Origin of the sequence: Marinobacter sp. EhC06 (assembly GCF_001650915.1) — a bacterium.
Classification (GTDB): domain Bacteria; phylum Pseudomonadota; class Gammaproteobacteria; order Pseudomonadales; family Oleiphilaceae; genus Marinobacter.
The window spans coordinates 1-56,811 of the sequence record NZ_LXYO01000002.1 but is presented as its reverse complement, the minus strand read 5'-3'; the positions used below and the strand labels follow the sequence as shown (position 1 = coordinate 56,811).

Annotated in this window: 58 protein-coding genes (1 of these 58 only partly in view); 35 read left to right on the top strand and 23 right to left on the bottom strand. The window is 57.6% G+C overall.

From position 1 onward, the window contains the following. On the bottom strand, positions 1-468 hold the beginning of the coding sequence (leuA, locus tag A8B84_RS02670) for a 2-isopropylmalate synthase (protein WP_064230156.1). It extends 1,227 nt beyond the left edge of the window; the window shows 468 of its 1,695 coding nt (coding positions 1-468); the start codon lies at positions 466-468; the stop codon falls past the left edge of the window. A 145-nt stretch (positions 469-613) separates the two neighbouring features. On the opposite strand from leuA, the gene A8B84_RS02665 reads away from it, so the two are divergent. Continuing rightward, positions 614-1,111, top strand: a complete 498-nt coding sequence (locus tag A8B84_RS02665; RefSeq protein WP_064230157.1) for an Lrp/AsnC family transcriptional regulator — start codon at positions 614-616, stop codon at positions 1,109-1,111. A gap of 1 nt (position 1,112) precedes the next feature. Here A8B84_RS02665 and A8B84_RS02660 read toward each other — a convergent pair whose 3' ends face one another. Then, positions 1,113-1,727, bottom strand: coding sequence for a TetR/AcrR family transcriptional regulator (locus tag A8B84_RS02660; RefSeq protein WP_064230158.1), 615 nt, complete (start codon positions 1,725-1,727; stop codon positions 1,113-1,115). A 127-nt stretch (positions 1,728-1,854) separates the two neighbouring features. Between A8B84_RS02660 and A8B84_RS02655 the strand changes: the two genes are divergently transcribed. Further along, entirely contained in the window at positions 1,855-3,588 is a 1,734-nt protein-coding gene (locus tag A8B84_RS02655; RefSeq protein ID WP_064230159.1) for a proline--tRNA ligase, read from the top strand. Positions 3,589-3,635: 47 nt separating this feature from the next. Here A8B84_RS02655 and murB read toward each other — a convergent pair whose 3' ends face one another. The 9 genes from murB to A8B84_RS02610 form a co-directional block, all read right to left on the bottom strand. Next, positions 3,636-4,670, bottom strand: coding sequence for a UDP-N-acetylmuramate dehydrogenase (gene murB / locus A8B84_RS02650; RefSeq protein WP_064230160.1), 1,035 nt, complete (start codon positions 4,668-4,670; stop codon positions 3,636-3,638). Further along, positions 4,667-5,146, bottom strand: coding sequence for a low molecular weight protein-tyrosine-phosphatase (locus A8B84_RS02645; protein ID WP_064230161.1), 480 nt, complete (start codon positions 5,144-5,146; stop codon positions 4,667-4,669). The genes murB and A8B84_RS02645 overlap by 4 nt, the downstream gene beginning before the upstream one ends. Next, positions 5,139-5,933, bottom strand: a complete 795-nt coding sequence (kdsB, locus tag A8B84_RS02640; protein WP_064230162.1) for a 3-deoxy-manno-octulosonate cytidylyltransferase — start codon at positions 5,931-5,933, stop codon at positions 5,139-5,141. The genes A8B84_RS02645 and kdsB overlap by 8 nt, the downstream gene beginning before the upstream one ends. Before the next feature lie 27 nt (positions 5,934-5,960). Continuing rightward, positions 5,961-6,149, bottom strand: a complete 189-nt coding sequence (locus A8B84_RS02635; RefSeq protein ID WP_064230163.1) for a Trm112 family protein — start codon at positions 6,147-6,149, stop codon at positions 5,961-5,963. Positions 6,150-6,168: 19 nt separating this feature from the next. After that, a complete protein-coding gene (gene lpxK, locus A8B84_RS02630; RefSeq protein ID WP_064230164.1) occupies positions 6,169-7,215 on the bottom strand; it encodes a tetraacyldisaccharide 4'-kinase in 1,047 nt (348 codons plus the stop codon). Then, positions 7,212-8,990, bottom strand: coding sequence for a lipid A export permease/ATP-binding protein MsbA (gene msbA, locus A8B84_RS02625; RefSeq protein WP_064230165.1), 1,779 nt, complete (start codon positions 8,988-8,990; stop codon positions 7,212-7,214). Before msbA ends, lpxK begins: the two co-directional genes overlap by 4 nt. Continuing rightward, entirely contained in the window at positions 8,987-9,412 is a 426-nt protein-coding gene (locus A8B84_RS02620) for an ExbD/TolR family protein (RefSeq protein ID WP_064230166.1), read from the bottom strand. The genes msbA and A8B84_RS02620 overlap by 4 nt, the downstream gene beginning before the upstream one ends. A gap of 5 nt (positions 9,413-9,417) precedes the next feature. Then, positions 9,418-10,044: a MotA/TolQ/ExbB proton channel family protein gene (locus tag A8B84_RS02615; protein WP_064230167.1), complete on the bottom strand. Its 627-nt coding sequence runs from the start codon at positions 10,042-10,044 to the stop codon at positions 9,418-9,420. A gap of 72 nt (positions 10,045-10,116) precedes the next feature. Beyond that, positions 10,117-12,549 (bottom strand): DNA internalization-related competence protein ComEC/Rec2, encoded by a 2,433-nt coding sequence (locus A8B84_RS02610; protein WP_227512873.1) that lies wholly within the window; start codon positions 12,547-12,549, stop codon positions 10,117-10,119. 81 nt (positions 12,550-12,630) lie between these two features. Here A8B84_RS02610 and A8B84_RS02605 point away from each other — a divergent pair, with 81 nt between their 5' ends. Beyond that, positions 12,631-13,176 (top strand): DUF2062 domain-containing protein, encoded by a 546-nt coding sequence (locus A8B84_RS02605; protein ID WP_064230168.1) that lies wholly within the window; start codon positions 12,631-12,633, stop codon positions 13,174-13,176. Here A8B84_RS02605 and lolD read toward each other — a convergent pair. Both lolD and A8B84_RS02595 read right to left on the bottom strand, forming a co-directional pair. Further along, a complete protein-coding gene (gene lolD, locus A8B84_RS02600; RefSeq protein ID WP_064230169.1) occupies positions 13,164-13,853 on the bottom strand; it encodes a lipoprotein-releasing ABC transporter ATP-binding protein LolD in 690 nt (229 codons plus the stop codon). The two genes, A8B84_RS02605 and lolD, sit on opposite strands and share 13 nt — an antisense overlap. A 13-nt stretch (positions 13,854-13,866) precedes the next feature. Continuing rightward, complete coding sequence (locus A8B84_RS02595; RefSeq protein ID WP_064230170.1) at positions 13,867-15,108, bottom strand: lipoprotein-releasing ABC transporter permease subunit; 1,242 nt, start codon at positions 15,106-15,108, stop codon at positions 13,867-13,869. A gap of 129 nt (positions 15,109-15,237) precedes the next feature. On the opposite strand from A8B84_RS02595, the gene A8B84_RS02590 reads away from it, so the two are divergent. The 9 genes from A8B84_RS02590 (at position 15,238) to infA (ending at position 22,241) form a co-directional block, all read left to right on the top strand. Further along, entirely contained in the window at positions 15,238-15,825 is a 588-nt protein-coding gene (locus tag A8B84_RS02590) for a PilZ domain-containing protein (RefSeq protein WP_064230171.1), read from the top strand. Between the two features lie 95 nt (positions 15,826-15,920). Beyond that, positions 15,921-16,223 (top strand): hypothetical protein, encoded by a 303-nt coding sequence (locus tag A8B84_RS02585; RefSeq protein ID WP_064230172.1) that lies wholly within the window; start codon positions 15,921-15,923, stop codon positions 16,221-16,223. A 101-nt stretch (positions 16,224-16,324) separates the two neighbouring features. Further along, positions 16,325-17,374, top strand: coding sequence for an agmatine/peptidylarginine deiminase (locus A8B84_RS02580; protein ID WP_227512874.1), 1,050 nt, complete (start codon positions 16,325-16,327; stop codon positions 17,372-17,374). Further along, the gene (locus A8B84_RS02575; protein WP_064230174.1) at positions 17,374-18,297 is read left to right on the top strand and encodes a carbon-nitrogen hydrolase; all 924 of its coding nucleotides are present in this window, start codon (positions 17,374-17,376) and stop codon (positions 18,295-18,297) included. Before A8B84_RS02580 ends, A8B84_RS02575 begins: the two co-directional genes overlap by 1 nt. 7 nt (positions 18,298-18,304) lie before the next feature. Beyond that, entirely contained in the window at positions 18,305-19,216 is a 912-nt protein-coding gene (locus A8B84_RS02570) for an AAA family ATPase (RefSeq protein ID WP_064230175.1), read from the top strand. A gap of 141 nt (positions 19,217-19,357) precedes the next feature. Further along, complete coding sequence (trxB, locus tag A8B84_RS02565; protein ID WP_008169196.1) at positions 19,358-20,311, top strand: thioredoxin-disulfide reductase; 954 nt, start codon at positions 19,358-19,360, stop codon at positions 20,309-20,311. A 203-nt stretch (positions 20,312-20,514) separates the two neighbouring features. After that, positions 20,515-21,228, top strand: coding sequence for a leucyl/phenylalanyl-tRNA--protein transferase (gene aat / locus A8B84_RS02560; protein ID WP_064230176.1), 714 nt, complete (start codon positions 20,515-20,517; stop codon positions 21,226-21,228). Further along, positions 21,229-21,942: an arginyltransferase gene (locus A8B84_RS02555; protein ID WP_064230177.1), complete on the top strand. Its 714-nt coding sequence runs from the start codon at positions 21,229-21,231 to the stop codon at positions 21,940-21,942. It abuts the gene before it with no gap. Positions 21,943-22,022: 80 nt separating this feature from the next. Then, entirely contained in the window at positions 22,023-22,241 is a 219-nt protein-coding gene (gene infA, locus A8B84_RS02550) for a translation initiation factor IF-1 (RefSeq protein WP_008169200.1), read from the top strand. 106 nt (positions 22,242-22,347) lie between these two features. Here infA and clpA read toward each other — a convergent pair whose 3' ends face one another. Continuing rightward, positions 22,348-24,618, bottom strand: coding sequence for an ATP-dependent Clp protease ATP-binding subunit ClpA (clpA, locus tag A8B84_RS02545; protein WP_064230178.1), 2,271 nt, complete (start codon positions 24,616-24,618; stop codon positions 22,348-22,350). 18 nt (positions 24,619-24,636) lie between these two features. Continuing rightward, a complete protein-coding gene (gene clpS / locus A8B84_RS02540; RefSeq protein WP_008169202.1) occupies positions 24,637-24,996 on the bottom strand; it encodes an ATP-dependent Clp protease adapter ClpS in 360 nt (119 codons plus the stop codon). Positions 24,997-25,302: 306 nt separating this feature from the next. Here clpS and A8B84_RS22030 point away from each other — a divergent pair, with 306 nt between their 5' ends. The 8 genes from A8B84_RS22030 to A8B84_RS21955 all read left to right on the top strand — a co-directional run bounded on the left by A8B84_RS22030 (position 25,303) and on the right by A8B84_RS21955 (position 32,341). Beyond that, a complete protein-coding gene (locus tag A8B84_RS22030) occupies positions 25,303-25,614 on the top strand; it encodes a cold shock domain-containing protein (protein ID WP_064230179.1) in 312 nt (103 codons plus the stop codon). 173 nt (positions 25,615-25,787) lie between these two features. Beyond that, the gene (locus tag A8B84_RS02530) at positions 25,788-26,420 is read left to right on the top strand and encodes a pseudouridine synthase (protein WP_064230180.1); all 633 of its coding nucleotides are present in this window, start codon (positions 25,788-25,790) and stop codon (positions 26,418-26,420) included. Then, positions 26,417-26,881 carry an NUDIX hydrolase gene (locus tag A8B84_RS02525; protein ID WP_064230181.1) on the top strand — a complete coding sequence of 155 codons (465 nt, stop codon included), beginning with the start codon at positions 26,417-26,419 and terminating at the stop codon, positions 26,879-26,881. Before A8B84_RS02530 ends, A8B84_RS02525 begins: the two co-directional genes overlap by 4 nt. A gap of 36 nt (positions 26,882-26,917) precedes the next feature. Continuing rightward, positions 26,918-28,105, top strand: coding sequence for a tRNA 2-thiouridine(34) synthase MnmA (mnmA, locus tag A8B84_RS02520; RefSeq protein WP_064230182.1), 1,188 nt, complete (start codon positions 26,918-26,920; stop codon positions 28,103-28,105). Beyond that, on the top strand, positions 28,102-28,746 hold the full coding sequence (hflD, locus tag A8B84_RS02515) for a high frequency lysogenization protein HflD (protein WP_064230183.1): 645 nt from the start codon (positions 28,102-28,104) through the stop codon (positions 28,744-28,746). Before mnmA ends, hflD begins: the two co-directional genes overlap by 4 nt. A gap of 88 nt (positions 28,747-28,834) precedes the next feature. After that, the gene (gene purB / locus A8B84_RS02510; protein ID WP_064230184.1) at positions 28,835-30,202 is read left to right on the top strand and encodes an adenylosuccinate lyase; all 1,368 of its coding nucleotides are present in this window, start codon (positions 28,835-28,837) and stop codon (positions 30,200-30,202) included. 16 nt (positions 30,203-30,218) lie between these two features. Next, complete coding sequence (locus A8B84_RS02505; RefSeq protein WP_064230185.1) at positions 30,219-31,370, top strand: cupin domain-containing protein; 1,152 nt, start codon at positions 30,219-30,221, stop codon at positions 31,368-31,370. Between the two features lie 5 nt (positions 31,371-31,375). Further along, entirely contained in the window at positions 31,376-32,341 is a 966-nt protein-coding gene (locus tag A8B84_RS21955; protein ID WP_064230186.1) for a GNAT family N-acetyltransferase, read from the top strand. Here A8B84_RS21955 and A8B84_RS02495 read toward each other — a convergent pair. Beyond that, on the bottom strand, positions 32,330-33,340 hold the full coding sequence (locus A8B84_RS02495) for a LysR family transcriptional regulator (protein ID WP_039882066.1): 1,011 nt from the start codon (positions 33,338-33,340) through the stop codon (positions 32,330-32,332). The two genes, A8B84_RS21955 and A8B84_RS02495, sit on opposite strands and share 12 nt — an antisense overlap. A gap of 235 nt (positions 33,341-33,575) precedes the next feature. Between A8B84_RS02495 and A8B84_RS02490 the strand changes: the two genes are divergently transcribed. Together A8B84_RS02490 and A8B84_RS02485 are read left to right on the top strand one after the other, a co-directional pair. Beyond that, positions 33,576-34,343 (top strand): hypothetical protein, encoded by a 768-nt coding sequence (locus A8B84_RS02490; RefSeq protein ID WP_064230187.1) that lies wholly within the window; start codon positions 33,576-33,578, stop codon positions 34,341-34,343. Positions 34,344-34,396: 53 nt separating this feature from the next. Beyond that, positions 34,397-36,745, top strand: a complete 2,349-nt coding sequence (locus A8B84_RS02485) for an ATP-binding protein (RefSeq protein ID WP_064230188.1) — start codon at positions 34,397-34,399, stop codon at positions 36,743-36,745. Here A8B84_RS02485 and A8B84_RS02480 read toward each other — a convergent pair. Next, positions 36,734-37,225: a glutathione peroxidase gene (locus A8B84_RS02480; RefSeq protein WP_064230189.1), complete on the bottom strand. Its 492-nt coding sequence runs from the start codon at positions 37,223-37,225 to the stop codon at positions 36,734-36,736. The genes A8B84_RS02485 and A8B84_RS02480 overlap by 12 nt on opposite strands. Before the next feature lie 252 nt (positions 37,226-37,477). Between A8B84_RS02480 and A8B84_RS02475 the strand changes: the two genes are divergently transcribed. From A8B84_RS02475 to htpX, 3 genes are all read left to right on the top strand, one after another. Then, entirely contained in the window at positions 37,478-38,692 is a 1,215-nt protein-coding gene (locus A8B84_RS02475; protein ID WP_064230190.1) for a pyridoxal phosphate-dependent aminotransferase, read from the top strand. An 11-nt stretch (positions 38,693-38,703) separates the two neighbouring features. Continuing rightward, complete coding sequence (locus A8B84_RS02470) at positions 38,704-39,174, top strand: hypothetical protein (protein ID WP_064230191.1); 471 nt, start codon at positions 38,704-38,706, stop codon at positions 39,172-39,174. A 95-nt stretch (positions 39,175-39,269) separates the two neighbouring features. Further along, positions 39,270-40,151: a protease HtpX gene (gene htpX, locus A8B84_RS02465; RefSeq protein ID WP_064230192.1), complete on the top strand. Its 882-nt coding sequence runs from the start codon at positions 39,270-39,272 to the stop codon at positions 40,149-40,151. A gap of 53 nt (positions 40,152-40,204) precedes the next feature. Here the strand turns inward: htpX and pdxB are convergent, their stop codons facing one another. Genes pdxB through A8B84_RS02450 form a run of 3 tightly spaced genes read right to left on the bottom strand, consistent with a single transcriptional unit; the run spans position 40,205 to position 43,244 of the window. Continuing rightward, complete coding sequence (gene pdxB, locus A8B84_RS02460; protein ID WP_064230193.1) at positions 40,205-41,356, bottom strand: 4-phosphoerythronate dehydrogenase PdxB; 1,152 nt, start codon at positions 41,354-41,356, stop codon at positions 40,205-40,207. Between the two features lie 17 nt (positions 41,357-41,373). Then, entirely contained in the window at positions 41,374-42,657 is a 1,284-nt protein-coding gene (locus A8B84_RS02455; RefSeq protein ID WP_064230194.1) for a DEAD/DEAH box helicase, read from the bottom strand. Further along, a complete protein-coding gene (locus tag A8B84_RS02450; RefSeq protein WP_064230195.1) occupies positions 42,654-43,244 on the bottom strand; it encodes an elongation factor P hydroxylase in 591 nt (196 codons plus the stop codon). Before A8B84_RS02450 ends, A8B84_RS02455 begins: the two co-directional genes overlap by 4 nt. Positions 43,245-43,404: 160 nt before the next feature. On the opposite strand from A8B84_RS02450, the gene dsbD reads away from it, so the two are divergent. Further along, on the top strand, positions 43,405-45,300 hold the full coding sequence (gene dsbD, locus A8B84_RS02445; RefSeq protein ID WP_064230196.1) for a protein-disulfide reductase DsbD: 1,896 nt from the start codon (positions 43,405-43,407) through the stop codon (positions 45,298-45,300). 12 nt (positions 45,301-45,312) lie between these two features. Here dsbD and tusA read toward each other — a convergent pair whose 3' ends face one another. Then, on the bottom strand, positions 45,313-45,552 hold the full coding sequence (gene tusA, locus A8B84_RS02440) for a sulfurtransferase TusA (RefSeq protein ID WP_064230197.1): 240 nt from the start codon (positions 45,550-45,552) through the stop codon (positions 45,313-45,315). An 86-nt stretch (positions 45,553-45,638) separates the two neighbouring features. Here tusA and A8B84_RS02435 point away from each other — a divergent pair, with 86 nt between their 5' ends. Next, on the top strand, positions 45,639-45,929 hold the full coding sequence (locus A8B84_RS02435) for an antibiotic biosynthesis monooxygenase family protein (protein WP_008174741.1): 291 nt from the start codon (positions 45,639-45,641) through the stop codon (positions 45,927-45,929). Here the strand turns inward: A8B84_RS02435 and rlmM are convergent. Continuing rightward, entirely contained in the window at positions 45,926-47,002 is a 1,077-nt protein-coding gene (gene rlmM / locus A8B84_RS02430) for a 23S rRNA (cytidine(2498)-2'-O)-methyltransferase RlmM (protein ID WP_064230198.1), read from the bottom strand. The two genes, A8B84_RS02435 and rlmM, sit on opposite strands and share 4 nt — an antisense overlap. Positions 47,003-47,114: 112 nt before the next feature. Here rlmM and A8B84_RS02425 point away from each other — a divergent pair, with 112 nt between their 5' ends. Next, positions 47,115-48,956 (top strand): diguanylate cyclase, encoded by a 1,842-nt coding sequence (locus A8B84_RS02425; protein ID WP_064230199.1) that lies wholly within the window; start codon positions 47,115-47,117, stop codon positions 48,954-48,956. A 3-nt stretch (positions 48,957-48,959) separates the two neighbouring features. Here A8B84_RS02425 and A8B84_RS02420 read toward each other — a convergent pair whose 3' ends face one another. Then, positions 48,960-49,607: an alpha/beta family hydrolase gene (locus tag A8B84_RS02420; protein ID WP_064230209.1), complete on the bottom strand. Its 648-nt coding sequence runs from the start codon at positions 49,605-49,607 to the stop codon at positions 48,960-48,962. A 220-nt stretch (positions 49,608-49,827) separates the two neighbouring features. Here A8B84_RS02420 and ccoN point away from each other — a divergent pair, with 220 nt between their 5' ends. The 7 genes from ccoN to A8B84_RS02385 all read left to right on the top strand — a co-directional run. Continuing rightward, entirely contained in the window at positions 49,828-51,258 is a 1,431-nt protein-coding gene (gene ccoN / locus A8B84_RS02415; protein WP_064230200.1) for a cytochrome-c oxidase, cbb3-type subunit I, read from the top strand. Positions 51,259-51,273: 15 nt separating this feature from the next. Continuing rightward, positions 51,274-51,882 (top strand): cytochrome-c oxidase, cbb3-type subunit II, encoded by a 609-nt coding sequence (ccoO, locus tag A8B84_RS02410; RefSeq protein ID WP_064230201.1) that lies wholly within the window; start codon positions 51,274-51,276, stop codon positions 51,880-51,882. Between the two features lie 4 nt (positions 51,883-51,886). Further along, the gene (locus A8B84_RS02405; RefSeq protein WP_064230202.1) at positions 51,887-52,072 is read left to right on the top strand and encodes a CcoQ/FixQ family Cbb3-type cytochrome c oxidase assembly chaperone; all 186 of its coding nucleotides are present in this window, start codon (positions 51,887-51,889) and stop codon (positions 52,070-52,072) included. Beyond that, a complete protein-coding gene (gene ccoP, locus A8B84_RS02400) occupies positions 52,069-52,959 on the top strand; it encodes a cytochrome-c oxidase, cbb3-type subunit III (protein WP_064230203.1) in 891 nt (296 codons plus the stop codon). Before A8B84_RS02405 ends, ccoP begins: the two co-directional genes overlap by 4 nt. A 128-nt stretch (positions 52,960-53,087) precedes the next feature. After that, entirely contained in the window at positions 53,088-54,518 is a 1,431-nt protein-coding gene (ccoG, locus tag A8B84_RS02395; RefSeq protein ID WP_064230204.1) for a cytochrome c oxidase accessory protein CcoG, read from the top strand. A gap of 44 nt (positions 54,519-54,562) precedes the next feature. Continuing rightward, complete coding sequence (locus A8B84_RS02390) at positions 54,563-55,078, top strand: FixH family protein (RefSeq protein WP_064230205.1); 516 nt, start codon at positions 54,563-54,565, stop codon at positions 55,076-55,078. Then, positions 55,075-56,811 (top strand): heavy metal translocating P-type ATPase (locus A8B84_RS02385; RefSeq protein ID WP_064232329.1); only part of this gene is annotated, 1,737 nt, incomplete at its 3' end. The genes A8B84_RS02390 and A8B84_RS02385, both read left to right, overlap by 4 nt.

The window sequence follows — 56,811 nt, the reverse complement described above, 5'->3', positions numbered from 1 at the left end:
CAGCTTTGCACCATTGACGGCAATATCCCTGATGCCATCGCGATCCAGTCCAAACACCTGCTCCCGCTGAACCGTGGACGTGGAATTGTAGACATGCACGATTGCTTTCCGGGCGCCGGCCAGTGCTTCGTAAGTACGCTCGATCAGTTCAGGACGGGCCTGGGTCAGCACCTGGATCTTCACACCCTCGGGAATGCGGTTTTCTTCAATCAGCTTGCGACAGAAATCGAAATCCGGCTGGCTGGCAGCAGGAAAGCCAATCTCGATTTCCTTGAAGCCCAGCTTGACCAGCAACTCGAACATCCGCGTTTTCTGGGCAACAGACATGGGCTTCACCAGCGCCTGGTTGCCATCCCGAAGGTCAACGGCACACCAGGTGGGCGCCTTCTCGATGACCTTGTCCGGCCACCGACGGTCGGTTTTGGCAACAGGTTTGAACGCAACGTATTTGCGATGATCGAAAGCCATGCGTGTTATTCCTTGCGGTTTCGGGAATGAAATTATCAATGGGTACAGGTTAACGCGATAAAGCTGGAATTTGATTGCGAACTTCCAATGGAAAGCGTACTTTTTAACTTATAAATTGCTAACCAGGCAGCTTTTATGGAATTTTATGGCTGAAAATCAGAAAACCCTCGTCAAAGTTGACAAGATGGACCGTCGAATCCTCGAACACATCCAGCAGGATGGTTCCCTGACCAACCAGGAACTGGCAGAAAAAGTCGGGCTGTCACCCTCACCCTGCCTGCGCCGTGTCAGGGCCCTTGAGGATGCAGGCGTTATTGTCAGAACCGTCACTATCCTCGACCACAAGAAGCTAGGCCTGTCACTGACGGCAATCATACTGATCGGTATGGACCGGCATACGCCAGAGCGATTCGCGGCCTTTGAAGAGCAGGTGGCCGAGTACCCGGAGGTTCAGGAGTGCTACCTGATCACCGGCCAGGACGCCGATTACATGCTCAAGGTAGTGGTGCCGGACATGGACCACTACCACCATTTCCTGTTGAACCGTATCACCCGCATTCAGGGGGTCAGCGGTGTACATTCCAGCTTTGTACTCCGCAGAGTAATCGACAGTACCGCCCTGCCCCTGGGTTATCTTTCCTGATTCAGGCGACAAGCTCGCGAACGTAAGCCCGGGCCATGCACTTGAGTTCCTCCACCAGTTGCCGGCCCTGTGCCTCCGGGAGGGTCACTGCCAGCCGCAGCACAGTGCCCGCAGACCGTGGCAGCAACAAGCTTGCTGTCCAGCGCCGGGCGTCAGCGATCTGGGGGCATTCCTTTCTGAGCTTCTCGTCCAGGTCCCGGGCGTTGGTGTACAGCTCTCTCAGATCCAGCTCCCGGAGTTCCGGCATGGCCTCCACGCCGCTCCAGATAGCCGAATAGGCAGGCTCATCGCGGTAAAATTCGTAGAACTGATCAATGAGAACGTCTACCGCATCAACCACGCTCAGTTCCTGTAAACGCTTCCTCAGAGCACGTTCCATCTTCTCCACATGCTGTTCAGCAATGGCATGAACGATGGCCGCCTTGTTGGGAAAATACCGATACAGGGAGGCCAGGGACATTCCCGACTGCCGGGCAATGGCTGACATGCTGACAGCCTCGACGCCGGTCTCGTGAAAAATGGCGGCGGCGTGGCGAAGGATGGTGTTGACGCGTTCCCGGCTGCGCGCCTGGACCGGCCGGCGCCGCGGGGCCACATCAATAGATTCGTCGGTCATCATCTGTACCTTGTGCAACAGGCTCCGTACAATAATGGCCACTTTACGACAAATAAAGGCTTCGGCGGGCCAACCGCCGCCTGTCCATTAGTCTAACACTTCAGATTTATTACAAACGGAAGACACGATGCGAGCAAGCCGTTACCTGATTGCCACCCAGAAAGAGACCCCCGCTGACGCCGAGATCATCAGCCACCAGCTGATGTTGCGTGCCGGCATGATTCGTAAACTGGCCGCCGGGCTTTACACCTGGTTGCCAATGGGCCTGCGCACCCTGCGTAAGGTTGAGCGGATTGTTCGCGAAGAAATGGACAAGAGTGGTGCCCAGGAAGTATTGATGCCGGCGGTCCAGCCGGCCGAGCTCTGGGAGGAATCCGGGCGCTGGACCCAGTACGGCGGCGAATTGCTGCGAATGAAAGACCGCCACGGCCGGGATTTCTGTTTCGGGCCAACCCACGAAGAGGTGATTACCGACCTGATCCGGAACGAGCTGAGCAGCTACAAGGAGCTGCCCGCCAATTTCTACCAGGTCCAGACCAAATTCCGGGACGAGCGTCGCCCCCGGTTCGGCGTCATGCGGGCCCGGGAATTTCTCATGAAGGATGCCTACTCCTTCCATCTGAACGCAGAATCCCTGAACGAAACCTATGAGCTGATGCACCGCACCTACTGCGCCATCTTCGACCGGTTCGGCCTCGATTACCGTGCAGTACAGGCGGATTCCGGCGCCATAGGCGGCAACGCTTCCCACGAGTTCCATGTACTCGCATCCTCCGGCGAAGACGACATCGTTTTCAGCACAGAGAGCGATTACGCGGCCAATATCGAGAAAGCTGAGGCGGTAGCGCCGGGCGGAGATCGCCCTGCCCCGGCCGAGGAGATGAAGGAAGTCGCCACGCCAGACCAGAAAACCATCGAGGCGGTGTCCGCGTTGCTGGGCATTGACCCCACCCGCACGGTCAAGACTCTGCTGGTGAAGGCCGAGGCGGACGAAGACGGCAATTCCGGCCTGATCGCTCTGGTTCTGCGCGGCGATCACACCCTGAACGAGATCAAGGCCGAAAACCTGGCCGGCGTTGCCGAGCCTCTGACCATGGCCACCGATGAGGAAATCGAGCAGGCTGTCGGGTGCAAGGCCGGGTCTATCGGACCGGTAAAACTCAATGTACCGGTGATTGTTGACCGTAGTGCTGCCCACCTGGCGGACTTTGTCTGCGGCGCCAACCGAGAAGGCTTCCACCTGACCGGTGTGAACTGGGACAGGGACGCAACGCTTGACCGTGTGGAAGACCTGCGCAACGTGGTTGAGGGCGACGCCAGCCCGGACGGCAAGGGCACTCTGGAAATCCGTCGCGGGATTGAGGTCGGCCATATTTTCAAACTCGGCAACAAATACAGTACCGCCATGAACGCCACGGTTCTGGATGAGAACGGCAAGACCGTAATCATGGAGATGGGATGCTACGGCCTCGGCGTTTCCCGGGTTGTCGCTGCCGCCATTGAGCAGAACCATGACGACAACGGCATCATCTGGCCGGACGCCATTGCGCCTTTCCAGGTGGCCATCGTTACTCTTAACGCCCACAAGTCTCCTACGGTTGCCGAAGCTGGCGAAAAGCTTTACGAGCAGCTTCGCCAGGCGGGCTACGACGTGCTTCTGGATGACCGCAAAGAGCGCCCGGGCGTGAAGTTCGCCGATATGGAACTGATCGGTATCCCGCACCGGTTTGTAGTGTCCGAGCGCGGTCTGGCGGCAGGAACCCTAGAATACAAGGGCCGGAGAGATGCGGAAAAACAGGATGTGCCGGTGGCTGAAGCGCTGCCATTCCTGGTAAATGCCTCGCCCCGCAAAGGACTGTAAAAGATCTTTGAAAAGATCTTTGAATCCGTGCCCGCCTCCGGGCGGGCTTACCTCTGGCTACCCACAATCCCCGGCTCCATTTCCAGCGTTACCCCGAAACGGTCTGCCACCGATTGACGGATCGTCTCCGCAAGCTCAAGTATGTCGGCGCCAGTACCGCCCGAGTGGTTAATCAGGACCAGTGCCTGCCGGTTATGAACGCCCACCCGGGCATTACGGAACCCTTTCCAGCCACTTTGATCAATCAGCCAGGCTGCGGCCAGTTTAACGCCGTGCGCCTGAGGATAGGCCACAATATCGGGGTTCCGTTCCCTGAGAGCCTCATAGGTTGCGCTCTCCACCACCGGGTTCTTGAAGAAACTTCCGGCGTTCGGAATGATGTCCGGGTCCGGCAACTTGCGTCGCCGGATGGCCATCACGGCCTCCGCCACATGCAACGGATCAAGGGCGTTTTCCGGCGTATCACCGAGGTATTCCTGTAGATCTCGATACCCCAGCACCAGGGGCCGTGAGCGGGACAGGCCCAGACGAATTTCGGTGATCACGTATCGGCCCGGTGTCTGTTTGAACAGGCTGTCTCGGTAAGCAAACCGGCACTCCGCATTTTCGAGTACAACCAGCTCACCCGTATCACGGTCCAGTGCTGTGACAGATTCCAGAGAATCGCAGAGTTCAACTCCATAGGCACCGATATTCTGCACGGGCGCGGCACCTGCGGTTCCGGGAATCAGCGCCAGATTTTCGATACCGCGATAACCGGCCCGGGCCGCATACAGAACCGCCTCATGCCAGTTCTCACCGGCGCCGAGCACCAGGGTGGCCCGGTGATCTTCGATATGCTCCCAGCGGCGTCCACGAATGGCCAGACGGACCACCAGCCCCATAAAGTCACCCGCCAGCACCAGGTTACTGCCACCACCGAGAATCAGCACTTCCTGGTCTTCGGACGCAGCCCAGTCCAGGGACCGAGCCAGCTCATCCGCGCTGTGAACCTCCACGTAGAAGCGGGCCCTGGCCGGCACATGCAGGGTGTTCAGCGCCTCCAGTTCGACGTTTCCCCGGATCTCCGGCTGCTCACTCAAGCCAGGCGCCCCCGGATGTCCGCCAGCAACCCCTCGCCAGCCTCGTTTATCAGATCAAGCACGGTTTCAAACCCTTCGTCACCGCCGTAGTACGGATCTGGCACTTCCTTATGCGCCGAGCGGCCATACTCCAGGAACAGTGCTGGCCGGGTGCCGCCGTTCTGATACCAGACATCCTTGATGTCGGCCAGGTTCTGGCGATCCATGACCAGCACGTAGTCGAAGGTGTCCAGATCCTCTGGACCGAACTGGCGCGCCCGCAAACCGCTGATATCAATGCCACGGCGCAAGGCGGCCTCCTGGGCCCGGGTATCAGGACTCTTGCCAATATGCCAGTGACCAGTGCCACAGGAATCGATGTGAACTTTTTCCGCGAGGCCAGCCTGCTCCACCAGGGAACGAAACACCCCTTCGGCACTGGGCGAGCGACAGATGTTGCCCAGACAAACGAAAAGTACCTTTACCGGTTCAGCCATTGTCGATCTCTCTCCTTTCCAGCCAGTTGCGGACCCGTTGCAGATCGGCTTCCGTGTCAATCCCGCCCGGCGGGTTCACGGCAGCCACATCCACGTGGATCCGGGCGCCGTTGTAGAGCGCCCGCAACTGTTCCAGGGATTCGGTAACCTCTGTGGGGGCAGGCGCCCAACTGACAAACTGTGCAAGCACCGAAGCACGGTAACCATAAATTCCGATATGCCGGAAATACCCCATATTGTGTGGCAAGGAGATGTCGACGCCCTTCAGCGGCGTACCCCCCTGCCACTGGTCCCGGGCCCACGGAATCGGTGCCCGGCTGAAGTAATGTGCCATCCCCTGGTGATCAAACACCACCTTGACCACGTTGGGATTAAAGACCTGCTCCGGGTCATGAATTCGCTCGCACAGGGTGGCAATGGCGGCTTCCGGATACAGCTCCAGGTTGTCGGCCACCTGATTGATCAGTTCCGGCGGAATCAGGGGTTCGTCACCCTGCACGTTGACCACCCGGTGGTCGGCCTCGAACCCGAGCGCCCGGGCAACTTCCTCGAGTCGGTCGGTGCCGCTGGCATGATTCGGGGATGTCATGACCACCTCGGCACCAAAGCCTTCGCAAGCGGTGCGGATTCGGTCGTCGTCGGTGGCCACAACCACACGATCTGCCCGGCTTTCCGCAGCACGCTCACAGACGTGCTGGATCATGGGCTTTCCGGCAATTTCCGCCAGCGGCTTGCCTGGCAGGCGACTGGAGGCATAGCGGGCCGGGATCACAACGGTAAAAGACATGAGGTAACTACCCTGATGGACTTGGGTTCAGCGCTTGTGCAGACGCTCATCGGTGGACAGGGTCCGCGCCTCTGTGGCCAACATCACCGGAATGCCCTCGCGGATCGGGAACGCCATGGCGTCCTGATAACAGACCAGCTCGGTTCTGTCCTCGTTGAGCTTCAGATCGCCCTTGCAGACCGGACAGGCCAGCATTGCCAAAAGTTTTTTATCCATGTTGCTTACTCACTTGAAATCACGAAGTAATAGGCTCGGAACACTGGCGAACCCGGGCCAGAAACGCATCCCGGAACTGTTCCGGCAACCTGGCCTCAACCACCAGGCTCCACGCATTCTCGGGCGCGAACTCCCGGCATTTCACCGCATCCTTTGCCGTCATGACAATCCACTCATCGGTCTCGGTTTTCAGATCCTCCGGGCGAAATTGGTGATGATCCGGAAAAGCCGTCTCGGTGACCGATGCACCCAGGGCCCTGAGCGTATCGAAAAACCGGGCCGGATTGCCGATGCCCGCTACCGCCTTGACCGTTTTCCCCTTCAGTTCTCCGACAGCCCTGGACGCCCCCGATTTCAGGTGGATCAGGGTCGTGGGCTCCAGAACCATGGAATAAATGGCCGGATGGTCAACGCCGACAAAACTCTCCAGAGCCTGCTCCGAGAGTCGCTTGTCGTTTACGATAACAAAATCCACGGAAGCGAGCCGTGAAACCGGCTCTCGCAGGGGACCGACCGGAATCAGGGCGCCATTGCCGATGCCCCGCTGCCCATCAAATACCGAGAGTTCGAGATCCCTGGGCAATTTGTAATGCTGTAGACCGTCGTCACAGATCAGCAAATCACCAAGGTTGTTCTCGATAGCAAAATCTGCGGCGCGTCGACGCTCGGGATCAACAACCACCGGACAACCGGTGCTGAGTGCCAGCATCACCGGCTCGTCACCGGCTTCGGCGGGGCTGGTATCTGCTGCGACAACCAGCGGGTATTGGCCGGCGTCACCGCCATAACCCCTACTGAGGATGACCGGTCGCCAACCGGCAGATGCCAGTTCAGAGACAAGCCATGCGGTAAGCGGTGACTTCCCGGTTCCACCGGCGGTGATATTGCCAACCACAATAACCGGAACCGGAAGCGAGGCATCCCTTGCGTCCCAGGCCGAACGGCGACGGGCCTCTGCGATGCTTCGGTACAACCAGGACAACGGAGCCAGAAAGCCCAGGGGCCGTTTGCTGCCATACCAGAGACGTTCAACCAGCGAACTCATGGCGGATTGCACCGCACTCATGGCTGCTCGCTGAACTGCATCTGGTGAAGCTGAGCGTAAGCGCCGCCAGCAGCAAGGAGTTCGTCATGGCGCCCGGACTCTGCGATTCGTCCGTTATCCATCACCAGAATCCTGTCGGCTTTCTCGATGGTGGAAAGCCGATGCGCGATGACCAGTGTGGTACGTCCCTGCATGACCGTTTCCAGCGCTTCCTGGATATGGCGCTCGGATTCGGTATCCAGTGCCGATGTCGCCTCATCAAGGATCAAAATCGGGGCATTCTTCAGCAGTGCCCGGGCAATCGCGAGCCGCTGTCGCTGCCCACCCGAGAGCATTACGCCATTGTCGCCGATCATGGTGTCCAGGCCTTCGGGCATGCGGTCGATAAACTCAAGGGCGTGCGCCTTCGCGGCGGCCTCGCGAATTTCTTCGCGAGTACAGTGCCGGAGCGCCCCGTAAGCGATGTTGGCGGCGATACTGTCGTTGAAAAGCACCACATTCTGGTTCACCAGTGCAATCTGGGAACGCAGCCCTTTCAGGGAGAACTCCTTCAGCGAGTGACCATCGATGCGGATATCGCCGCCGGTGTATTCATAGAATCGTGGAATGAGACTCACCAGGGTGGACTTTCCGCTCCCTGAACGACCGACGAGTGCCACACTCTGACCGGCAGGAATGCTGAAGGAGATTCCTTCCAGAACATTGTCGAGCTGGTCCCGGTACCGGAAGGACACCTCATCAAACTCGATGTCGCCCTCAACCCGATCCGGAGAGTAGGTACCCGGATCCTGCTCCGGGGCTTCATCAATGGTTTCGAAGACATCGTAGGCCGCTGCAACACCCTTCTGGATCTTGGCATGAACCGAGGTGACCTGACGGATCGGCTTTGCCATGGTGGTTGCAGCGGTGATAAAGGCTACGAGCTGCCCCGTGGTCATTTCGCCACGGATTTCCGGCGCCAGCATCATCCAGACCAATCCGGCAATGGCAATGGCCACCAGTACCTGAATGACCGGAACGCTGATGGCCTGGGTGGATGCCATCTTCAGACTTTGCTTGAGGTTTTTATTGTTGACCTCTTGAAAACGATCGCGTTCATAATCCTCGCCACCAAAGGTGCGAACAACGCGATAGCCGGTAATCGACTCTGAGGCCACATGGGTTATATCGCCCATGGAGCCCTGGATCCGCTGACTGATCTTGCGGAAGCGTTTGCTGGCATAGCTGACCACCGCGGCAATTAGCGGCCCCACCGCCAGGAAAATCAGCGTGAGTTTCCAGTTGGTGTAGAACATGTAGCCCAGCAGACCGACGATGGTCAGGCCTTCACGGAGGGTAATGGTCACGGCATTGGTCGTCGCCTCCGCAACCTGCTCAACGTTGAAGGTGAGCTTGGAGACCAGGCGGCCGGCTGCGTTGTCATCGAAATACCGGGAAGGCAGTGTCATCAGGCGATCGAATACGTCATTGCGCAAGGCATTAATGACCTGGCGACCAACGTAGCTGATGAAATACTGGCTCAGGAACGTGCCGAGCCCCCGGAAAGCGAACACGCCTACAATAACCAGGGTGAGAATCAGGCGGTTCTGCTCGGTCGGGTTCTCGATAGCCGCTATGACGTATTCCATAGCCGCCGCCATGCCGGTTGATGCTGCGGCATAGATGATGTTGCCAAGTACCGCCAGGGAGAAAGCCAGCAGAAAGGGCTTCACATAAGCGAGCAGGCGTTTGTAGGTTTCCCAACTGCCCGCTGGTAACCCGGCCGAGGGGTCAGGCAAGGGCTCGGTTACCTTCACTGGTTCTCAGCCTCCCGCTCGGTAGTAATGCTGAGCTTGGCAAATCCCAGACGTCCGGCAACGTCCATGGCACGAACCACAAACTCGTGGGGAGTACGGGCGTCAGCGGTAATGATGAACGGAAGCGAATTGTTGCCTTCAGCAAGCTCGCGCACACCCCGTTCAAGCGTTTCTCGCCGGTTATTGACCAATGTTCGGTCATTCAGGATGTACTGCCCCTCGGCATTGATCACCACATCAATCTGCTGCACTTCCGATGCCGGCGCGGGCTCGCCACTGGCTTCGGGAAGCTCGACCTGCAGATGGCTTTCCCGGGTAAAGGTTGTGGAAACCATAAAGAAAATCAGCAGCAGGAACACCACGTCGATCAGTGGTGTCAGGTCTACCCCGACTTCCTGGCTTCTCTGGCGCTTGAACTTCACGGCGTTCAGGCTCCTTCCACGTCGATTTCGCGGTCTCCGTGTACTACCTCAACCAGCTTGATGGCTTCCTGCTCCATACTGACAACCAGCTCATCCACCCGGCGGATGAAATAGCGGTGGCAGATCAGCGCCGGAATAGCCACGCTCAGGCCGGCAGCCGTGGTAATCAGCGCTTCAGAGATACCGCCAGCCAGGTTGCCCGCGTTACCGACCCCGGCCAGCTGGATCTCGGCAAACACCTTGATCATGCCGATAACGGTGCCCAGCAGACCCAGCAGAGGGGTGATCGTCGCTACGGTACCCAGGGGGTTCAGGAATCTCTCCAGATCGTGGATAACCTGGCTCGCCTCGTGCTCGATGCTCTCTTTCATGATTTCGCGGCCATGCTTCGCGTTAAGCAGGCCACCGGCCAGAATCCGGCCCAGGGGCGAGGAACCCTGCAGGGCTTTCAGCTTCCGGCCATTGAGTTCTTTTTTCTTGATCCAGCGCCATAACTCGTTAATGGTCTGGGGAGGCGCTACCCTGGAGGCACGAAGGGTCCAGATACGCTCCAGAATGATGGCCAGCGCCAGAATGGAACAGGCAACAATTGGCACCATGAGAATGCCACCGGCTTTCAACAGCTCGAACACGCTTGGTCTCCCTCATTGTTTGCAAGCCGCGCTACTTTAGCATAGCTACCGGTGGAGGCCACACCTGCAATGTCACGGTATTTTACATTGATCACGGGCAAGCCCCGGGCCGCCAATCCAGAACGGCGACCGATGGCGCATTTCCTTTAACTCCAACCGGTTATCCTCAATCGTCATCACGATGCTGCCGGAACAGGCTGTATTCAGCGAAACGGCCCCGATCCCGGCATAGCGGGCGGTAACCATCGGGTGAGGATGGCCATACCGGTGTCGATAGCCGGCGGTATAGATCACCTGATCGGGCTTCAAGGCCTTGACCCAGGCTTCGGAGGATGACGTTTTGCTGCCATGGTGGGGCGCGACAATCACTCGGGTAACTGGCGCCGGAAGATCCTCTCGATCAGCGAAATAAGCCAGATACCGGGCTTCCATGTGGTCGGTGATATCCCCCGGCAGTAGCCATTCGGTGCCTGATTCGGGATGGTATATCCGCAGCACACAGGACGCATCGTTACCTTCTGTCGCCCCCTCCCCCTGCCAGAATTCCAGCATCAGGCTGCCGAGTCTTTGGGATGATCGTTTGCAGCCCCGAACCGGCAGATCGGCAACCTGCTCTCTGATCGCTACCGGCTCGCCAGCGATGAATTTTCCGACCTCAATCTGCCGGGTCAGTTCGGATACACCCCCGGCATGATCACTGTCTGCGTGACTGATCACCAGGGTATCAATCCGCCTGATGCCCTCGGCCTCAAGATTTGGCAGGAGGGTCGATTCAACAGCCGAGAATACACCCGGAACGGCAGGGCCTGTGTCGTAGACCAATACCTCATGCCCATGACGGACAAGAACCGACAGGCCCTGGCCAACATCCCAGACCCGTATTTCCGGCGCGCTCAAATAGGGATTCTTCACCGAGGTCGGGCCCGGATACATTAGCCATGACACGGCCAACAGAGCGGCAACAAGGCGAAATCTGGCAAACGGCATAAAAACCAGGGTCACAGTCAGCAACGCCCAACCCACAATCTCCGGAACACTGGCTTCAATGCCCGGCGCCTGCCACTCCGCGAACCATGTCAGCACGTACCAGAGCACGCCCAGAGTCCAATCGAACAGTGGCACAAATAGCTGGGCGGCGCCGGGAACAACGGCCGTGATCAACCCGCCCGCGACCAGTACTGGCATGACTACCAAGGATACCCATGGGATCGCTGCGAGATTGGCCAACAAACCAACCAGCGGCTGTCCTTGCCCAAATATCTCCAGGATTGGCCACAAACCGCCGAATACGGCGAGCTGCGCAACGACGAGCCCGGTCAACGACCCGGCTCCCTCAAGCCGCGCCGAAAACACAGCAATCAGCACGGCGACAGCCGTAAACGACAGCCAGAACCCCTGATCCAGTGGCGCAAAAGGATCCAGCAGAAGAACAGCCACCAATGCAGCCAGAAAGGCCTGCCAAACCGGCGCCTGACGACTCATAAGAATCAGCCAACCGCCTGCAACCACCATGACAAGGGCGCGACGTGTCGGCACGGTAAAACCGGCCGACAGGGCATAAATCAGGCAACAACTCAGAACCGATGTGAAGACAATCCAGCGTCTGGCCTCGTCACTGACCCTTCGGGCCGGCAACGCCAGCAACAGTCGCCTGCACAAAAAGCCGGCACCCAGCGCAACCAGCCCCAGATGCAGACCCGATATCGCTACCAGGTGAATGGTGCCGGTCGCCTTGAGTACATCCCAGTGCTTCTCTTCCATATAGCCGCGATGGCCAATTAAGAGCGAAGAAACCAGCGGAAAATGCCTGGCATCGCCAAACTGCTCCGTGGTCCAGTGTTTAAGGGAAAGATGGAGACTCCGGTACTGGCAATGCAGCAAACACCTGACCGTTGGGTCGACCTGAACACTACGGACGCTTCCTGTGGCCCGGTACCCCTTCCGAAAAAGCCAGTCCTCGTAGCGGAAGCCTGCAGGGTTGAGGCTGCCATGAGGGCGTTTGAGAGCGACTTCCAGCCGCAGGCGGGCCCCGGGAAGTTGTTCATTCCCGTGACCATACCAGGACAATCTGAGCAGGCGCGGCATCCTTGCTTCCTGCCCGGTTTCGATGGGAAGGTTGTGCCACTGGGTGACACAGAAACTGAAACGTAAACTGTTGAAGCTTCCTTTCGAAGGAATGTCGCACAGGTATCCCGAGACCGCGAGGCGCTCCCGTTCAAGACTGCTCGGAAGGGTGGTCGAGAGCCGTTCACCAGCATGCCAGGAGGCCCAGAGCAGTCCGGCAAGCAGGCCAAAGGCGAACACTGCTAACCGGGTGGCGACGGTCGATAAAGAACAGGAAAAGGCAAGAGCGAGCAGCAGTATCGCGGCGATCAACCATTCGGGAGGTGGCAGTATCGACAACCAATACAGTAAGATAACGCCAAAAGAGAAGGCGATCACGCCCACTACTGCTGAACCGGACGTGCCAAGAGAGCATGCCGGGCGGTTGATACTTCCGGACAATCCTTGTCCTCCTGTATGTCACAAACACCGGCGACATCCGATGAGCCGGTATATTAACTCCGTTTAAAGGCAGAACTTCCAATGCCAAAGAAGTTCATGAAACGCTATCTGCCCTCACCAGAGAAGGTGCAAGCGATGCAGTCGCTGAGCTTTCTGGGCGATATTCTTCATGAACCGAACCTATGGCACATTAACCGTCACAGTGTCGCCAGGGCGTTTCTGGTCGGTATCTGGTTCTGCTTTATTCCAATGCCCTTCCAGATGCTTGCGGCAGCCTTCTTCGCCATCTGGTTCAATGCCAACCTACCGCTTTCAGTGGTTCTGGTCTGGATCAGCAACCCGGTGACCATGCCGCCGATGTTCTATTTCAACTACAAAATCGGGGCCTGGGCCCTGGACCGTCCCGTACTCAGCTTTGAGTTCGAACTCTCCTGGTCCTGGATCAGCGAGCGGCTGCTGGATATCGGCATTCCCCTCTATCTCGGGTCCCTGGTGGTCGCAACGGTTTCCGCTTGCGTGGCCTACCTGATTATCCAGTATCTGTGGCGCCGGAAAATTCGCTCTGACTGGCAGGTGCGGCGCACCGCTCGACTCAGGCGCCGCCGGGCGGCTGATCAGACTTCCTGAATCAACCGGCCCTGTTCAAGCCGCATGACCCGCCCGAGGCTTCGGGCCATTTTCATATCATGGGTTACCATGACAAACGCAATGCCCAACTGATCCCTGAGAGACTCGATCAGTGCCTGGACTCCCTCGCCGGTATGTTCATCCAGGTTACCGGTCGGTTCATCCATCAGCACGCAGTCCGGCTCATTTACCAACGCACGCGCTATAGCCACCCGCTGACGCTCGCCCCCGGAGAGCTCGCCAGGCTTGTGATCAAGCCGTTCGGCAAGGCCAACCCGCTCCAGTAAGCTGCTTGCCTTGTCGCGCGATTTCGACACCGCCATGCCACCCAATGCACAGGGCATCATGACGTTCTCAAGCGCCGTAAATTCCGGCAGCAAGTGATGAAACTGATAGACAAAGCCCAGATGGGCGTTGCGAAACTTTGCACGCCGCGACTCGGAGAGCCGGTGAATGTCCTCACCACAGATAGAGATCTGGCCGGACGACGGCTTGTCGAGCCCGCCCAGAAGATTCAGCAAGGTTGTTTTTCCGGCACCGCTGCTGCCAACGATGGCAACGGTCTCACCCTGGGCAACTTCCAGTGAGATATCTGAAAAAATGGTGAGCTTTCCGGGGCCCTCGTTGTAGGTCCGGGTCACCTGGCGACAGTCGATCACCGGGGCAGAATGCGCCATAGCGGAAGGTTCCTTATTCATAGCGAAGTGCCTCCGCCGGATCCACCCTTGAGGCCCGCCAGGCCGGGTAAATGGTTGCCAACAAGCTCATGGCAAGGCCGGCGCCGCTGATTATGAAAACGTCCTGCCATTGCAATTGGGACGGCAGGTAGCTGATAAAGTAGACATCTGCGCTTAGGAACTGGTGCCCAAGCGCACCCTCCAGCCAGGAGATAAAGGCGCTGATGTTGAGTGCCCCGAACACACCCAGCGCCGTGCCAACGATGGTTCCGAAGATACCGATGACCGCTCCCTGAACGATAAAGATGCGCATGATCCGACCCGGCGTCGCTCCCATGGTTCTCAGGATCGCGATGTCACCGGTTTTATCAGTAACCACCATCACCAGCGTGGACACGATATTGAAGGCCGCCACAGCGACGATAAACATCAGAAGCAGGCCGATCATGGTTTTCTCCATGCGGATGGCCTGGAACAGATTGCCGTGGGTGCGGGTCCAGTCGGATACGTAGTATCGGCCGCCCAGGGCCTCAGCGGCCTGCTGCGACACCTTGGGCGCTGCGAACAGGTCATCCACCAGCAGGCGGACGCCTTCGGCCTTACCCCCGGTGCGCATTAGCTTGGCGGCATCATCCATGTGGATCAGGGTGTAGTTACCATCCAGCTCAGCCCCGACACTGAAAATGCCCTTGACCGTAAAACGCTTGAGCCTTGGCAGTACCCCTGCTGGCGTCACCGAGGCTTCCGGCAGCACCACGGTCACCTTGTCACCCACCTGAAGACGCAGGCTGGCCGCCATCAAGCGGCCGATGATGATGCCAAACTCGCCGGAGGCCAGATCATCCAGCCCACCTTCGATCATATGATTCTCAATGATGGACACCGTGCGCTCTTCTTCCGGCAGGATGCCATTAAGCATGACGCCACGAACATTCCCGCCCCCGGTGACCATGCCCTGCCCCTGAATGAATGGAGCCGCAGCCAGCACCCGGGGATGCTCCTGTACCCGTGCATCAACGGACTGCCAATCATCCAGTGGGCCGGCGCCCTGTATGGTGGCGTGGGGAACCATCCCGAGAATTCTCTGCTTGAGTTCCCGGTCGAAGCCATTCATGACTGACAGCACGATGATCAGCACCGCCACCCCCAGCATCAGCCCGATCATCGAGGTCAGGGAAATAAAGGATATGAAGTGATTGCGGCGCTTTGCGGCCGTGTATCGCAAGCCAATGTAAAATGATAAGGGTCTGAACATGAAGAGGTGCCTGTTGCTACCTTCAGGTCTGTCGTGGTCTGGTTTTCCCGAGTACTTTCTACATTCCAGCACGGAGGGAAACTGCTAAACTGTTCTGTACCAATAAAAATTCAGCTTTCCGGAGCCGCGATGCAGTCGTCCGACACCCCAAACGAACCGGTGGACTATTCACCCGAACGCCGGGACTTTTACCGCATTGAAGACCGGATCGGCCTGGAGATCCGCAAGCTGGCCCCCGACACTCCACTGGACGGGAATGCCTTCGATGGTGACCACCTCGAAAGCCTGAAAGCTGAATTCAGGCGGTTGGACCAGGACGTAAAATCCCAGCTTGCCAGCCTTGGCGAAAAAGACCGGCTGCTTACCGGGCTGATCAAATCCCTGAATGGCAAGCTGGATACGCTTGCGCGCATTATGGCCTTTGAGCAAAATCCGTTGCAACCTGAGGACTGGCAGGAGGTGACCCTGAGCGAAGGCGGCCTGTCGTTCTCCAGTAGCACCCCTGCCTGGCAACCCGGAGACCGGCTTGCTGTCCGAATGACCCTGCCACCCGAACTTTTTCAGCCCCAGGCAATCGCCCGTGTTCTCGAGGTACACCCCGATTCTTCAGGCGGAGCAAGGGTCCACACCGAATTTGCCCGGATTGATGACGGCGATCGCCAACAAATCGCACGGCATGTGATGCGGTGGCAGATTCGACAGCGTCAAAAAGAGTAGACTGGGGAAAAACGGGTGACTTTTGCTAATCTTTTTCGGATATTACGCTTTATCCATGTCCTTCTGAGGACGCCAGTTTTCATGGAGACCCATCAATGAGAAAACAATCTACCCTGTTCGGCGCACTGGCAGTGACTGCCACACTGGCCTTTTTCCCGATGACGTCCGCGGTAGCTGAAGAAGTTCGCGTGCCGATTGGTGCCCAGGCCGATCGCGATCAGGCCAGCTTTCCGGGCTCCGGCATGAGCCAATCATCAGTCCGCGCGTCCTGGGGCGCGCCTATGGAGATTCAGGGCCCGATTGGCCAGCCACCGATTATCCAATGGCATTACCAGAACTTTGTCGTGTATTTCGAAGGCGACCGGGTTATCCATACTGTTCTCAAGCATAATCGCTGAAGGCCCGAGGGGCCTTTCCAGGTCGGAAATCCCCTTCTCATGTCCTGACGTTCAACCAATCGTTGGTTAGAATGGCGTCTTTTATGATTCAAGGTGACGTAGTGACAACCAAACGAGTGTTGCCCGCGGAATGGGCGCCCCAAAGCGCCGTAATGCTGACCTGGCCCCATCCGGGAACCGACTGGGCAGACCTGATCGATGAGGTGGAGCCAGTTTTCGAGAACATTGCCAAAGCCGTTCTCCGACACGAACATGTGGTTATCAGTTGCGAACACGTAACCCGTCTGCAGGAGCTAGAGCGGGACCTCAACCTCTACGCCGAGCAAAACAGTTTGCCGGGCCGTGCGAAGGCGGTTCCCGCGCCTGCTAACGATACCTGGGCAAGGGACCATGGGCCGATCACTATCCTGACTGACGACAGGCCCACACTCCTGGATTTCCGGTTCAACGCCTGGGGCGGAAAGTTTCCCTCGGAAAAAGACGACGCATTGAACAATCATCTGTTTAATGCGGGTGTATTCGGCACAACAGCGACACAGCAGGTGGACTTCGTACTGGAGGGCGGCTCCTTTGAATCGGACGGTCAGGGCACTTTTCTGACCACCTCGGAATGTCTGCTGACGCCGACCCGAAACCCGGCCATGGATCGCACAGCCATTGAGCAACTGCTATCAGAGGTATTGGGCGTGTGGCGGATTCTCTGGCTCAACCATGGCTACCTTGCCGGAGACGACACCGACAGCCACATTGATACCCTGGCCCGATTCTGCGCACCGGATCATATCTGTTATGTGTCCTGTCCCGACGTGGCCGATGAACACTACAGCGCTCTTGCGGCCATGGAAGAAGAGCTTCAGGAATTCCGTCAGGCCGACGGCTCCCCCTACAAACTGACGCCTCTGCCCTGGCCCGACGCCATATATGACGAGGACGGTGAGCGCCTGCCGGCTACCTATGCAAACTTTTTGATAATCAACGATGCGGTGTTGCTGCCGGTGTACGACGTGCCGCAGGATGAAGACGCCATCACTGTCATGAAAGAGATTTTCCCGAGCAGGGAGATTGTGCCGATTGATTGCCGACCCTTGATTCGCCAGCATGGCAGCCTTCACTGTGTGACCATGCAAATCCCCGCCGGAGTAGTCAGTTGATGAGCAGTGAATCGCGCAAGAGCCAGATCAATGTTGCCGCCATCCAGCAGGCCTGCAGCAGTGATAAGGCGGCCAGCCTCGCCGTTACCGAGAAACTGGTCCGCGAAGCCGCGGCCAGTGGTGCAGACCTGGTTATTCTCCAGGAACTCCACGCCACCCTGTACTTCTGCCAGACCGAAGACACAGCGGTTTTCGAACTGGCCGAGCCGATTCCCGGCCCCACCAGCCAGCGTTTGTCAGAACTGGCCCGTGAGCTGGGCATCGTTCTGGTTGGATCCATTTTCGAACGTCGCATGAACGGTGTTTACCACAACACCGCGGTCGTGTTTGACAGAGACGGCTCCATGGCAGGCCTGTACCGGAAAATGCACATTCCGGACGACCCGGGTTTCTATGAGAAATTCTACTTTACGCCCGGCGACGCCCAGTTCAATGATGGCCGCAGCGGCTTCACGCCCATTAATACATCCGTTGGCAGGCTTGGGGTGCTGGTGTGCTGGGACCAGTGGTATCCCGAAGCTGCCCGGCTGATGGCCCTGGCCGGCGCGGAGATCCTCATATACCCCACCGCCATCGGCTGGGATGTAACGGATGACCCGGATGAACGGGCACGCCAGCTGGACGCCTGGGTCACCGTGCAGCGGGGCCATGCGGTTGCCAACAACCTGCCGGTGGTGGCTCCGAACCGGGTAGGCACCGAACCCGACCCCTCAGGACACAGCGACGGCATTCGCTTCTGGGGCAACAGTTTTATCTGTGGCCCGCAGGGTGAGTTTCTGGCCCGGGGCGATGACAGCTCTGAGTGCATTCTGGCTGTAACCCTTGATCGCACCCGCAGTGAATCGGTTCGCCGTATCTGGCCGTATTTGAGAGACCGCCGTATAGACGCCTACGGTGACATCCTCAAACGCGTAAGGGACTGAGCCCGGAATGAAAAAACTGGTCGATACCGTAGTCAGTGAACTGAACCAGATACTCCTGGGCAAAGACCAACAGGTACGCCTTGCCCTTTGCGGGCTACTGGCCCGGGGGCACCTGCTGATCGAAGACATTCCCGGCATGGGCAAGACAACGCTATCCCATGCCCTCGCCAAGGTCATGGGGCTGAGTTACCAGCGGATTCAGTTCACCAACGACCTGCTTCCGGCGGATGTGCTTGGCTACTCCATGTACGATAAACAGGCCGGCAGCCTGGTATTCCACCCCGGCCCAATTTTCGCCCAAGTGGTGCTTGCTGATGAAATCAACCGGGCATCACCTCGCACACAGAGCGCTCTGCTCGAAGCCATGGAAGAACGGCAGGTGTCCATCGAGGGCGAGACCCGGCCACTGCCGCACCCTTTCTTTGTGATTGCCACCCAGAATCCCATCGAGCAGGGCGGCACCTACCCCCTGCCCGAGTCCCAACTGGACAGATTCCTCATGCGCCTTCGCCTGGGTTACCCGGACCCGCGGGCCGAGCGCGAGCTGCTGGAGGGTGAAGACCGTCGTGCCATGACCGAAAAACTCCCCACACTGCTCTCCCAGGCCGACCTGAAAACCCTGCAGGAAGGCGTCACGCGGATAACCGCCAGCCCGGCTCTTCTGGATTATGTTCAACGATTGCTGGAACAAAGTCGGAGAATGCCCGGGCTGCTGTACGGGCTTTCGCCCCGGGCGGGACTGGGGCTGGTACGGGCCGCCAAGGCCTGGGCGTTGATGGAGGGTCGTCATCACGTACTGCCGGATGACATCCAGGCGGTCTTTCCCGCCGTGGCGGCCCACCGCCTCGAACAGGGCGAGTCCGGCAAAAGCGCTGAAAGGGTTCGCCAGCTGTTGGCAACCGTTTCCGTGCTTGAGTAAATAGCAAGGTTTTATAAGCGGAATTGGCCAAAACGAATGGCAGACCGCGCCTTTCATGTTAGCCTTTGCTCCTTTCCCCGAAGCGTCTGGCCCTGAAACCGGGCCCGGCAACGTACGGCTTTTTCAGTGAGAGAATTCCCAATGAGCGACACCAAACATTCCCGACTGATCATCCTCGGTTCCGGCCCCGCAGGTTACACCGCTGCTGTCTACGCAGCCCGCGCCAACCTGAACCCGACCCTGATTACCGGTATTGAAGTCGGCGGCCAGCTCACCACCACCACCGACGTCGACAACTGGCCCGGCGACAACGACGGCGTTCAGGGCCCAGAGCTCATGCAGCGCATGCTCAAACACGCCGAACGCTTCGAAACCAGCATCGTCTACGACACCATCAACGAAGCTGACCTGCGCAACCGCCCCTTCCGCCTCAAGGGCGACGGCGGCGAGTACACCTGCGACGCCCTGATCATCGCCACCGGTGCCTCCGCCATGTACCTGGGCCTGGAATCGGAAGAGAAATTCAAAGGCCAGGGCGTATCCGCCTGCGCCACCTGCGACGGCTTCTTCTACAAGAAACAGAAAGTCGCCGTTATCGGCGGCGGCAACACCGCCGTTGAAGAGGCCCTGTACCTGTCCAACATCGCCGACGAAGTGACGCTGGTGCACCGCCGCGACAGCCTGCGTGCCGAAAAGATCCTCCAGGACAAACTGTTTGAAAAAGCCGAAAACGGCAACGTCAAGATCGTCTGGGACCACACCCTCGACGAAGTCCTGGGCGACGGCACCGGCGTCACCGGTATGCGCATCAAAAGCACCAAAGACGACTCCACCCAGGAAATGGACTTGGCCGGCGTATTCATCGCCATCGGCCACAAGCCCAACACCGACCTGTTCCAGGGCCAGCTGGACATGGAAAACGGCTATATCCGCATCCGCTCCGGCCTTGAAGGCATGGCCACCCAGAGCAGCATCCCCGGCGTCTTCGCCGCCGGCGACGTAGCCGACCACGTCTACCGCCAGGCCGTCACCTCCGCCGGCTTCGGCTGCATGGCCGCCCTGGATGCGGAAAAGTTTCTGGATCAACAGGATTGATCTAGTCTTTTAGAAGGCGACACGGAAGCTGATCGAGGCCGGGAGGACCAGTCTTCTAAAACTGTGCGGAGCCAGGGATGGCGGAGCCAAGCCTACAGGGATGTATTTACGGCGTGTTTTAGAAGACTGGTCCTCCCGGGCGCGACTCCGAGGCCCGTTAGCAACAAGATCAACGCGAACTAGGCAGTAAAAACCGGAGAAGGATGACCTCACTACCCTGGCTAGACCCTGACCAACTCTGGTTCCCCCCCGCCAACGAAGCCCTGGACGACCCGGACGGCCTTCTTGCCCTCGGCGGCGACCTTTCCACCGAGCGACTCATACTGGCCTACCGGAACGGCATCTTCCCTTGGTACAGCGACGACCAGCCCATTTTATGGTGGTCACCGAATCCGCGGTGCGTCCTTTTTCCGGACGAAATCCACGTTTCACGGAGCCTACGCCGCACCCTGAACCAGCAACGCTTCCAGGTAACCGCAGACAGACACTTCGGACGGATTATCCGCCTGTGCGCCTCGACCCGGGCCGAAGGCACCTGGATTACCGAAGAAATGATTGCCAGCTACTCAGAGCTCCACCGCATGGGCGTGGCTCACTCCATCGAAATCTGGAACCGCCGCGGCGAGCTGGCCGGTGGCATGTACGGACTGGCTATTGGCCGGTGCTTTTTCGGGGAATCCATGTTTTCCCTGGAGACCAACGCGTCCAAGGTTCTCATGGTCCACCTGGCGCACCAGTTACAGAACTGGGGCTACCGAATCATGGACTGCCAGGTTGAGAGCCGGCATTTGCTGACCATGGGCGCGCGGACTATTCCCCGGGAAGAGTTTTTATCTATACTCAGGATGAGTATCGACCAAAAACCGGATCAGACCGACTGGACCTTCCAATGGCGTTGGCCCGGGCCGGAGGAGTGAATGAGCAATCTCAGAACCCTGGTGTTCTTCGCGACGCCACCCCATGATTGCAGCTACCTGCCAGACCGCGAGGCAACCACCATGTTTGTGGATCCTCGGGCCCATGTCGATAAAAAACTCTACAGCCAACTCACCGCTCTTGGCTTCCGCCGCAGCGGATCGCATTATTACCGGCCCCACTGCGAGCAATGCAATGCCTGCATACCGGTTCGATTAAAAGTCGATGATTTCAATCCGGACAGAAGCCAGCGACGGGTGCTCAAGAAAAATACAGACCTGAAGTGCACCATGGTGCCGGCCACCTTCGCGGAAAGGTACTACCAGCTCTACGCCAACTACATTGAGCAACGGCACCAGGATGGCGATATGTACCCGCCCACCCGGGAACAGTTCACGTCGTTCCTGGTGGAAGGGGCAACCGACTCCTGGTTCCTGGAAATCCACAAGGATGAGCGGCTGGTGGGACTGGCGGCCGTGGACCTTCTGGACGACGGACTCTCGGCCATCTACACCGTTTTCGACCCGGATCTGGAGGACAGGAGCCTGGGCACCTACGCGATCCTGTGGCAAATCGAGGAAGCTCGCCGCAGAGGACTGCCCCATCTCTATCTCGGTTACTGGATCAAGCAGTGCCGAAAAATGAACTACAAAACCCGCTTTCGCCCGATCGAAGCGCTTCGAGACGGGCACTGGCGTGAACTGGACCCAGGCTAACTTTGCCAAACGCCGACAAATCAGGCAGAATTGCGCAATTTAAAATTACGAGAAGCATATCCAAACGAGGTTTCTACTGAATGCCGAAATCAGATGCCATTGAAATGGAGGGCGTTATTATCGACACCCTTCCAAACACCATGTTCCGCGTTGAGCTCAGCAACGGTCATGTTGTGACAGCTCACATCTCCGGCAAGATGCGCAAGAACTACATCCGCATCCTGACAGGTGACAAGGTCAAGGTTGAGCTGACTCCCTACGACCTGAGCAAGGGCCGAATCGTATACCGCGCCCGTTGATGCTCCCGTGACATCTGAAAAAGCCCCTTCGGGGGCTTTTTTCGTTAGGGCGTAAAAAAAACCGCTGCCGGTTACCCGGACAGCGGTTTTTCCTTGTTGAAGTATGTCAGACAGCCTCTGCAGGCTCGTCCTCGTACTCGAATACCAGCTCGTCATCACGAAGGTGGATGAAGACATCCCCGCCCTTCTCTGACAAACGCCCGAACAGGATCTGCTCGGCCAGCGGCCGCTTGATCTTGTCCTGGATCAGGCGCGACATCGGGCGGGCACCCATTGTGACATCGTAGCCCTTCTCGGCCAGCCAGGCCTTCGCTTCGTCGTCCACATGCAGAACCACATGCTTCTCGTCCAGCTGCGCCTGCAGCTCGGTGAGGAACTTGTCCACCACGTGTGTGATGGTGTCGATCTGCAGGTCACCGAACTGGATGATACCGTCCAGACGGTTGCGGAATTCCGGCGTGAAGGTCTTGCTGATGATTTCCATGCCGTCCGTGCTGTGGTCCTGCTCGCTGAAGCCAATGGAGCGACGGGCCATACTTTCGGCGCCGGCGTTGGTGGTCATTACCAGGATCACGTGGCGGAAATCCGCCTTGCGACCGTTGTTGTCAGTCAGCGTGCCATGGTCCATGACCTGCAGCAGCAGATTAAACACTTCCGGATGGGCTTTCTCGATTTCATCAAGCAGGAGCACACAGTGCGGGTGCTTGTTGACCGATTCCGTCAACAGGCCGCCCTGATCGTAGCCGACGTAGCCCGGAGGCGCACCGATCAGCCGCGACACAGTGTGGCGTTCCATGTACTCGGACATGTCAAACCGTACGAGCTCGATGCCCAGCACCTTTGCCAACTGCTTGGTAACCTCGGTTTTACCAACACCGGTCGGCCCTGCAAACAGGAAGGCACCCTCAGGCTTCTCGGGAGACTTCAGTCCGGCACGGGCCAGCTTGATGGCAGTGGACAGCGATTCGATGGCCGGATCCTGACCAAACACGGTCATCTTGAGGTCCCGCTCCAGATTGCGCAGCAGATCCTTGTCGCTGGTAGAGACGTTCTTCGGCGGAATGCGGGCAATATTCGCAACCACATCCTCGATCTCGGTGACGTCTACCGTCTTCTTGCGCTTACCCTCAGGCTGAAGCCTTTGACGGGCACCCGCTTCATCAATAACGTCAATGGCCTTGTCTGGCAGATGACGGTCTGTAATGTAGCGGTCGGACAGCTCTGCAGCTACCCGAAGGGCCTTGTCGGTGTACTTGAGATCGTGGTGCTTCTCAAAGCTGGGCTTAAGGCCCTTGAGGATCTGATAGGTATCCTCAACGCTCGGCTCGTTCACATCAATTTTCTGGAAACGGCGAGCCAGGGCGCTGTCCTTTTCAAAGATTCCCCGGAACTCCTGGAACGTGGTTGAACCGATGCACCGGATCTCTCCGGAGCTGAGCATGGGCTTCAACAGGTTCGAGGCGTCCATCACGCCACCGGAAGCGGAGCCCGCCCCAATGATGGTGTGAATTTCGTCGATGAACAGAATCGCGTGGTTCTCTTTCTTGAGCTCGGCAAGCAGCCCTTTCAGACGCTTCTCGAAGTCGCCCCGATACTTGGTTCCGGCGAGCAGAGCCCCCAGATCCAGCGAGTAGACTACGGCATCCGAGATGATGTCAGGAACCTGGCCATCGACAATGCGCTTGGCAAGGCCTTCCGCTATCGCAGTCTTGCCGACGCCAGCCTCACCCACCAGCAGGGGGTTGTTCTTGCGGCGGCGCACCAGAATCTGGACGACCCGCTCCACCTCGTGCTCACGACCAATCAGCGGATCAATCCGGCCCTGACGGGCCTGTTCATTCAGATTGGTGGCATAGCTTTCCAGCGGCTTGGACTGACCGCCTTCCTCGCCAGCCTCATCATGGGATGCCTGGTCGTGGCTCTCCTGGTCTTCCGCACCCTGGACGCGAGAAATGCCGTGGGACACAAAGTTCACCACATCAATGCGGGCAATGCTCTGTTTCTTGAGCACGTAGACCGCCTGGCTTTCCTGTTCGCTGAAAATGGCTACCAGCACGTTGGCACCGGTCACCTCTTTCTTGCCCGAGGACTGCACGTGGAAAACCGCCCGTTGCAATACGCGCTGGAACCCCAGTGTGGGCTGTGTCTCCCGCTCACTATCACTGCTGGGAATCAATGGCGTGGTTGAATCCACGAATTCGACGAGCTCTTCCTGAAGCCGCTTGAGGTCTGCGCCACAAGCTTTCAGAACGCCCACTGCCGATTCATTATCCAGTAGGGCCAGCAACAGATGCTCCACGGTCATGAACTCATGACGCTTGTCCCGGGCACTCTTGAAGGCCGTATTCAGCGTAATTTCTAGATCTTTGCTCAGCATGGGCCACCCCAACGTCTTTCAGTCCGCACGTTCAATCTCGCAAAGGAGCGGATGTTCGCATTCCGAGGAATACTGGTTCACCTGTGCCGCCTTTGTTTCCGCGATGTCCCGGGTATATACCCCGCATACAGCTTTTCCCTGTGTATGGACGAGCAGCATCACCTGCGTCGCCTTTTCCTCGTTCATTCCGAAGAACTTCATCAACACATCCACAACAAAATCCATGGGCGTGTAATCATCGTTCAGAAGCACCACTCGATATCGCGCCGGACGCTTGAGAGCAGGCTTCTCGGGAGCAACGCTGAGGTCATCCTGTCGCCCCGGTTGTTCGTCCTCCCCCTGATTAAATACTAGTAGAGAATTTTCGATAGTCCGCATCATTCCTTACCGGTTTATCGGTGCTCCTGTTAAATGTGGATGTCCGCCCCCGGGTTTTCAAGCGGGGCATGAGATATTTATCAATACGAACATGATACCGCTTCCAGACTGCGTTCAACCACACATTCCCGGCATAGAAACTATTGACTCATCGCCATGATTGGTCGAAAGTTAAGTTGCATTGTAAAATAATGTAAATCCATGCAAGGATTGTGTAACAGGATTCGGACCGGCTGTGCGACGGCACCGATAGGCAAACAAAGAATCAACAATAATAGAGACAGCAAAAGAACAGGGGAGTTCATCATGCCAAGAGGCAAGGTCAAGTGGTTCAACAATGCCAAAGGGTACGGATTCATCATCGAGGATGGCTGCAGTGACGACCTGTTTGCGCACTTCTCTTCGGTGCAGATGGACGGCTACAAGACCTTAAAAGCCGGCCAGGCCGTAACCTTCGACAAAAAGCCCAGCGACAAGGGCATTCACGCAGTCAACATCGTCCCTGACGAACTGCCCGCCAGCAAGGGACAAACTGGCGCCAGCAGCGACTCTGCCGGGCAATCAGGGCAGCAGGAGTCAGGCCGGGACGGCTATCCGCCCCGTGCAGTAAACGCCTGATCGACTGTTACAATAAAGTAATCGCACCCACCGGTGGCCGCTGGTGGGCCCTCCTTTTTTTGTCCTTTAATCCCACTCCCTCTTGATCGACGTCAACGTTGCTTTGCCAGCGCCCCGCTTTGCAGTACCCTGCCTTCACCAAAGACATCAGAATTCCGGGAACCTATCAGCGCATGGCTGAACTCGTGCTTTTCAACAAACCCTTCCAGGTTTTGAGCCAGTTTACCGACGATGGCGCCTCCGGCGGTGAGTCACCGAGAGCCACCCTGGCGGACTACCTGCGGATTCCGGGCATCTACCCGGCCGGTCGCCTCGACTATGATTCCGAGGGCCTGCTTCTTCTTACCTCTGAAGGCTCACTGCAACACCGGATTGCATCCCCTTCGCTCAAGATGCCTAAGACATACTGGGTTCAGGTGGAAGGCGACATTACGGAAGAGGCGTTGAAACACCTGGCGGCCGGAGTTCAAATGAAAGATGGTCTGACCCGGCCGGCTAAAGCCGCCAGAATACCCGCCCCTTCAGTCTGGCCCAGGGTGCCGCCGGTGCGCCATCGCGATACAGTTCCCACCAGTTGGATTGAGCTGACCATCACCGAAGGTAAGAATCGGCAGGTTCGACGAATGACTGCCGCCGTGGGTTTTCCCACGTTGCGACTGATCCGATACCGGATTGGCGACTGGACCCTCGACGGACTAAAGTCCGGGGGCCATCGGATTGTTACTGTCAATCTTCCAGCGCCAGCACAATCACCCCGCCGACGCAGTGGCGCCGGCGACCGACCCAGGAGAAACCGGAAACCATGACCTGGACACCCCACGCTACCGTGGCCGTCATTGTTGAGGATGAAGCCGACCGCTACCTGATGGTTGAAGAAGTCAGCGGCGGAGAGGTTGTTTTCAACCAGCCTGCAGGCCATGTGGAGGAAGACGAAGCCATTCTGGATGCCGTTCGGCGGGAAACCCTTGAGGAGACTGGCTGGGACATAGAGCCCTTGCATTTTCTGGGCATCTACACCTACAAGGCGCCGGCCAACGGAGTTACCTACTACCGGTTCTGTTATGCGGCCCGGGCCCGCACCCGCCTTACCGATCAGCTGGACGATGGCATCATTGCCGCCCACTGGCTGACCCTTGATGAAATTCGCGCGCTGGGCGATAAACTGCGCAGCCCGCTCGTGCTCCAGTGCATAGAAGATTACCGAAACGGCCGGCTATACCCGCTGGACGTGGTGGTGGATGCGCAGACGGCGCCTCCGGAAAGATGATAAACTTCCGGTTTTTTAGCCGGTAACAAAGCTGTCATGACCATCGCATCCGAAGCGCACTCTTCAACCAGCAATGCCAACACCCGCGTGATAGTCGGTATGTCCGGCGGCGTGGACTCGTCCGTGGCCGCCTGGCTGCTAAAGGATCAGGGCTACCAGGTTGAAGGCCTGTTCATGAAGAACTGGGATGAGGACGACGGTACCGAATACTGCACCGCCATGACGGACCTGGCCGACGCCCAGGCCGTGGCCGACGCCATCGGCATCAAACTGCACACCGCCAGCTTCGCGGCCGAATACTGGGACAGGGTATTTGAGCACTTCCTCTCCGAGTACCAGGCCGGGCGGACACCCAACCCCGACATCCTGTGTAACAAGGAAGTGAAATTCCGGGCTTTCCTGGACTATGCCGTTACTCTCGGAGCAGACTATATCGCCACCGGCCACTATGCCCGTCAGCGACCGATTGCCGACGCCCCGGGCAAGGCCCAGCTCCTTAAGGGCCTCGATCCCAACAAGGATCAGAGCTATTTCCTGCATGCCGTCTCTGGCGATCGCATCGCGCGGACCCTGTTCCCGGTAGGCGAGCTGGAGAAACCCGAGGTGCGTCGTATTGCCGAGCAGCAGGGTTTTGTCACCCATGATAAAAAGGACTCCACCGGCATCTGCTTCATTGGCGAGCGCAAGTTCAAGGATTTCCTGAAGCAATACCTTCCGGCCCAGCCCGGCGACATCGAAACACCCGATGGCCAGAAAATTGGCCGGCACCAGGGCCTGATGTATCACACCATTGGCCAGCGTCAGGGTCTGGGCATAGGCGGCCTCAGTGAATTCGGGGACGAGCCCTGGTATGTGGCGGAAAAAGATCTCACTCGCAATGTCCTGATTGCAGTCCAGGGCAAGCATCACCCCCTGCTCTTTTCCCGGGGCCTGGTATCGGGACCGATTGACTGGGTCGCTGGCGAACCACCTGCAGAGACGTTCCGGTGCAAGGCCAAAACCCGCTACCGACAGCCGGACCAGGATTGCGAGGTTGTCGTGATCGAAGGCGGCGTTCGGGTAGACTTTGACGACGCACAACGCGCCGTCACTCCTGGACAATCTGTTGTTTTCTACGATGGCGATGTGTGTCTCGGCGGCGGCGTCATTGAAGAGACTTGGCGAGACGGGGAATCCTTGCCCGCCCGCCTGGCCGGAACCCGGCCCCAGGAAGAGACCGCATGAGCCGCTCCCTCAAGGATCAGACCCTGGCGCTGGCCGGGGTTTTTCAGGCCGCCAACCTGGTGCAGCAGATTGCCCACGACGGCCAGTGCAACGAAGCCAGCCTGGAAACCTCCATCCGCTCGCTGTTCGCCACCAATCCGGAGAACACCCTGGACGTCTACGGCGGCGAACTGCGGGATATCCGCGAAGGCCTTGTCACCCTCTCCTCGGTGCTCAGCCAGCAATCCCGGCAGCAGGACATCGAAGTCCTGCGCTATGCTCTCAACCTGATCCAGCTCGAATCCAAACTGAATCGCCGCTCTGACATGCTGGATGTGATCGGCAGCCGTATTGATCAGGCCAGGCATACCGCCAGCCACTTCGGGTATATCCATCCCAATCTGATCAGTAATCTGGCATCGGTCTATGCAGACACCATCAGCACCTTTCGACTGCGAATCCAGGTGAGCGGCAACCCCTCGGTGCTGCAACGGGAGGAGAATGCGGCAAAAGTGCGTGCCCTGCTGCTCGCGGGCATTCGTTCCGCCGTGCTCTGGCGTCAGACCGGCGGCCGCCGCTGGCAGCTGATCTTTGCCCGAAAAAAGGTCATCCGGCTCGCCGGCGAGCTTGCCGAGGAAGCCAATCGCTCCCTGTACCACTGACGGCGCTGATTCAGTGCCTCCGGTGGTGTATGATATGCACCCCTTATTTTCTTTTGATCCGAATCTTTGATGACTTGAGAGGTTTTCGATGGAACTCACCGCCCTGACCGCCATTTCCCCGGTCGATGGACGCTATGGCAGCAAGGTCAGCGTCTTCCGTGAAATTTTCAGTGAATATGGCCTGATCAGGAACCGGGTAACCGTCGAGATCCGCTGGTTGCAGAAGCTGGCCGCTCATCCCGGGGTAACTGAGGTACCCGAGTTCTCCGCCGAAGCCAACACAGCTCTGGACAGCCTGGTCAGTGAGTTCAGCCTTGAAGACGCCGAGCGCATCAAGGACATCGAACGCACCACCAATCACGATGTAAAAGCGGTCGAGTACTTCATCAAGGAAAAAATTGCCGGCGTTCCGGAGCTGCACGCCGTCACGGAATTCGTTCACTTTGCCTGCACCTCCGAAGACATCAACAACCTGTCCCATGGCCTGATGCTGCGGGAAGGCCTGGACCACGGCCTGCTGCCAACCATGGACCGCGTTGTCGACAAGCTGGCGCAGCTGGCTCACGACCACGCCGAACAGCCCATGCTTTCGCGAACACACGGCCAGACAGCCTCTCCCACGACCGTTGGCAAAGAGCTGGCGAACGTGGTTCACCGTCTGCGTCGCCAGGTAAAACAGATCCGTGAAACCGAGCTGTTGGGCAAGATCAACGGCGCCGTGGGGAACTACAACGCGCATTTGTCTGCCTACCCGGAAATCGACTGGGCCCTGAATGCCCGGGAGTTCATCGAGAGCCTCGGCCTCGACTGGAACCCGTACACCACCCAGATCGAACCACACGATTACATCGCCGAACTGTACGATGCCGTCGCCCGCTTCAACACAATCCTGATTGACCTGGATCGTGACGTCTGGGGCTATATTTCTCTCGGCTACTTCAAGCAGAAAACAGTGGAAGGCGAAGTGGGTTCCTCAACCATGCCCCACAAGGTCAACCCCATTGATTTCGAGAACTCCGAGGGCAACCTGGGCATCGCCAATGCGCTGTTCAGCCACCTCTCCGCCAAGCTGCCTATTTCGCGCTGGCAGCGGGATCTGACTGACTCCACCGTACTGCGCAATCTGGGCGTTGGCTTTGCCCACAGCCTGATCGCCTATGAAGCCACACTGAAGGGCCTCGGCAAACTGGAAATCAACCCGGCTCGCCTGGATGAAGACCTGGACCATGCCTGGGAAGTGCTTGCCGAACCGATTCAGACCGTGATGCGCCGTTACAACATTGAAAAGCCCTATGAAAAGCTCAAGGCTTTGACCCGCGGCAAGGCAATGACGCCGGAAGTGATCAAGAATTTCGTGGAGAGCCTCGACATTCCGGAGCAGGCCAAGGCCGAACTGATGGCCCTGACGCCTGGCCGCTACATCGGTAACGCAGTCGATCAGGCACAAAACATCTGAAACTGGGAGTACACCCATGGACATGCTTGGCGGACTGACACCTTCTGAATTTCTGCGGGACTACTGGCAGAAAAAGCCGCTGGTTATCCGCCAGGCATTTCCCGACTTCCATTGCCCGGTCAGCGCCGATGAACTTGCGGGCCTGGCCTGTGAAGAGGGCGTGGAGTCCCGGATTGTGATCGAAAATGACGATGGCAAGCCCTGGCAGCTCCACAACGGCCCCTTTTCGCCGGACCGGTTCAGCAGCCTGCCCGAACAGGACTGGACGCTGCTGGTACAGGGGCTGGACCACTGGGTGCCCGATATTGCCGATCTTCTGGAACACTTCCGCTTCATTCCCAATTGGCGCCTGGATGACATCATGGCCAGCTTTGCGCCGAAAGGCGGCAGCGTCGGCCCCCACTACGACCAGTACGATGTGTTCCTGCTCCAGGCCCAGGGTCACCGCAGGTGGACGTTTGGCGGGCATTGCGACCACACCTCGCCCCGGGTGGAAGGCACCCCTCTGAGGATTCTGAGCAGTTGGGACGGCGAGGAAACCGTTACCCTGGCACCCGGTGACATGCTGTACCTGCCGCCGGGCATTGGCCACCACGGCGTGGCCGAGGACGACTGTATCACCCTGTCGGTTGGGTTCCGGGCGCCGACTATGGACGATATCCTTACCGGCTTTACCGACTTCCTGTGCAGTCAATCCGACGCTGCGGACCACCTGAACGATCCGGACCTGAAGGTCCAGGACAATCCCGGAACGATTCAACCCGATGTGGTCGACCGCCTGGAGAGTGTCATCCGGGAAAAGCTCGGGGACCGCCGGCAACTGGCGCTCTGGTTTGGCCAGTTTTCAACAGCGCCCAAGAGCATGGACATTGTTGTTCCCGCCGAGGAGCCTGCATCCCCCGAGGATGTTGCCGAAGCGATTCATGCGGGCGAACAGTTGCGCTGGAACGAGGGTTCCCGTTTCGCTTACTACGACTTTCCCAGTGAAACCGCCCTGTTTGTCGATGGCGAGCAGTTCCTGCTCAAGGGCGACGCCCGGCCTGTCGCCCCGTTACTCTGTTCTGCTGCCCGCGTTGACATGGCTGCCCTGGCCCGATTTACCGAAGATGAAGCGTTGCTGGGGCTTCTGACCACGCTCTACAATCAGGGCTCTGTTTACTTCGGATAGGCATTATGAGCATTCGGTTTCGCAAATACAGCTGGCAACTGGCTCCGGCATCCATCCGGGATATCCGCCAGCAGGTGTTTATTGAGGAACAGAAAGTCCCGCCGGAGCTGGAGTGGGATGAAACCGATGAAATTGCCGATCATTACCTGGCAGTGCTCCCGGACAACACCCCCGCCGGCGTCGCCCGCCTGTTTTCAACCCTCGAAGAAACCGGCCATATCGGTCGCATGGCGATATTGCCCCAGTACCGTGGACACGGCATCGGGGAAGCACTGCTGAGGCACCTGATCGCAGAATCCGCCGACCGGTTTTCCGAGCTCAGGCTGTCTGCCCAGGACCATGCCATTCCCTTCTACCAGCGTTCAGGCTTCCATGTCTGTTCGGGCGTTTATGACGACGCCGGCATTCCCCACTTTGACATGCGCTGCCTGGCACCGGATCTTGCCGCCGAGAGTCTCGGGACCAAGGACCAGCCGATGATTCTGGGCAGCGACACGGATTCATGGCTGTTTGACACCGAGGCCAGACTTCTGGGCCTGATGGATTCAGTGGTTGGCCAGGCCGGCCAGCGTATCTGGCTGTACGACCGCCTGCTCGAACATGACCTCTATGACCGGCATCGTTTCCGGGAGCTGATCTCTGCCCTCGCGCGCCGGCACCGGCTCAGCGAGGTCAGGCTGCTCATCCATGACGACAAGCCGCTGGTGAAACGTCGCCACACCCTGGTCGAGCTTATGCGTCGGCTGCCGAGCCGCATGGAACTTCGACTGGTCAACGAGGACTATCCGGTTGAGGACCAGCCATTCATTCTCGCGGATCGTGAGGGCGTGGTTTACCGGCATGACTTCTACAAGCCAGAAGGTTTCGCCAAGTTCTCGGACGGTGGCCGGGTAAAACTGCTGTCTGAGAATTTCCAGCGCATGTGGGATGCAGCTCGCCCTTCCCTGGAACTCAGGGAACTACCGCTCTGAGTGATGGGCCTGGGGCGCGTCCGGCGCTTCGAATCTGGCCCCGAACGGAGCAAATTCGGTATCTACCTCGGTAGCCACCTCAGCAATCAGTTTGCGCAGCCATTGATGATCTGCGTTGTGCTGCAACAGCGGGCTCCAGGCCATCTTCAGTTCAAACGGCGGAATCTCGAACGGCGGCACTTTCACCACCAGGTTCGGATTGTCTTTCTGCAGCCAGGCCGCCCGGGATGGCAAGGTGGCAATCAGATCGTGCTGCTCGGCCAACAGCATGGCCACCTGGTAGTGGCGGGTGAATACGGAAATCTGGCGCTTGCGGCCCATTCTCGAAAGTGCCTCGTCTACCCAGCCCAGGCGCTGAACATCCTTGGGGTTCACACCGACGCCAACGCCAAACCCGGTCTTGCTGACCCAGATATGGCTGGCGTCCAGATAGGTATCCAGGGTGAAGGGCTCTTTCAGTACCGGATTCCGGGCGTTCATCAGGCAGGCAAAGTACTCGGTCCAGAGGGTCTTCTGGTGAAAAGACTGCGGAATCTTGTCGAACCGGTTGATGGCCATGTCGAGCCGCCCCTGCTCCACATCCAGAAAGCTGACATCACTGGGAGTGAGTACGTCCAGGGTAACGTGGGGTGCCTCCTGGCGGATCCGTCTGAGAACCCGGGGCATCAGGCAGGATTCGGCATAATCACTGGCCATGATCCGGAACACGCGCTGGCTTTCCAGGGCAGAAAACGGTGTCTTGTCCTGCACGGCCTGTTCTATGTCCGACAGGATTCCCCGTACCAGTGGTTGCAGTTCCCGCGCGCGCTCCGTAGCCGTCATCCCCTCACTGGTTCGCACCAGCAGCGGATCACTGAACAGGTCCCGCAACCGCTTCAGACCATTGCTCATCGCAGGCTGGGTAATACCCAGGTGGTTGGCGGCCTTGGTAACATTCCGCTCGCGCAACAACACATCCAGGTAGACGAGCAGATTCAGATCAACACGGGAAATATCCACAAAAACTCCGGAACGCCAGAAAAACGGGAAAAGCCAAGCTCATTCACAAAAACAATATACATGATACCGAAGATTCACGTAATCAATCAGCAACACGAACTTTCACATTTGAAAACGGATCTGGAGCGGGATTTCTGCTAGTCTTTCGGATACTTGCTGAATAATATCGGTATTTTGAGGCCGGTTTATAGACCCGCCATCATTTGATCCTGAAGCCGGAGTCGTTACTGACAAAATGGATACCACTACGATCGTCCTTCTACTGGCGGCCATCGTTACCGTCTCGATTGTCATTATTGTGCTCAGCCAGATGCGAGAGCGCGCCCGTATTGAACGGGCACGCAAGATTACGGCCCAGGAAGACGCCTACAACAGGGCCAATCGGCTACTGACCGAGATTCCCGGCCAATATCTGACGGCCGATCTGAAACTGCTCTTGATCAAACGCATGGAAGAAGCCTGTGCGGAGCTTGCCGGCCTGAAGTCCAACCTGCCGGTCAAAGAGTGGCAGAACTCCGCCGCCGAACTGAAAACCCAGATCATCGAAAAGCGTGACACCACCACTCCGGTCAAGATTGATTCCGCCGAAAAATCCAATTACGTCAAGGAATTGCTTCAGAATCTGTTCAAGATGATCGAAGCCATGCACAAGAGCGGCCGGATTGATGCCGCCACCGCCAAGAAAAACCTGAAATATGTACTCTTCCTGGTCCACAAGACCCACGCAGACCTGCATGTGTTTCAGGCCCGGGACTACGTGCGCCAGAACCAGTTTCGGAAGGCCATCCACGCCTATCATCTTGCCAGTACCGAAATGGGCAAATCCCGCGACAATCCTCTCGCAATGAAAGCGGTCAAGAGTTTCCGTACCCGCATAAAGGAACTTGAGGCACTGAGTGCAGAGGGCAAGGAGAGTCCGCAGGGAGAATCCAAACTGGATCGAGAGTGGGATACCTTCCTCCACGACGACGAGTGGAAGAAAAAGGCCGATTACGACGACTGAAGGCACAGAACGGGTCGCCATTGCAGGCCCGCCAACAGGGACAGTGCAAACCCGTGAGCAAGGGCTTCAAACAACGACTTTCCTATCGACTGACTCGGGACACGGTACTGGTTGCCATGGCCCTCGGGCTGGTGCTGAATGTTGTCCAGATTACCCTGGATTACTTCAGCGCAAAGGAGTCGATGGAGAAGGAAATCCACGCGCTGATCGATATCAGCAACAGCCCCGCGTCCCAGATTGCCTACAATATTGATGTCCGATTGGCGGAAGAATTACTCGATGGTCTGCTTCGCCATCCCGCCACCATCGATGCAAGGATTACCGACAACGACGACGAGACCATGGCTGCAGCCAGCAAGAGCAGTCCGGTGTCGCCCTACCGATGGGTCAGTGATCTGCTGTTCGGCTCCGACCGGGTTTTCCGTCAGGAATTGCAGGTTCCACAGCTAGAGGATCTGCCACTCGGGCACCTGATCGTCACCATCGATACCTATCACTATGGTGCGCTGTTTCTTCAGAGGGCCGGCTACACGCTGCTCAGCGGGCTGCTGAAAAGCCTGATCCTGTCTGCGGCATTGCTGGCCATCTTCTACTTCGTGCTTACCCGCCCCATGCTCAACGTGATCAGCGCTCTCAGTCAGGTGCGGGCCAGCTCTCCCGAAAAGGTGAGGCTCCCGATACCGGCAAACCATCGGGAAGACGAGATCGGGACCATGGTTGGCATTATCAACCAACATCTCGAAACCATTGACTCGAGCCTTGCCCAGCTGCGGCAGGCTGAGAGTACCATGAAGAACTACTCCACCCAGCTTGAACAGGAAGTTGAGGATCGGACACGGGAAATCTCCGAGAAGAACGATGCCCTGCAACGCGGTAACCGCGCCCTGGTGAAAGCCAAGGAAGATGCGGTTCGCCGGGCACGGGCAAGGGCCAACTTCCTGGCCAGCATGAGCCACGAGATCCGCACCCCCCTCAATGGCGTTCTGGGCATGCTTGGCCTGGCCCTTGAGGGCGAACTGGACCCGGCACAACGCAACCGGATGGAAATCGCCCTGAACGCCGGCGAGAGCCTGCTTGGTCTGCTCAACGACATACTGGACATCTCGAAAGTCGAGGCCGGCAAACTCAGCCTGGAAAACATCCCGTTCAGTGTCCGGCATCTGATCGAGGAATGCGCAACACTCCACGCCCAGCAGGCACGCCGGAAACAAATTCACCTGGTGACCGAAATCGACCCTGATCTGCCCGAAAACTTCCTCGGCGATCCGACACGGGTACGCCAGGTACTCAACAACCTGCTGAGCAACGCCATCAAATTCACGGACGAAGGTAGCGTGAAGATTCGCGCGGCCTATTCCGGTGGCAGCCTGAGAATCGACGTGGTGGACACCGGGATTGGTATGTCCAACGAAGGCCTGCACCGGATATTCTCTCCGTTTTCCCAGGCTGACGTGGACACCACCCGGCTTTATGGCGGTACTGGCCTTGGCCTGACCCTCTGCCGTCAACTGGTGGAGCGCATGCATGGCCAGATCCTGGTTGACTCCCGGGAGGGCAGCGGAACTCACTTCACCGTTACCCTGCCATTACCGATACACGAGGTGTCCGGAGAGCAGCATCTGCCGCAGGTGGACAACCAGCTAAAAGACATTGGTATTGCCATGGCCATCCCCGCCGATAATCCGTATCGTTCGGCGATTGAGGCTCAGCTTCGGAAGTGGGGCATTCCGATCCGCGGAGCAAGCAGGCACCCGGACGGAATTCTGTTGGCGCTGGCCAGTGCCGAGGATGAAGAAACCCTGGAATTTGCCGCCGATTGGCAAGGCGCCGGCGTCATTCTTGCCGACTTCACCGGAACCCTGCCCCCCGGCAAGGGGCGTCATCAGCTACTGTCACTGCCTTTACGGCGAGACGAGCTCCTACGCTGCCTGGGCCGGGCCGCGGGCCTGATTCCCGCTGACGATCAGCTTGCCTCCGCCATTGAACCAATTGAGCGTAACGGTACGGAATCTTCTCTGTCGATCCTTCTGGTTGAGGACAACCAGGTGAACCAGCTGGTGGCGACCAGCCTGCTGAAAAAACTCGGTCACCGGGCAGACCCGGCCGAAAACGGCCTCAAAGCCATACAGGCACTTGAACAGAACCACTACGATCTGGTGCTTATGGATTGTCAGATGCCAGTCATGGATGGCTATGAGGCAACACAGAGGATTCGCCAGAACCCGGAATGGAAAGACCTGCCAATCATTGCGGTTACGGCCAATGTGATGCAGGGCGATCGCGAAGACTGCCTTGCCTCAGGTATGAACGACTATATAACCAAGCCGTACAAGCGAGACGAGCTCCGGTCAGTGATTGAGCGCTGGCGCCCCTCTGCCCCACCCGAGGGTTCAGGCCGTTAGCAGCTTTTCGATGTCGGCCCGGATATCTTCAGGTTTTGTGGTGGGCGGATAGCGGCGAACAACTTTGCCATCGGGCCCGACCAGAAATTTGGTAAAGTTCCACTTCACCTTCTCAGACCCCATAAGCCCCTTGGCTTCGCGCTTGAGAAAGCGGAATAGCGGATGTGCGCCATCGCCATTGACGTCAATCTTCGAGAACATGGGGAAATCGACACCGTAGTTCAGGCTGCAGAACTGGCTGATCGTATCCTCGTCGCCCGGATCCTGATTCAGAAACTGATTACAGGGAAAGCCCAGGACCTCAAATCCTTTATCGCCCAATTCCTTGTGAAGGGATTGTAAGCCCTCGAACTGGGGCGTAAAACCGCACTTGCTGGCAGTGTTCACAATCAGGAGCACTTTGCCCTGATACTCTGCCATGCTTTTCTCGTTACCCTTGATATCCCGGACCTTGAAATCATAGACCGTTTCGCCTGCCATAAGGTTCTCCATCTGATGGTTTGCACTCTTCTTCAACCATTGTTCACAACACAGCCCAAAAAACCATGGCAATGCAGGCTCTATGGGGATCATTTTTAAAAACCGGTTCAGGTTTGTGAGCTAAATCTGCCTTATCAGGACACAATTCATCATAATTCCCCTGTTGCCGCCGGCCCTCGCTCCGCTAGAATAAAGGCCTGTCGTGTTGGCAGATGCCATTTTTCGATCTCAAAAGAAGGACGTCCGGGTCTTATGCAGAACTACTACAAATCCGCCAAGCTGGATAACGTGTGTTATGAAATCCGTGGCGTAGTTCTGCGGGAAGCGCGTCGACTCGAAGAAGAGGGGCATCGGGTACTCAAGCTCAACATCGGCAACCCTGCCGCCTTCGAACTGGATGTCCCTGAGGAAATCCAGCAGGACGTCATCTACAACATGCACCTTGCCCAGGGCTATGTGGAATCGAAGGGGCTGTTCTCTGCCCGTAAGGCGGTTATGCACTACTGCCAGCAACGGGGCGTCGACAAAGTCGATATCGACGATATTTTCCTGGGTAATGGCGTCAGCGAGCTGATCGTGATGACCATGCAGGCCATGTTGAACACCGGTGACGAAGTGCTGATCCCGGCCCCGGACTACCCCCTGTGGACCGCTGCCGTTACGCTTTCCAGCGGCAAGCCTGTGCACTATCGCTGCGACGAACAGCAGGACTGGTTTCCGGATATCGATGATATCCGCAAGAAAATTACCCGGCGTACCCGTGCCATTGTGCTGATCAACCCAAATAATCCGACCGGGGCGGTGTATTCGAAGGAGCTCCTGGAGCAGGTCATCGAACTGGCCCGCAAGCACAACCTTATCATCCTGTCCGACGAGATCTACGACAAGATTCTTTATGACGGTACCCAGCATATTTCCACCGCCTCACTGGCCGACGACGTGCTTTTCTTCACCTATAACGGCCTGTCCAAGAACTACCGGGCAGCAGGTTACCGTTCCGGCTGGATGATTGTCAGTGGTGCCAAGCATCGGGCAAAGGATCTGATTGAGGGCATCGACATGCTCTCCAACATGCGGCTCTGTGCCAATGTTCCGGCCCAGTTGGCCATTCAGACAGCATTGGGGGGCTACCAGTCCATTAACGATCTGGTGGCACCAGAAGGGCGGCTGTATGAGCAGCGGGAAACCGCCTGGCGAATGCTCAACGACATTCCGGGGGTAAGCTGTGTCAAGCCTCAGGGCGCGTTGTACCTGTTCCCGAAACTGGACCCGAAGCACTTCCCCATCGTGAATGATGAAAAGCTGGTTCTGGACCTCCTGTTGCAGGAAAAAATCCTGCTGGTACAGGGTTCGGCCTTTAACATTGATGACAAGCAGCATCTGAGAGTGGTGTTCCTGCCACGGGAAGACACCCTGGAGGACGCCATGGGCCGGCTCGGGAATTTCCTTGGCCAATACCAGCAATAACGGGGAAAACCATGGCGGATATTCACGTCGAGGAATTCTACAAGGATGCGGCGATTGCTCTGGTGCAGCTATACGGCGCATTCCCGCGTCGGATAAACCTGTTTGTCGAGGATATTGCCGGTCCGGATGAGCCGGACGAGTTCGGCCTCCACAGCAAGCGGCATATGGCCTGCTTTGGTGCCCTGCTCTGGCTTTCGGAGGAAGGCCTGCTCAGATACATCGATACCATCCGTCAGGAAGCGCTGGACCAGGCTGTGCTGACCCGAGACGCATTTATCCGCTTGAGTTCTCCAGCGCCGCAGGCTTTGGCCAGGGAGTTCGGAGTTCCCGAGGAAGGTTCGGCCAGCTCCCTGCCTCCCTCAGTCAAAGAAGATCTTTCCACTCACATTCATCTGATCCGGACAGCGCTGCGCAGCGGCAACTCCGCCCGAATCAGCCAGATCATGCAGACAACCTTCTTCGCGGACCGCGGCAATTATTAAATCACCGTAAGCTCGTTGATTGATTGAACCGCGGCCGCATATAACGGTCTGAATGACGGCTTTATTTTCTGCGACGAACTGATCAGGGAACCAACATGCGTATTCTGCTGTTTCTGGCAACCAACCTTGCTGTAATCCTTGTCGCCAGTTTCACACTGCGACTGCTGGGCGTGGACAGCTACCTCGCCCAGAATGGTATTCAGTACGGCTCTTTGCTGGCTTTTGCTGCGGTCTTCGGATTCGCCGGCGCCATCGTGTCACTGCTGATATCCAAGCGAATGGCCAAGTGGAGCACCAAGGCCCGGGTCATTGATTCCCCGAGAACACCCGCCGAGCGCTGGCTGGTGGACACTGTGGCGGAGTTGGCCAAGAACGCCGGTATCGGCATGCCGGAGGTCGCTATTTTCCCGGCGTCCCAGTCCAATGCCTTCGCAACGGGCTGGAACAAGAACGATGCGCTGGTAGCCGTCAGCGAAGGACTTTTGCATCGCTTTAACAAGGATGAGATTCGGGCGGTCCTGGGCCACGAAATCGGCCATGTCGCCAATGGTGACATGGTGACGCTGGCGCTGATTCAGGGTGTGGTGAATACCTTCGTCATCTTCGCGTCCCGGGTGATTGGCTCGTTTGTCGACCGGGTGATTTTCAAGAACGAAAGCGGACATGGGCTCGGCTTTTTCGCGGTCAGCATCGTTGCCGAGATCGTTCTTGGTATTCTGGCCAGCACGATCGTGTTCTGGTTCTCCCGCCGCCGGGAATTCCGGGCGGATATTGCCGGTGCCCAGTTGGCGGGCCGCTCAGCCATGATCAGTGCGCTGGCGAGGCTGAAGCAGGAAAGCGAGGTGCCGGATCAGATGCCCGACAGCCTTCAGGCATTTGGCATTAACCGGGGGGCCAGAGGCGGCCTTAGCGCCCTGTTCATGACCCATCCGCCACTGGAAGACCGCATACAGGCGTTGCAGAGCGCCAGACTGTAAACAAAAAAGCCGGGGTCTTGTGACCCCGGCTTTCTTTTCGGAACGGGCTACGATCAGATTTTCAGTTTGAACCCGATAGCCCGGAAACTGTCCTGCAGGGATTTGCTGGTGCCCTTGAGCTGAATCTTGAGGCTTGAGCACTCCCGACGAACCGGGTAGTCCCGGCGCAGTCTGTCAAACGCCGCACCCCGCTCTTCAGGAGAGCCTGTCATGGCGTTGCGAAGCCTTGCATCGTCCCGGCGAGGGTCGTAACAGGCCCGCAGAGCAATGCGAATCGCATCTTCTTCGTCGGCAGAGCTGGTAAAGGAAATCTTGCTGAGGGCTGGCTCCGGTAGAAACTGGCCTGCTTTTTTGCGAACCGGCAAACCGAGAAACTGGCTTAGAGCCTGATAGATCATTTCCGTTCCCTGCACCTTGCCTTCCAGGCTATATCCAGCAATGTGCGGTGTCGCCAGCCAGACCCGGTCAACCAGCTCGGGACGAATCCTCGGTTCCTGCTCCCATACATCCAGGGCCACAGTGGGCGGGTTGGCCTGTTCAAGACGAGCCAGCAGCGCTGACGAGTCGATGACCTCTCCCCGACCAGCATTGATAAGAAGCTGGCCGGCACTCAAGGCCTCAAGTTCAGCGCCCCCGATCATATGCAGAGTGGGATGGTCCCCCTCACGGGTCAGCGGAGTATGCAGGGACACCACATCACACTTCATGGCTTCTTCAAGCGCCACAAACTCCTGATCACCCTCTTCCTTGTCTGCTCTGGGCGGATCGCAAAGACGCACATCGAATCCAAGGCGCTCCAGCTTGTGGGCCAGCTCACCACCAACGTTACCAACACCTACGATACCGACGCTGAGCTGGGACCAGTCTGAAAGTCCGCGCCGTTCAGCATGCAGTGACAGCACGGACAACACATACTCGGCAACACTGTTGGCGTTACAGCCCGGCGCCGCAGAGAAACGGATCTCCGCCTGTTCTAGCCAGTCGAGATCGACATGATCGGTACCGATGGTGGATGTGCCCACGAACCGGACCCGACTGCCCTCCAGAAGTTCTCTGTTGACTCTGGTGACGGAACGAACCAGCAATATATCGGCGTCCCGGACATCCGCGTTCGACATGGTACGACCGGACACCCGTCGAATCTCACCGATATCGCCAAAGAAGGAGTCCAGTAGGGGAATGTTTTCGTCTGCTACGATCAACATGATGATGTCCGGCCCTGTCAGTTCCTGCGCTGACGCTGATTGCGACCACCCTGGCCACGACCGCCTGAACCCTGGGGGCGTCGGCCACGCTTGCGGGTGATCGGCGGGTTGTCCATCGGCGCCATGAGCGCCTCATCGGGCACCGCGGTCTTCAGTTTCTGGCTGATGTAGGTTTCGATGGCCGGGAGTGCAAAAGAATCGTCCTCACCGGCAAAACTGATGGAAACCCCATGCTTGCCAGCCCTGCCGGTACGCCCGATGCGGTGCACATAATCCTCGGCATTATCCGGCAGATTGTAGTTGAAGACGTGGGTCACGCCGTTCACGTGAATGCCACGGCCGGCCACATCGGTGGCGACCAGCACCTGGATACTGCCCTTCTTGAACTGGTCCAGGGTTTTAAGGCGTTTGTTCTGGGCAATCTCGCCAGACATCAGAGCCACCTTGACTCCCTGGTTCCTCAAGTCTTCTTCCAGGTCGCGGCACTGATCCCGGCGGTTGGCAAATACCAGCGCCTTTTCCACTTCCGGCCGTTTCAGGAAATTAACCAGTACCGGAAGCTTCTCGTCGTCGCCCACCAGGTAAACAGTTTGCTCCACCCGTTCCGCCGTTTTCTGTTCCGGCTCGATTTCCACGAACTCTGCGTTGCTCGTCCACATGGAGGCGAGATTGAGAACATCCTGGTTGAAGGTGGCACTGAACAGCAGGGTCTGGCGCTCCTCCTTGGGGGTGCACTTGCGGATGATCCGCTTCACATCCGGAATGAAGCCCATGTCGAGCATGCGATCAGCTTCATCAAGAATCAGGATGTCGAGCTGGTCCAGAAACACGTCCTGGGATCCGAGAAAGTCGATAAGGCGCCCGGGAGTCGCAACGAGAATGTCGACAATCTCGTTCTGCAGCTGGTCCCGCTGCTTGTCATAGTTCATGCCGCCCACAACCGTCACCACATTATGGCCGGTGTGCTGGCACAACTGCTCTGCGTCCTTGGCGATCTGCATGGCCAGTTCCCGGGTGGGAGCCAGTGCAAGCACACGGGGCTCAGAGGCAAATCGGTCTTTCTCGGGAATCGGGGTCTCCAGTAGACTCTGGATTGCCGTAATCAGAAACGCAGCGGTTTTACCGGTGCCGGTCTGCGCCTGGCCAATCAGATCTTCGCAGGCCAGTGTCCAGGGCAGTGTTTCTGCCTGAATGGGTGTGCAGTATTCGAAACCAATGGCGGTGATGGCATCCAGCAAACGCTTGTCGAGGTTCAGATCGCTGAATCTCAGGTCGCCGGTGTGTTTTGGGTCAGATGTCATAAAGTCTCAGTATTCCTGGGATGTCCTGATTCAGAATATAACGGAGCGATACGCCGGGCATCTTCTTGCCAGCGCTCTTCAAGGGCTTCTCCGGTACCATAAAACGTTGCCAGCGCATCAAAAAATGTCTGGGCCCGGTGCGGCAACCCCCGCACCAGATACTCGCCTGCCTGGTCCCGAACGTTGTGCCGGAACCGCTGTTCATTGGCGGCGCCAACTCCGGAGAGGTTGTCCACGCTGATGTTGAATCGGGAACCTGCAGCCACCGAAAACAACCATTCAATGGCCTGTGGCTTGACCTCGACCTGCTCGAAAGCCTCTTGTTGTTGCAGTGTACGGCCATCCGGACAGTACCAGTAACCATAGTCGTGAAGTGTGCGCCGGTGCTCACCAGCAATACACCAGTGGCTTATTTCATGCAAAGCGCTGGCATAATAGCCGTGAGCAAAAATAACCTGAGCGAGACCTTCGGGCCCGCTGGCAGGCAAGTATTCAGGTTCGTCACTGCCTTTGACCAGAACTGTCCGGTATGCTTCCCGGAAAAGGTCATTAAACAGCATGATAAGATCATTTGGACTGTGATTCATTGGGTGGCTATTGTGCGACTTTACCGCCCCCAATACCAGAGGGAACTTTGACAGCCCCCTCGTGTCCATTGCTGGCGTGATCCGGCAGCGATTGCGCTGTAACAGTCCGACTTGAAAAGACTCTACTTGAAGAGACACTAACCGGGAAATCGTACAATCAATGATGGCTTTCGCTGCAGTATCAAAGATGAAACGCCAATGGGCGAGTTCGCTTAGCCTGTTACTCGCACTCACCCTCATGCTTTGGGCCTCTTCGTCTGCCTGGGCCCTTGGCAGCAATGGGAGCTCCCTGTTTGGCGGCCAGGGCAACGAGTTCCTGCCTGTGGATGAAGCACTGCCCTTCAGTTTCACCACCGACGCTGACGCTGTCGTTCTCTCCTGGGATATCACACCCGGGCACTATCTCTATAGAGAACGGGTCAGCATCACCGCCACCGATCCCGATGTCGGGATCGGAGAACCGGCCTTTTCGGCGCCGGGAACGGTGACGGAAGACGAGTTTTTCGGCAAAACCACGGTATTTTTCGACCCCGTTGAAGCCCGTGTCCCGGTCTCGCTTCCCGCCGGCGCCCGGGAAGCCCAACTGCAGGTAACCTATCAGGGCTGCGCCAAGGCGGGGCTGTGTTACCCGCCCCAGACCCGGGATGTGCTTTTCTATCAGGGTAGTGGCGGCTCTGGCTCGCAGACAGCCTCGGCAGCCGGTTTTTCAGGAGGTGGCAGCGTACCCGTCGACACCGAGACCGCCACCGGTCTTGCCGGTTTTCTCGCCCAGCAATCCACCCTTGTGATAGCGGGGGTGTTTCTGCTACTGGGGCTGGGATTGACCTTCACCCCCTGCGTTCTGCCCATGGTGCCGATTATTTCATCGCTGGTTTCCGGCAGGAACACCCGAACCACGGGGCATGCCCTTCTCTTGTCGGGCAGTTACGTTCTGGGCATGGCATTGACCTACGCTGCAGCCGGCGTGTTGACCGGTCTGCTCGGGGCCAGCTTCAACCTTCAGGCACAATTGCAATCACCCTGGGTTTTGAGCGTCTTTGCCCTGCTGTTCGTGGTCTTCGCGCTATCCATGTTCGATCTGTTCGAGATCCAGCTACCCCGTTTCATTCGCGAACCACTCAATGACGCCAGCCACAAGCTCACCGGAAGCCGGGTTTTCAGCATCTTTGGTATTGGCGCCCTGTCTGCCCTGATTGTATCGCCCTGCGTATCGGCGCCGCTGGCTGGCAGCCTGTTGTATATCTCCACCACCCAGGACGCCGTAATCGGCGGAGTCGCGCTTTTTGCACTTGGCCTCGGCATGGGCATTCCATTGATTCTGGTGGCTGTCGGAGGCCGCAAACTGCTGCCAACTACCGGCCACTGGATGACCGCAGTGAAACACTTCTATGGTGTGATGTTGCTGGCGGTGGCCATCTGGCTGGTTGAGCGCCTGGTCCCGGGGTGGCTGGCACTGACGCTGTGGGGCCTTCTTGTTGCCATCACCGGTGTTCAGTTGGGCGCCTTTGATGCCGCTAAAGCGGGTTGGGAGAGAACACGCAAAGGCCTTGGCCTGGTCCTTTTCGCCTACGGCCTGGCTTTGCTCGCAGGCGCTGTGGGCGGAGCCAATGACCCGTTAAAACCTCTGGCTCCCTTTACAGTAGCCTCGGCGTCGTCCGGTACCGTTGGCACCGGAGGTCTCCAGCACGCGGATTTTTTGCGCCTCGAACAGCCCACTGAAATCCGGGCGATGTTGCAGCAGGCCCGGGAACAGGGCCGGCCCGTTTTGTTGGATTTCTATGCCGACTGGTGCATTTCCTGCAAGGTCATGGAGCGCAACGTGTTCAGCAAGCCGGATGTAGTCCAGGCGCTTGCCCCCTACACCTTGTTGCAGATCGACATGACCGACAACACACCGGAACAACAGGCCATGCTGGACGAGCTTGGCCTCTTTGGCCCCCCGGCCATCCTGTTCTACGGCAGCAATGGAGAAGAGCTACCCCGGCGGCGGGTACTTGGCGAAATGGATCGGGAGGAATTCCTTGGTCACCTCCGGTCGCTGCGCCCGGAGGTTTAACGCTATGGGCAGCTATTGCCCACGGCGTATCAGATAGATAAACAGGTCATCGTCTTCAGTCTGGTTTATCAACTCGTGACCAAGGAACTGGCAGAACCTCGGTATGTCCCGGGTCGTGGAAGGATCAGTGGCCAATACTCGCAACACACCACCGGGTTGAACATCATTGATCCGGTTATGAAGCATCATCACCGGCTCCGGGCAGAAAAGGCCGCGGGCGTCCAGCTCCAGGTCGTATTCGGTTGCGCTCACACTTGGTCTCCTGTCATTGAACCTGATTTTTCGTAAAAACCTGCTAAATTATTGTTTATAACAGTTAAAACACTTGGAGGTTTGTCATGATCCGGGTTCTGATTGAACGCCATATTGCTGAAACCCTGGAAGCAGCTTACGAAGAACGTTCGCGTAAGGTTCTACAGCAGGCTGTGAGTGCGCCCGGATTTATTTCCGGCGAAACCCTGGCAGACAGCCATGACCCCAATCACCGGTTTACCCTGGCCAATTGGCGATCTGAAGCGGATTGGGACCGCTGGTTTCACTCCGATGAACGCCGCGAGCTCATGCTGGAGCTTATTCCCATGATGGACGAAGAAGAACACATAACCGTTCTGGAGCAAAGCGCCTTCTAGCCAGTCCGCTCAATGAAACAGGTGATCTCTTCCCTGTCATGATACAAGTGGCGGGCCTTGAGACGAAAGCCGATGCCCGCCGCACTCAGGCCATTGACGAGAATGTCCCGACAGATCAACCACTCGTCGTACCGCTTTTTCATCGGCAACTTGAGATTGAATACCGTGTAACGACAAAGGCCCTCAGCAAGCCAGGTAACAGCCAGCTTTGCGGTTTTCCTGGGCTGATCCACAATATCGCAAACCATCCAGTCGATACCCCGTTTGGGGCGCCAGCCATAGCCATCCGCTTCCACATGCTCCACCTGCCCCGACGCCATCAGCTCGGCGTTCATGGGGCCGTTATCAACGGCGGTTACCATCATGCCCTGGCGCACAAGCTGCCAGGTCCAGCCACCTGGGGCGGCCCCCAGATCCGCGGCCTTCTTGCCACCACCAAGGTAGTCAAGCTCTTGTTCCGGCGGCAGAAACACTTTCCAGGCTTCTTCAAGCTTGAGGGCAGACCGACTGGGCGCTGATGCCGGCAGCCGCAATCGAGGAATGCCACCCACATACCGGGCCCGGTTATCTGCAAGGCTGTACCCCACAACCACCGAAACAAAATCCGGCAGGAAAACCTCCAGCCGGGCCGGGGCCGAAGCATTCTGGTCGGCCTTAAGCAGACCAGCTCCACGCAGGCCACGGGATAGCGGCGATACCCACTTGCGGGCAAAGTTTCCAAGGTCGCCATCGGCATTATTTTCCGACAACCGAACCTCAAGCCGCGCACATCCGGGATAACCTCGCCCGAGCCCCCGGAGCCCCTCTATCACAGCACCAACCCGGTCGGTTTCGGGCAAGCTGAATTCCCCCAACACGACGATCCAGTCACGGACGAACACCAGCTCATCAAGCATCAGCCGGAACATCACATCATCCGCGGTTTCGGGGGCGGCCGGGTAAAAACGCACCAACCCCTGATCTTTAACCGGCTCGAAATAGCCGAAAATCCCCCTTTCCGCCGCTGAGTCAGTCACTTCACGGCCGGCTTCGGTTTCAAATCCGGGCCGGCAAAACACTAGAATCTGTTCCATGCATTTCCCGAAACAGGGTTGGAGACCAACCCGTAAAAGTTGAATCTGTTTAACAGCGCAGATTGTCCTCTCTGGCTACACTTCCCGCTCTGATAACCGCGGGAAGCCATGAATGACGTCCGTTTTGCGCTTGATTGCCATTCTCAGCCTTTTGCTGGTCCCTGCCCTGGCGTTGCCAGACGAAGGATCCGTCCCGTCCGGCTGTCCCACACTCGAGGCAACCGATCCTGCCGCCCGCGCTTCCCTGATGCAATATGTTTGCTATTACAGCGCCCCGCCGGGCGCGCCCGGCCATACGGCGACAGATCCGGAACAGCTTCCGGAGGATCTGGAGTGGACGCCGGCAAACGGGCGGGACCTGGTGTTCAGCCATACCAAATCCGTTTACTGGGCCCATCTGCATGTCAGAAACTCCGGGACTGAACGTGCCGGCTGGTACCTGAAAGTCAACTACCCCCTGCTGGACGAAGTTACATTCTGGCAAACCGGGGATGATACTACAGAGACACTGGTTACCGGTGATCAGCGTCCTTTTGCATCCCGGGCGGTAGACTACCGGTACTTTCTGCTACCCGTCACACTGGATGGCGGCGAGACCCGGTCTTTAACGATCCGGATCCATAGCAATGGCGCGCTGAACGTGCCGCTCAGTTTTGAAACTGCGGCAGAAGTGATTGCCCGCAGCAATCACCTGACACTGACTCATGGGCTTTTCTATGGAGCCCTGCTGGTATTCGCGGTCTTCAACCTGCTGCTCTTCTTCAGCTCCGGAACCGGTTATTACTTCTATAATGCGTTCTACCTTGCGGCGCTGGGGCTCTTTTTGTTCGCCATGGGCGGATTCGCCAACCAGTACTTCTGGCCAGACAATGCCAGCTTTGCCAATACGTCCATTCCTCTGTCTTTGTCACTTTGCGCCTTAGCCATGATACTTTTTGGCCGGTCGTTCCTGGAAGTGGGCCGGGGAACCATCTCGGAGACCGTGCTCAAAGGTCAGGCCTGGTTCTGCATCGGGTTCCTGGCGCTGACACTGATCCTGCCCTACAACAAGACCATTCTGCTCAACACGGTTCTGGCGATGACGGTTATTTCGAGCCTGTTCATTATTGCGGCCGTCCGGTGGAGGCAGGGCTATCAACCAGCCATCTGGTACCTGCTGGCGTGGCTGATCATGCTCGTTGGCGGCCTGATATATGCTCTTGCGGCCTTCGGCTACCTCACCGACTTCCTGGCGCGGGAAGCACTGATGCAATCGGCGGTGGGTGGTCAGGTGATCCTGCTGAACTATGCCATGGTGCAGCGATGGCGCCTGCTCAACCAGAAACTTCTGGATGTGGAACACAGTGCAAGGACAGAGCTCGAATTCAAAGTGCACGAGCGCACTGCACAGCTCAGAAACACCATGAGGGAACTGGAAAAGGCCAACCGGAAGTTATCGACGATGAGTCTGAACGACGCCCTCACAGGCCTGCATAACAGAAGGCACCTGAATAACATTTTCCCCGAGCTGTGCGCCGAAGCCCGTCGAACCTCCCAACCACTGACTCTGGCTCTGGTAGACGCCGACCATTTCAAGAACATTAACGACACCTGGGGCCACGGTTTCGGGGACACCTGTCTTCAGTTCATCGCCGAAATGCTTACCCGACATGTAAAGCGCCCGAGGGATGTAGCTATCCGCTTCGGCGGTGAAGAGTTTGCGCTGCTGCTACCGGGAACCGATGCCTCAGGCGCCCTGAACGTCTGTACGGCACTGCTTGAGGATATCGCCAGTACCCCGCTTTTGTCGCCGGATGGTACCGAGGTAAGAATGACTCTGAGCGCCGGCATCGCATCACTCAACCCCGGCGAGACTCAGAACCAGCTGTTCGAGAGAGCAGATGAAGCGCTGTACCGCGCGAAAAGCAAAGGCCGCAACCGCGCTCAGCTATCTGAAGCTATTGAAGTGGAGTAAAGATCACGCTTGAAGCCGCTCATCCACGAAGATCCGGGTTTCCCGGGCAGCCGAGGAGATCAGTTCACTTTGTGCCTGTGCCTGGCTTTTCAGCGTCTGTAAATCGTGATTGCCACCTTCCAGCCAGCGCAAGTTGATGCCGTCCAGCTCCCTTTCACGGCCGGTCATTTCGGCCGGCTTGCCAAACGGGTCTCTTGTTCCCTGTAGCACCAGCATCGGGCAGTTCAGATCGGGGAAGTGTGCGGTTCGCCAACGGTCCATTTTCCCCGGCGGATGGAACGGATAACCAAAACAGACGACCCCATCAATGCCATCCCGACGGCTGGCCAGTATGCTCGCCATGCGGCCGCCCATGGACTTGCCTCCGACCAGGATCATGCTTTCGCTCCCAAGCTCTGCGCGAATCTGGTCAATTACCCCGGAAAAATACTCCAGCAATACCGGCTCCCGGTCGGGCGGACGTTTCTTTCCATCCAGGCGTCGTTTCTGCATGTAGGGGAACTCAAAACGAACCGTTCCAATACCCTCACGCTCAAGCGCCACAGACAGCTCTTCCATGAACGGCGAGTCGGCCGGCGCACCCGCACCGTGCGCCAGAATCAGTACGACTTCCGAATGACTTTCACAGCCTTTGGTCTTAATCAACTCCACGGAATTCACCTCATCCAATTAAGCGACTATCATTGCACTCAGGCAACACACATTCCCTGCGCTGAAACAACTCCAAGAACGGCACTGAAAAGGAAGCCATGTTGCTGATTTCGGCGCATTTGACGGATGTCAGGAGTTGACCTGAGTCATTGCAAACAGCTAATCGTTTCTCCATACTTGCGCCCGCATATTTCCCCACTTTAAACCCATTGGTAAGGCTATGAGCACAGTAAATGCAAACCTGACATACAACTACAAGGTGGTGAGACAATTCGCCATCATGACAGTGGTATGGGGTATTGTAGGTATGGCGCTGGGTGTGCTGATTGCAGCACAGCTGGTCTGGCCGTCCCTCAACCTCGACCTGCCCTTTACCCACTTCGGCCGCCTCAGGCCGCTGCATACCAACGCCGTTATTTTCGGCTTTGGTGGAAGTGCCCTGTTCGCTACCTCCTACTACGTGGTGCAGCGCACCTGTCAGGCCCGTCTGATTTCCGATAGCCTGGCGTCGTTCACCTTCTGGGGCTGGCAAGCGATCATTGTCTCGGCAGCTATTACCCTGCCGCTCGGCCTTACCTCTTCAAAGGAATATGCCGAACTGGAGTGGCCTATCGATATCGCCATTGCCATCGTCTGGGTGACGTATGCTCTGGTGTTCTTCGGAACCGTCATGAAACGGGCTACCCCACATATCTATGTGGCTAACTGGTTCTACGGTGCCTTTATCATTACCGTTGCCTGCCTGCACATTGGTAACAACATGGCGCTGCCCGCCAGTGCTTTCAAGTCCTACTCCGCCTACGCGGGCGTCACTGACGCCATGATGCAATGGTGGTACGGCCACAACGCGGTAGGCTTCTTCCTCACCGCCGGCTTCCTGGGCATGATGTACTATTTCGTTCCCAAGCAGGCCAACCGTCCCGTTTACTCCTATCGTCTGTCGATCGTCCACTTCTGGGCGCTGATCGCAACCTACGTATGGGCCGGCGGCCACCACCTGCACTACTCTGCCCTGCCGGACTGGGCGCAGACCGCAGGCATGGTCATGTCCCTGATTCTGCTTGCACCGTCCTGGGGCGGCATGATCAACGGCATGATGACCCTCTCGGGCGCATGGCATAAGCTGCGCACTGACCCGATTCTGCGCTTCCTGGTGGTTTCCCTGTCCTTCTACGGCATGTCCACCTTCGAAGGTCCGATGATGTCCATCAAGACTGTGAACGCGCTTTCCCACAACACTGACTGGACCATCGGCCACGTTCACTCCGGCGCCCTTGGCTGGGTTGCCATGATCAGTATCGGCGCGGTTTACCACCTGATTCCCAAGCTGTGGGGCGTCCAGGCCATGTTCAGCACCGCCCTGATCAACGCGCATTTCTGGCTCGCGACGGTCGGCACCGTGCTGTACATCGTTGCCATGTGGGTAAACGGCATCATGCAAGGCCTGATGTGGCGTGCGGTCAACCAGGACGGCACCCTGACCTACAGCTTTGTTGAAGCACTGGAGGCCTCCTACCCGGGCTACTTTGTCCGCTTCCTTGGTGGCGTAATCTTCCTGTCCGGCATGCTCATCATGGCTTACAACGTGTACATGACTGTTCGCCAGAAAGATGCGGTTGCGCAGGACAACGCGGCAACACAGCCGGCGTAACGGGAGAGAGATCAGATGAAACACGAAATAGTTGAAAAGAACCTTGGTCTGATGATCGTACTGATTGTCCTGACCATCAGCGGTGGTTTTCTTGCCGAGGTAGTGCCCCTGTTCTTCCTGAAAGAAACCAATGAGCCGGTTGAGGGCCTCGAACCCCTGTCGGCACTTGAGCTGGAAGGCCGGGACATCTACATCCGTGAAGGCTGCCATGTGTGCCATACCCAGCAGATCCGCCCGTTTCGGGCGGAGACCGAGCGGTATGGTCACTACTCCGTTGCGGGCGAGTTCGTGTACGACCGTCCGTTCCTGTGGGGTTCCAAGCGCACCGGCCCGGATCTGGCCCGCGTAGGTGGTCGTTATTCTGATGCCTGGCAGCGCCAGCATCTTTATGATCCGCGCAGCGTTGTACCCGAGTCGAACATGCCGGCCTTCCCGTGGCTGTTCGAAGACCGGGTAGATCACACCAAGACCGCCGCGAAGATGGAGACCCTCCAGACGCTGGGCGTGCCCTATACCGATGAGCAGATTGCAGAGGCTTCTGCCCAGGTAGAAGGCAAATTCGAAATCGAGGCTCTGGTCGCTTACCTGCAACAGCTGGGTACAGTGATTTCAGACAAACGGTGAACCCATGGATATTAATGAGTTACGCGGCATTCACACACTTCTGGTAATGGCGGTTTTCCTTGGAATCGTCTGGTGGGCCTACAGCGCCCACCGCAAGAAGGCCAACGACGAGGCAGCTCACCTGCCCTTCGACGATGACGACGTGGAAAAGCGTACGCTCGAACAGGAAAAAACGGAGAAAAAAGAATGAGTACCTTTTGGAGCATCTGGATCAGTGTGATCGTGCTCGGTACCGTTTTCGGCTGCTGGTGGCTGCTTTGGGCAACCCGCAAGAGCCAGACGACCGATACCGAAACCGACCGCACCATGGGCCATTCCTTTGATGGCATTGAGGAATACGATAATCCACTGCCCAAGTGGTGGTTCTATCTGTTCCTGGCTACCTGTATTTTCGCACTCGGCTATCTGGCGCTGTACCCGGGTCTTGGCAACTGGAAAGGTCTCCTTGGCTGGACCGCGGTCAACCAGTGGGAAGCCGAAGTTGCTGAAGCCGAAGAGAAATACGGTGAGATTTACGCCCAGTACGGCCAGACTCCGGTTCCCGAGCTGGCCGAGAACGACGACGCGATGAAAATCGGTCAGCGTCTGTTTGCCAACAACTGTGCGGTCTGCCACGGCTCCGCTGCTCGTGGCCAGGTTGGCTTCCCCAACCTGACTGACGACGACTGGCTCTGGGGCGGAACGCCTGAAGCAATCCTGGAAACCCTGCACAATGGTCGTATGGGTAACATGCCCGCCAAAGGCACCATGCCCGGCATGACCAACGAGCAGGTAGACCAGGTTGTGAACTATGTTCTTAGCTTCAGTGGTCGGGAAAAAGACGCTGAAGCTGCCAAGGCAGGCGAACAGGTCTTCGCACAGGCTTGTGTGGCTTGTCACGGCCCTGAGGGTAAAGGTATGCAGGCTATGGGCGCGCCCAACCTGACCGACAATACCTGGCTCTATGGATCAACCTACGAGTGGATCAAGGAGACCGTCATGAACGGTCGCCAGAACCAGATGCCTGCCCAGGATCGTCTGCTTTCCGACGATCAGATTCAGATTCTCGCGGCTTACGTCTATAGCCTCTCGAACTGAGTCAGCCGGCCGGGGGCAATCCCCGGCCCGGTCTTTTCAACCCTGTGTCTGCACTGCGGGCACAGGCTTGAAAAGATCAGCAGCCTAAAAGCCTGTTGCCCCGCATCACCATTTTTCTGGAGGTAACGATGAGCAGTGAGATTCCGGTCAAACAGGTTGACCCATCCTCTGACCCCTCCGACAACAACAATAAATCCGGAACCGTCGAGCTATACGCCAGCCGCAAAAAGATTTACGTCAAGGAAGTCAAAGGCTTCTTTCAGCGCATTCGTAATGTCAGCCTGACACTGCTGATGGGCATGTACTTTGCCTTTGTCTGGTTCACCCTGGACGGACAGCCACTGATTCATTTTGACCTGCCTGCCCGTGAGTTTCATTTGTACGGGGCCACCTTTTACCCGAAAGATTTCATCCTGCTCTCGGGAATGCTGATTATTTGTGCCTTTGGCCTGTTCTTCATTACCACGCTATTTGGCCGGGTCTGGTGTGGCTACACCTGCCCCCAGACTGTCTGGACCTTCATTTTCATGTGGGTTGAAGAGCGCATCGAAGGCAGCCGGAACAAGCGGATGAAGCTGGACAAAGCTCCCAGCTCGGCAAACAAGATCGCCAAGAAGTCCGCCAAGCATGGGGTCTGGCTCCTGATCGCCCTGGCTACCGGCCTCACCTTTGTCGGCTACTTCTACCCGATCCGGGAACTGATCGCAGACCTGTTCACCTTGCAGGCCAATGGCTGGGCCTATTTCTGGGTTGCCTTCTTTACCGTTGCCACCTATCTCAACGCGGGATGGATGCGCGAGCAGGTTTGTCTGTATATGTGCCCCTATGCCCGCTTCCAGTCGGTCATGTTTGATCCCAACACCCGTGTGGTCTCCTACGATCCCAACCGGGGCGAGCCACGGGGTGGCCGTAAAAAAGGCGTGGATCCGGCGGAGGCCGGGCTGGGCGACTGCATCGACTGCGGCCAGTGTGTCCAGGTATGTCCAACGGGCATTGATATCAGGGACGGGCTTCAGTACGAATGTATTGGCTGCGCACTGTGTATTGATGCCTGTGACGAGATCATGGACAAGATGAATTACCCAAGGGGGCTCATCCGTTACACCACAGAGAATGAACTGGAAGGCAAGACCTCGAAGCTCCTGCGGCCACGAACCTTTGGCTATGGAGCGGTCCTCTCGTTGATGATTGCGGCGATCATCTTCACAATCGCCACGCGAGTACCGGCCCAGATGGACGCCCTTCGGGATCGCGGCGCCCTATACAGCTTCAATGGCGAAGGGCGAATTGAGAACTCCTACACGCTGAAAATTGCCAATATGACAGAGGTTCCCCAGACCTTCACTGTAGCAGTGACCGGCCTGGAGGGGATCCGGATCCTGACTGATACCTCGGTAACCGTTGAAAGTGGTGAAAACCGCTCACTGCCGACCGTTGTCGACGTGCCTCCGGAATCCATTACTGAATCCAACAACGAGATCCTGTTCAGAGCACAGTCCGAGACAGATTCTTCGCTGAGCCTTGAAACTGAAAGCCGATTTGTCGGTCCAACGCGCTGATTTCCGATCGCGCGGACCTGACCGTTTATACGAGACACTGAGTTATGACAACTGAAACACCCGTAGCACCCTGGTACCGCCAGCCCTGGTTCTGGTTCCTGCTGATATTTCCGGGCGCATCCATCATTTACTGCGCCATCGCAATCACCATCGCTATCAACACTGAAAATGCGATGGTTACCGACGACTGGTCCAAGGAAGGACGGGGTATCAATATGTCCATCGCCCGCGACCAGAAAGCGGTGGACCTGGGAATGGAAGCCCAGATCGATTTCCAGAACCGGAACATCACCGTGGACCTGAATACCGTTGACGGTCCGGCAGATTTCCCCTATCTGATTCTCAATCTGTTCCATCCAACGCTGTCCGACAAGGACCGTACGATCCAGTTCCAGCAGGTTGCCCCAGGACGCTTTGCCGGCAAGCTCCACAACGACATCGACGGCCGCTGGTACTATGACCTCCGCGGCCCGGCCAACGAATGGCGTCTCAAGGGCGAAGCCTGGTTACCCTCTGAAAGCGGCATAACGGTCAAGGCCGGGGAGTCTGCCCAAGGTTGACCAGCCTGGATTGTTTCCACTGCGGTGAACCGGCAGACGGTGAGCCGCCCATTACCCTTGAGCTCGATGGCACAACTCGTCACTTCTGCTGTCAGGGCTGCAAGGCGGTTTGCCAGACCATCCATAGTGAGGGCCTGACCGGTTTTTACGATTTTCGGACCAAACCGGCGGTCACACCGAAGCAACTGACGACCGCCGAAGTGAATCGCCTGAGAGAACTTGACCATCCCCTGGTTCAGGAAACCTTTGTTGTCCCGGTTAAAGGCGCGCAGGAAGCTCAGTTGCTGATCGGTGGTATCACCTGTGCGGCCTGTATCTGGCTGCTTGAAAACCACATGAAGCAACAGCCGGGTGTCGTGTCCTTTTCGGTGAATCACACCACACAACGTGCCCGCCTGGTCTGGTCCCAGGATCAGGCGCCTTTGAGCGACCTTCTGATTGCCATCCACGAGCTTGGCTACACCGCCCGCCCCTATCAGGCAGACGAGGCGGAACAGGCCCTCAAGGCCGAGCACCGGTCCATGCTTATCAGGGTCGCCATCGCAGGCATAGGCTCCTTCCAGAGCATGATGCTGGCATTTCCCCTGTACTTCGAGCTGGTCAACGATCTGTCACCGGAATTTGTCAGCTTTTTCCGCTGGTTCAGCCTGCTGGTGGCCACCCCTGTGGTTGTCTATAGTGCCGCCCCCTTTTTCCGTAACGCCCGCCGGGATATCCAGAGCCGACACTTGACCATGGATGTGCCGGTTGCCATTGCAATCGGGCTGGCCTACCTCGCCAGTGCCTGGGTAACCCTGTTTGGCGGCGAAGAAGTCTACTTCGAGTCTGTGTGCATGTTTACCTTCTTCCTGCTGCTGGGTCGTTATATCGAAGTGCAGGCCCGCTACCGCGCGGGGCTGACCGGTAACGCCCTCGCAGGGTTCCAGCCCACCGTTGCCACATTAGTGAACGGTGAGGATACGGACATTGTTCCGGCCCATCAGATCCGACCCGGCGATATCGTTCGGGTTCGCCCCGGTGAGACTCTGCCGGTAGATGGAGAGATCGTGCGGGGAGAGTCCACCCTGAACGAGGCCGCATTGACGGGCGAGTATCTGCCAGAAACCCGCCACCCCGGGGACACCGTTCATGCCGGCAGTGTAAACGGCGAGAACCCGCTCGACGTCCGGGTGGTGAAAGCAGGCGCACAAACCCGGCTTTCAGGCATTCTCCGGGTGTTGGACCGGGTGCAGTCAGAAAAGCCCCAGGTCGCGATGATGGCCGACCGGATGGCAGGGAAATTTGTCGGACGGGTGCTCATACTGGCACCGATGGTCTGGATAGGCTGGAGGCTGGCCGGCGCCGACAATGCCTTCGACATCACCCTGTCGGTACTGGTGGTAACCTGCCCCTGCGCTCTGTCGCTGGCAACCCCGACCGCCATCACATCGGCGACAGTCAGGCTTCGCCGCCTTGGGTTCCTGCCTACCCGGGGCCATACTCTGGAATCGATGAACACCATTGATACCGTGGTGTTCGACAAAACCGGAACATTAACCCGCGGAGAACTCAGTCTCACTGGTACCAATGTTGTCGGCAGTATGGATGAAGAGACCTGCCTGAAGCTTGCAGCCGGCCTCGAGAAGTATTCCGAGCATCCGATTGCCAAAGTATTTCATCGGCGAACCACTGCTGCTGTTGAACATGTGGAAAATCATGTGGGCGGGGGACTTTCGGGGCAGTTTGGGGGCATG

What these genes read in the sequence shown, in the direction of transcription:
- infA (WP_008169200.1), top strand. Translation starts at nt 22,023, where the DNA reads ATGCCGAAATCAGATGCCATTGAAATGGAGGGCGTTATTATCGACACC.
- aat (WP_064230176.1), top strand. Translation starts at nt 20,515, where the DNA reads ATGACCTCACTACCCTGGCTAGACCCTGACCAACTCTGGTTCCCCCCC.
- A8B84_RS02605 (WP_064230168.1), top strand. Translation starts at nt 12,631, where the DNA reads ATGCCAAAGAAGTTCATGAAACGCTATCTGCCCTCACCAGAGAAGGTG.
- A8B84_RS22030 (WP_064230179.1), top strand. Translation starts at nt 25,303, where the DNA reads ATGCCAAGAGGCAAGGTCAAGTGGTTCAACAATGCCAAAGGGTACGGA.
- ccoO (WP_064230201.1), top strand. Translation starts at nt 51,274, where the DNA reads ATGAAACACGAAATAGTTGAAAAGAACCTTGGTCTGATGATCGTACTG.
- A8B84_RS02475 (WP_064230190.1), top strand. Translation starts at nt 37,478, where the DNA reads ATGCAGAACTACTACAAATCCGCCAAGCTGGATAACGTGTGTTATGAA.
- A8B84_RS02590 (WP_064230171.1), top strand. Translation starts at nt 15,238, where the DNA reads ATGCAGTCGTCCGACACCCCAAACGAACCGGTGGACTATTCACCCGAA.
- A8B84_RS02645 (WP_064230161.1), bottom strand. Translation starts at nt 5,146, where the DNA reads ATGGCTGAACCGGTAAAGGTACTTTTCGTTTGTCTGGGCAACATCTGT.
- A8B84_RS02490 (WP_064230187.1), top strand. Translation starts at nt 33,576, where the DNA reads ATGGATACCACTACGATCGTCCTTCTACTGGCGGCCATCGTTACCGTC.
- purB (WP_064230184.1), top strand. Translation starts at nt 28,835, where the DNA reads ATGGAACTCACCGCCCTGACCGCCATTTCCCCGGTCGATGGACGCTAT.
- ccoG (WP_064230204.1), top strand. Translation starts at nt 53,088, where the DNA reads ATGAGCAGTGAGATTCCGGTCAAACAGGTTGACCCATCCTCTGACCCC.
- A8B84_RS02530 (WP_064230180.1), top strand. Translation starts at nt 25,788, where the DNA reads ATGGCTGAACTCGTGCTTTTCAACAAACCCTTCCAGGTTTTGAGCCAG.
- A8B84_RS02455 (WP_064230194.1), bottom strand. Translation starts at nt 42,657, where the DNA reads ATGACATCTGACCCAAAACACACCGGCGACCTGAGATTCAGCGATCTG.
- A8B84_RS02635 (WP_064230163.1), bottom strand. Translation starts at nt 6,149, where the DNA reads ATGGATAAAAAACTTTTGGCAATGCTGGCCTGTCCGGTCTGCAAGGGC.
- A8B84_RS02470 (WP_064230191.1), top strand. Translation starts at nt 38,704, where the DNA reads ATGGCGGATATTCACGTCGAGGAATTCTACAAGGATGCGGCGATTGCT.
- trxB (WP_008169196.1), top strand. Translation starts at nt 19,358, where the DNA reads ATGAGCGACACCAAACATTCCCGACTGATCATCCTCGGTTCCGGCCCC.
- A8B84_RS02585 (WP_064230172.1), top strand. Translation starts at nt 15,921, where the DNA reads ATGAGAAAACAATCTACCCTGTTCGGCGCACTGGCAGTGACTGCCACA.
- A8B84_RS02660 (WP_064230158.1), bottom strand. Translation starts at nt 1,727, where the DNA reads ATGACCGACGAATCTATTGATGTGGCCCCGCGGCGCCGGCCGGTCCAG.
- htpX (WP_064230192.1), top strand. Translation starts at nt 39,270, where the DNA reads ATGCGTATTCTGCTGTTTCTGGCAACCAACCTTGCTGTAATCCTTGTC.
- A8B84_RS02570 (WP_064230175.1), top strand. Translation starts at nt 18,305, where the DNA reads ATGAAAAAACTGGTCGATACCGTAGTCAGTGAACTGAACCAGATACTC.
- A8B84_RS02450 (WP_064230195.1), bottom strand. Translation starts at nt 43,244, where the DNA reads ATGAATCACAGTCCAAATGATCTTATCATGCTGTTTAATGACCTTTTC.
- A8B84_RS02480 (WP_064230189.1), bottom strand. Translation starts at nt 37,225, where the DNA reads ATGGCAGGCGAAACGGTCTATGATTTCAAGGTCCGGGATATCAAGGGT.
- A8B84_RS02525 (WP_064230181.1), top strand. Translation starts at nt 26,417, where the DNA reads ATGACCTGGACACCCCACGCTACCGTGGCCGTCATTGTTGAGGATGAA.
- A8B84_RS21955 (WP_064230186.1), top strand. Translation starts at nt 31,376, where the DNA reads ATGAGCATTCGGTTTCGCAAATACAGCTGGCAACTGGCTCCGGCATCC.
- A8B84_RS02425 (WP_064230199.1), top strand. Translation starts at nt 47,115, where the DNA reads ATGACGTCCGTTTTGCGCTTGATTGCCATTCTCAGCCTTTTGCTGGTC.
- lpxK (WP_064230164.1), bottom strand. Translation starts at nt 7,215, where the DNA reads ATGAGTGCGGTGCAATCCGCCATGAGTTCGCTGGTTGAACGTCTCTGG.
- A8B84_RS02575 (WP_064230174.1), top strand. Translation starts at nt 17,374, where the DNA reads ATGAGCAGTGAATCGCGCAAGAGCCAGATCAATGTTGCCGCCATCCAG.
- hflD (WP_064230183.1), top strand. Translation starts at nt 28,102, where the DNA reads ATGAGCCGCTCCCTCAAGGATCAGACCCTGGCGCTGGCCGGGGTTTTT.
- A8B84_RS02555 (WP_064230177.1), top strand. Translation starts at nt 21,229, where the DNA reads ATGAGCAATCTCAGAACCCTGGTGTTCTTCGCGACGCCACCCCATGAT.
- A8B84_RS02655 (WP_064230159.1), top strand. Translation starts at nt 1,855, where the DNA reads ATGCGAGCAAGCCGTTACCTGATTGCCACCCAGAAAGAGACCCCCGCT.
- A8B84_RS02390 (WP_064230205.1), top strand. Translation starts at nt 54,563, where the DNA reads ATGACAACTGAAACACCCGTAGCACCCTGGTACCGCCAGCCCTGGTTC.
- ccoP (WP_064230203.1), top strand. Translation starts at nt 52,069, where the DNA reads ATGAGTACCTTTTGGAGCATCTGGATCAGTGTGATCGTGCTCGGTACC.
- A8B84_RS02665 (WP_064230157.1), top strand. Translation starts at nt 614, where the DNA reads ATGGCTGAAAATCAGAAAACCCTCGTCAAAGTTGACAAGATGGACCGT.
- clpA (WP_064230178.1), bottom strand. Translation starts at nt 24,618, where the DNA reads ATGCTGAGCAAAGATCTAGAAATTACGCTGAATACGGCCTTCAAGAGT.
- lolD (WP_064230169.1), bottom strand. Translation starts at nt 13,853, where the DNA reads ATGGCGCATTCTGCCCCGGTGATCGACTGTCGCCAGGTGACCCGGACC.
- A8B84_RS02405 (WP_064230202.1), top strand. Translation starts at nt 51,887, where the DNA reads ATGGATATTAATGAGTTACGCGGCATTCACACACTTCTGGTAATGGCG.
- pdxB (WP_064230193.1), bottom strand. Translation starts at nt 41,356, where the DNA reads ATGTTGATCGTAGCAGACGAAAACATTCCCCTACTGGACTCCTTCTTT.
- rlmM (WP_064230198.1), bottom strand. Translation starts at nt 47,002, where the DNA reads ATGGAACAGATTCTAGTGTTTTGCCGGCCCGGATTTGAAACCGAAGCC.
- ccoN (WP_064230200.1), top strand. Translation starts at nt 49,828, where the DNA reads ATGAGCACAGTAAATGCAAACCTGACATACAACTACAAGGTGGTGAGA.
- A8B84_RS02435 (WP_008174741.1), top strand. Translation starts at nt 45,639, where the DNA reads ATGATCCGGGTTCTGATTGAACGCCATATTGCTGAAACCCTGGAAGCA.
- kdsB (WP_064230162.1), bottom strand. Translation starts at nt 5,933, where the DNA reads ATGTCTTTTACCGTTGTGATCCCGGCCCGCTATGCCTCCAGTCGCCTG.
- A8B84_RS02595 (WP_064230170.1), bottom strand. Translation starts at nt 15,108, where the DNA reads ATGTTCAGACCCTTATCATTTTACATTGGCTTGCGATACACGGCCGCA.
- A8B84_RS02505 (WP_064230185.1), top strand. Translation starts at nt 30,219, where the DNA reads ATGGACATGCTTGGCGGACTGACACCTTCTGAATTTCTGCGGGACTAC.
- dsbD (WP_064230196.1), top strand. Translation starts at nt 43,405, where the DNA reads ATGATGGCTTTCGCTGCAGTATCAAAGATGAAACGCCAATGGGCGAGT.
- mnmA (WP_064230182.1), top strand. Translation starts at nt 26,918, where the DNA reads ATGACCATCGCATCCGAAGCGCACTCTTCAACCAGCAATGCCAACACC.
- clpS (WP_008169202.1), bottom strand. Translation starts at nt 24,996, where the DNA reads ATGCGGACTATCGAAAATTCTCTACTAGTATTTAATCAGGGGGAGGAC.